The sequence below is a fragment of the Halomonas sp. BN3-1 genome, from assembly GCF_003056325.1.
Taxonomy (GTDB): Bacteria; Pseudomonadota; Gammaproteobacteria; order Pseudomonadales; family Halomonadaceae; genus Halomonas; species Halomonas litopenaei.
The window spans coordinates 169,355-225,970 of sequence record NZ_PYVV01000008.1; the positions used below are offsets into that span (position 1 = coordinate 169,355).

The 56,616-nt window shown below is 63.4% G+C and carries 52 protein-coding genes (2 of these 52 only partly in view); 23 read left to right on the forward strand and 29 right to left on the reverse strand.

Features of this window, described 5'->3' with window-relative positions:
- The 3 genes in view from gpM to C9F12_RS12740 are tightly spaced (at most 15 nt apart) and all read right to left on the reverse strand, a layout consistent with a single transcriptional unit that may run on beyond the window.
- Positions 1–56, reverse strand: partial view of a phage terminase small subunit gene (gene gpM / locus C9F12_RS12730; RefSeq protein ID WP_108449114.1) — the start only. It extends 655 nt beyond the left edge of the window; the window shows 56 of its 711 coding nt (coding positions 1–56); it begins with the start codon at positions 54–56; the stop codon falls past the left edge of the window.
- 12 nt (positions 57–68) lie between these two features.
- Positions 69–1,085 (reverse strand): phage major capsid protein, P2 family, encoded by a 1,017-nt coding sequence (locus C9F12_RS12735; RefSeq protein ID WP_108449115.1) that lies wholly within the window; start codon positions 1,083–1,085, stop codon positions 69–71.
- A gap of 15 nt (positions 1,086–1,100) precedes the next feature.
- Positions 1,101–1,952: a GPO family capsid scaffolding protein gene (locus C9F12_RS12740; protein WP_240184247.1), complete on the reverse strand. Its 852-nt coding sequence runs from the start codon at positions 1,950–1,952 to the stop codon at positions 1,101–1,103.
- A gap of 126 nt (positions 1,953–2,078) precedes the next feature.
- Between C9F12_RS12740 and C9F12_RS12745 the strand changes: the two genes are divergently transcribed.
- Positions 2,079–3,857 carry a terminase family protein gene (locus C9F12_RS12745; RefSeq protein WP_108449117.1) on the forward strand — a complete coding sequence of 593 codons (1,779 nt, stop codon included), beginning with the start codon at positions 2,079–2,081 and terminating at the stop codon, positions 3,855–3,857.
- Positions 3,854–4,933 (forward strand): phage portal protein, encoded by a 1,080-nt coding sequence (locus C9F12_RS12750; RefSeq protein WP_108449118.1) that lies wholly within the window; start codon positions 3,854–3,856, stop codon positions 4,931–4,933. The genes C9F12_RS12745 and C9F12_RS12750 overlap by 4 nt, the downstream gene beginning before the upstream one ends.
- A gap of 674 nt (positions 4,934–5,607) precedes the next feature.
- Here the strand turns inward: C9F12_RS12750 and C9F12_RS22580 are convergent.
- The 4 genes from C9F12_RS22580 to C9F12_RS12765 all read right to left on the reverse strand — a co-directional run bounded on the left by C9F12_RS22580 (position 5,608) and on the right by C9F12_RS12765 (position 9,860).
- Complete coding sequence (locus C9F12_RS22580; RefSeq protein WP_162816474.1) at positions 5,608–6,090, reverse strand: hypothetical protein; 483 nt, start codon at positions 6,088–6,090, stop codon at positions 5,608–5,610.
- Between the two features lie 1,491 nt (positions 6,091–7,581).
- Positions 7,582–7,857: a type II toxin-antitoxin system HicB family antitoxin gene (locus C9F12_RS12755; RefSeq protein ID WP_108449119.1), complete on the reverse strand. Its 276-nt coding sequence runs from the start codon at positions 7,855–7,857 to the stop codon at positions 7,582–7,584.
- Positions 7,858–8,891: 1,034 nt separating this feature from the next.
- A complete protein-coding gene (locus C9F12_RS12760) occupies positions 8,892–9,212 on the reverse strand; it encodes a PAAR domain-containing protein (RefSeq protein ID WP_108449120.1) in 321 nt (106 codons plus the stop codon).
- A 318-nt stretch (positions 9,213–9,530) separates the two neighbouring features.
- Positions 9,531–9,860, reverse strand: a complete 330-nt coding sequence (locus tag C9F12_RS12765; RefSeq protein WP_108449121.1) for a DUF952 domain-containing protein — start codon at positions 9,858–9,860, stop codon at positions 9,531–9,533.
- Between the two features lie 676 nt (positions 9,861–10,536).
- On the opposite strand from C9F12_RS12765, the gene C9F12_RS12770 reads away from it, so the two are divergent.
- The 4 genes from C9F12_RS12770 (at position 10,537) to C9F12_RS12785 (ending at position 12,131) form a co-directional block, all read left to right on the forward strand.
- Complete coding sequence (locus tag C9F12_RS12770; RefSeq protein WP_108449162.1) at positions 10,537–10,830, forward strand: BrnT family toxin; 294 nt, start codon at positions 10,537–10,539, stop codon at positions 10,828–10,830.
- Positions 10,831–10,864: 34 nt separating this feature from the next.
- The gene (locus C9F12_RS12775) at positions 10,865–11,107 is read left to right on the forward strand and encodes a hypothetical protein (protein ID WP_205254685.1); all 243 of its coding nucleotides are present in this window, start codon (positions 10,865–10,867) and stop codon (positions 11,105–11,107) included.
- 443 nt (positions 11,108–11,550) lie between these two features.
- Positions 11,551–11,823 carry a type II toxin-antitoxin system RelE/ParE family toxin gene (locus C9F12_RS12780; RefSeq protein ID WP_108449123.1) on the forward strand — a complete coding sequence of 91 codons (273 nt, stop codon included), beginning with the start codon at positions 11,551–11,553 and terminating at the stop codon, positions 11,821–11,823.
- A gap of 26 nt (positions 11,824–11,849) precedes the next feature.
- Positions 11,850–12,131 (forward strand): addiction module antidote protein, encoded by a 282-nt coding sequence (locus tag C9F12_RS12785; protein ID WP_045991840.1) that lies wholly within the window; start codon positions 11,850–11,852, stop codon positions 12,129–12,131.
- Between the two features lie 260 nt (positions 12,132–12,391).
- Here C9F12_RS12785 and ampC read toward each other — a convergent pair whose 3' ends face one another.
- The 3 genes from ampC to C9F12_RS12800 all read right to left on the reverse strand — a co-directional run bounded on the left by ampC (position 12,392) and on the right by C9F12_RS12800 (position 15,840).
- A complete protein-coding gene (gene ampC / locus C9F12_RS12790) occupies positions 12,392–13,597 on the reverse strand; it encodes a class C beta-lactamase (protein WP_108449124.1) in 1,206 nt (401 codons plus the stop codon).
- Positions 13,598–13,854: 257 nt separating this feature from the next.
- Positions 13,855–14,553, reverse strand: a complete 699-nt coding sequence (locus tag C9F12_RS12795) for a glutathione binding-like protein (protein ID WP_108449125.1) — start codon at positions 14,551–14,553, stop codon at positions 13,855–13,857.
- A gap of 372 nt (positions 14,554–14,925) precedes the next feature.
- Positions 14,926–15,840, reverse strand: a complete 915-nt coding sequence (locus tag C9F12_RS12800; protein ID WP_108133286.1) for a LysR family transcriptional regulator — start codon at positions 15,838–15,840, stop codon at positions 14,926–14,928.
- A gap of 178 nt (positions 15,841–16,018) precedes the next feature.
- On the opposite strand from C9F12_RS12800, the gene C9F12_RS12805 reads away from it, so the two are divergent.
- The 4 genes from C9F12_RS12805 (at position 16,019) to C9F12_RS12820 (ending at position 23,517) form a co-directional block, all read left to right on the forward strand.
- Positions 16,019–17,527, forward strand: coding sequence for a CoA-acylating methylmalonate-semialdehyde dehydrogenase (locus tag C9F12_RS12805; protein ID WP_108133287.1), 1,509 nt, complete (start codon positions 16,019–16,021; stop codon positions 17,525–17,527).
- A gap of 23 nt (positions 17,528–17,550) precedes the next feature.
- Positions 17,551–19,221: a GMC family oxidoreductase N-terminal domain-containing protein gene (locus tag C9F12_RS12810; protein WP_108449126.1), complete on the forward strand. Its 1,671-nt coding sequence runs from the start codon at positions 17,551–17,553 to the stop codon at positions 19,219–19,221.
- 54 nt (positions 19,222–19,275) lie between these two features.
- Positions 19,276–20,838, forward strand: coding sequence for a BCCT family transporter (locus tag C9F12_RS12815; RefSeq protein ID WP_108449127.1), 1,563 nt, complete (start codon positions 19,276–19,278; stop codon positions 20,836–20,838).
- Between the two features lie 168 nt (positions 20,839–21,006).
- Positions 21,007–23,517, forward strand: a complete 2,511-nt coding sequence (locus C9F12_RS12820) for a CoA transferase (RefSeq protein ID WP_108449128.1) — start codon at positions 21,007–21,009, stop codon at positions 23,515–23,517.
- Between the two features lie 155 nt (positions 23,518–23,672).
- On the opposite strand, the gene uxuA is transcribed toward C9F12_RS12820, so the two are convergent.
- From uxuA to C9F12_RS12850, 6 genes are all read right to left on the reverse strand, one after another.
- Complete coding sequence (gene uxuA / locus C9F12_RS12825) at positions 23,673–24,848, reverse strand: mannonate dehydratase (protein ID WP_108449129.1); 1,176 nt, start codon at positions 24,846–24,848, stop codon at positions 23,673–23,675.
- A gap of 25 nt (positions 24,849–24,873) precedes the next feature.
- Complete coding sequence (locus C9F12_RS12830; protein WP_108449130.1) at positions 24,874–26,331, reverse strand: mannitol dehydrogenase family protein; 1,458 nt, start codon at positions 26,329–26,331, stop codon at positions 24,874–24,876.
- Between the two features lie 100 nt (positions 26,332–26,431).
- Positions 26,432–27,721, reverse strand: a complete 1,290-nt coding sequence (locus tag C9F12_RS12835; protein WP_108449131.1) for a TRAP transporter large permease — start codon at positions 27,719–27,721, stop codon at positions 26,432–26,434.
- On the reverse strand, positions 27,718–28,209 hold the full coding sequence (locus C9F12_RS12840; RefSeq protein ID WP_108449132.1) for a TRAP transporter small permease: 492 nt from the start codon (positions 28,207–28,209) through the stop codon (positions 27,718–27,720). Before C9F12_RS12840 ends, C9F12_RS12835 begins: the two co-directional genes overlap by 4 nt.
- Positions 28,210–28,273: 64 nt before the next feature.
- Entirely contained in the window at positions 28,274–29,242 is a 969-nt protein-coding gene (locus tag C9F12_RS12845; RefSeq protein ID WP_108449133.1) for a C4-dicarboxylate TRAP transporter substrate-binding protein, read from the reverse strand.
- A gap of 144 nt (positions 29,243–29,386) precedes the next feature.
- The gene (locus tag C9F12_RS12850; protein ID WP_045991829.1) at positions 29,387–30,100 is read right to left on the reverse strand and encodes a GntR family transcriptional regulator; all 714 of its coding nucleotides are present in this window, start codon (positions 30,098–30,100) and stop codon (positions 29,387–29,389) included.
- Between the two features lie 254 nt (positions 30,101–30,354).
- On the opposite strand from C9F12_RS12850, the gene C9F12_RS12855 reads away from it, so the two are divergent.
- A complete protein-coding gene (locus C9F12_RS12855; protein ID WP_108449134.1) occupies positions 30,355–31,629 on the forward strand; it encodes an AGE family epimerase/isomerase in 1,275 nt (424 codons plus the stop codon).
- 190 nt (positions 31,630–31,819) lie between these two features.
- Here the strand turns inward: C9F12_RS12855 and C9F12_RS12860 are convergent, their stop codons facing one another.
- From C9F12_RS12860 to C9F12_RS12875, 4 genes are all read right to left on the reverse strand, one after another.
- Positions 31,820–33,409 carry a hypothetical protein gene (locus C9F12_RS12860; RefSeq protein ID WP_108449135.1) on the reverse strand — a complete coding sequence of 530 codons (1,590 nt, stop codon included), beginning with the start codon at positions 33,407–33,409 and terminating at the stop codon, positions 31,820–31,822.
- A 324-nt stretch (positions 33,410–33,733) separates the two neighbouring features.
- Positions 33,734–34,315, reverse strand: a complete 582-nt coding sequence (locus C9F12_RS12865; protein ID WP_045991826.1) for a manganese efflux pump MntP family protein — start codon at positions 34,313–34,315, stop codon at positions 33,734–33,736.
- A 377-nt stretch (positions 34,316–34,692) separates the two neighbouring features.
- Positions 34,693–34,917, reverse strand: coding sequence for a hypothetical protein (locus tag C9F12_RS12870; protein WP_157033011.1), 225 nt, complete (start codon positions 34,915–34,917; stop codon positions 34,693–34,695).
- 207 nt (positions 34,918–35,124) lie between these two features.
- On the reverse strand, positions 35,125–36,006 hold the full coding sequence (locus tag C9F12_RS12875; RefSeq protein WP_045991825.1) for a LysR substrate-binding domain-containing protein: 882 nt from the start codon (positions 36,004–36,006) through the stop codon (positions 35,125–35,127).
- A 105-nt stretch (positions 36,007–36,111) separates the two neighbouring features.
- Here C9F12_RS12875 and C9F12_RS12880 point away from each other — a divergent pair, with 105 nt between their 5' ends.
- From C9F12_RS12880 to C9F12_RS12890, 3 genes are all read left to right on the forward strand, one after another.
- Positions 36,112–36,990: a hypothetical protein gene (locus C9F12_RS12880; protein ID WP_108449137.1), complete on the forward strand. Its 879-nt coding sequence runs from the start codon at positions 36,112–36,114 to the stop codon at positions 36,988–36,990.
- An 86-nt stretch (positions 36,991–37,076) separates the two neighbouring features.
- Positions 37,077–38,360, forward strand: coding sequence for a Xaa-Pro peptidase family protein (locus C9F12_RS12885; RefSeq protein ID WP_045991823.1), 1,284 nt, complete (start codon positions 37,077–37,079; stop codon positions 38,358–38,360).
- A gap of 92 nt (positions 38,361–38,452) precedes the next feature.
- Positions 38,453–39,943: a CoA-acylating methylmalonate-semialdehyde dehydrogenase gene (locus tag C9F12_RS12890; RefSeq protein WP_108449138.1), complete on the forward strand. Its 1,491-nt coding sequence runs from the start codon at positions 38,453–38,455 to the stop codon at positions 39,941–39,943.
- A 138-nt stretch (positions 39,944–40,081) separates the two neighbouring features.
- Here the strand turns inward: C9F12_RS12890 and C9F12_RS12895 are convergent, their stop codons facing one another.
- Positions 40,082–41,152, reverse strand: coding sequence for a DUF2235 domain-containing protein (locus C9F12_RS12895; RefSeq protein ID WP_108449139.1), 1,071 nt, complete (start codon positions 41,150–41,152; stop codon positions 40,082–40,084).
- A 202-nt stretch (positions 41,153–41,354) separates the two neighbouring features.
- On the reverse strand, positions 41,355–42,584 hold the full coding sequence (locus C9F12_RS12900) for an amino acid deaminase (protein ID WP_108449140.1): 1,230 nt from the start codon (positions 42,582–42,584) through the stop codon (positions 41,355–41,357).
- A gap of 213 nt (positions 42,585–42,797) precedes the next feature.
- On the opposite strand from C9F12_RS12900, the gene C9F12_RS12905 reads away from it, so the two are divergent.
- The 4 genes from C9F12_RS12905 to C9F12_RS12920 all read left to right on the forward strand — a co-directional run bounded on the left by C9F12_RS12905 (position 42,798) and on the right by C9F12_RS12920 (position 47,214).
- Positions 42,798–43,661 carry a MurR/RpiR family transcriptional regulator gene (locus C9F12_RS12905; RefSeq protein ID WP_108449141.1) on the forward strand — a complete coding sequence of 288 codons (864 nt, stop codon included), beginning with the start codon at positions 42,798–42,800 and terminating at the stop codon, positions 43,659–43,661.
- 1 nt (position 43,662) lies between these two features.
- On the forward strand, positions 43,663–45,123 hold the full coding sequence (locus C9F12_RS12910; protein WP_108449163.1) for a D-aminoacylase: 1,461 nt from the start codon (positions 43,663–43,665) through the stop codon (positions 45,121–45,123).
- 39 nt (positions 45,124–45,162) lie between these two features.
- Positions 45,163–45,555 (forward strand): RidA family protein, encoded by a 393-nt coding sequence (locus tag C9F12_RS12915; protein ID WP_045995074.1) that lies wholly within the window; start codon positions 45,163–45,165, stop codon positions 45,553–45,555.
- A gap of 168 nt (positions 45,556–45,723) precedes the next feature.
- Positions 45,724–47,214, forward strand: coding sequence for a sodium:solute symporter family protein (locus C9F12_RS12920; protein WP_108449142.1), 1,491 nt, complete (start codon positions 45,724–45,726; stop codon positions 47,212–47,214).
- A gap of 96 nt (positions 47,215–47,310) precedes the next feature.
- On the opposite strand, the gene C9F12_RS12925 is transcribed toward C9F12_RS12920, so the two are convergent.
- Positions 47,311–47,916 (reverse strand): cytochrome b/b6 domain-containing protein, encoded by a 606-nt coding sequence (locus C9F12_RS12925; RefSeq protein ID WP_108449143.1) that lies wholly within the window; start codon positions 47,914–47,916, stop codon positions 47,311–47,313.
- A 125-nt stretch (positions 47,917–48,041) separates the two neighbouring features.
- Here C9F12_RS12925 and C9F12_RS12930 point away from each other — a divergent pair, with 125 nt between their 5' ends.
- Entirely contained in the window at positions 48,042–48,431 is a 390-nt protein-coding gene (locus C9F12_RS12930) for an MAPEG family protein (protein WP_108449144.1), read from the forward strand.
- 76 nt (positions 48,432–48,507) lie between these two features.
- Here C9F12_RS12930 and C9F12_RS12935 read toward each other — a convergent pair whose 3' ends face one another.
- On the reverse strand, positions 48,508–49,092 hold the full coding sequence (locus C9F12_RS12935; protein ID WP_108449145.1) for an NAD(P)H-dependent oxidoreductase: 585 nt from the start codon (positions 49,090–49,092) through the stop codon (positions 48,508–48,510).
- Between the two features lie 147 nt (positions 49,093–49,239).
- On the opposite strand from C9F12_RS12935, the gene C9F12_RS12940 reads away from it, so the two are divergent.
- Positions 49,240–49,578, forward strand: a complete 339-nt coding sequence (locus C9F12_RS12940) for a hypothetical protein (protein WP_108449146.1) — start codon at positions 49,240–49,242, stop codon at positions 49,576–49,578.
- 27 nt (positions 49,579–49,605) lie between these two features.
- On the opposite strand, the gene C9F12_RS12945 is transcribed toward C9F12_RS12940, so the two are convergent.
- The 3 genes from C9F12_RS12945 to C9F12_RS12955 form a co-directional block, all read right to left on the reverse strand.
- The gene (locus tag C9F12_RS12945) at positions 49,606–50,544 is read right to left on the reverse strand and encodes a pirin family protein (protein ID WP_108449164.1); all 939 of its coding nucleotides are present in this window, start codon (positions 50,542–50,544) and stop codon (positions 49,606–49,608) included.
- A 101-nt stretch (positions 50,545–50,645) separates the two neighbouring features.
- On the reverse strand, positions 50,646–51,269 hold the full coding sequence (gene ycaC / locus C9F12_RS12950; RefSeq protein WP_108133309.1) for an isochorismate family cysteine hydrolase YcaC: 624 nt from the start codon (positions 51,267–51,269) through the stop codon (positions 50,646–50,648).
- A gap of 146 nt (positions 51,270–51,415) precedes the next feature.
- Positions 51,416–52,285 carry a pirin family protein gene (locus C9F12_RS12955; protein WP_108449147.1) on the reverse strand — a complete coding sequence of 290 codons (870 nt, stop codon included), beginning with the start codon at positions 52,283–52,285 and terminating at the stop codon, positions 51,416–51,418.
- Positions 52,286–52,437: 152 nt separating this feature from the next.
- Here C9F12_RS12955 and C9F12_RS12960 point away from each other — a divergent pair, with 152 nt between their 5' ends.
- Entirely contained in the window at positions 52,438–53,355 is a 918-nt protein-coding gene (locus tag C9F12_RS12960; RefSeq protein WP_108449148.1) for a LysR substrate-binding domain-containing protein, read from the forward strand.
- A 143-nt stretch (positions 53,356–53,498) separates the two neighbouring features.
- Here the strand turns inward: C9F12_RS12960 and C9F12_RS12965 are convergent, their stop codons facing one another.
- Positions 53,499–55,007 carry a sodium:alanine symporter family protein gene (locus tag C9F12_RS12965; RefSeq protein WP_108449149.1) on the reverse strand — a complete coding sequence of 503 codons (1,509 nt, stop codon included), beginning with the start codon at positions 55,005–55,007 and terminating at the stop codon, positions 53,499–53,501.
- A 216-nt stretch (positions 55,008–55,223) separates the two neighbouring features.
- Positions 55,224–55,592 (reverse strand): ribbon-helix-helix domain-containing protein, encoded by a 369-nt coding sequence (locus C9F12_RS12970; RefSeq protein ID WP_108449150.1) that lies wholly within the window; start codon positions 55,590–55,592, stop codon positions 55,224–55,226.
- Between the two features lie 213 nt (positions 55,593–55,805).
- Between C9F12_RS12970 and C9F12_RS12975 the strand changes: the two genes are divergently transcribed.
- A complete protein-coding gene (locus tag C9F12_RS12975; protein ID WP_045995064.1) occupies positions 55,806–56,372 on the forward strand; it encodes a tat (twin-arginine translocation) pathway signal sequence in 567 nt (188 codons plus the stop codon).
- Positions 56,373–56,503: 131 nt separating this feature from the next.
- Positions 56,504–56,616 carry the beginning of a GMC family oxidoreductase gene (locus C9F12_RS12980; protein WP_108133313.1) on the forward strand. The gene runs 1,471 nt beyond the window's last position, so only the first 113 of its 1,584 coding nucleotides appear in the window; it begins with the start codon at positions 56,504–56,506; the stop codon falls past the right edge of the window.

Consider the following 56,616-nt stretch of genomic DNA (forward strand, 5'->3'; position numbering starts at 1 on the left):
TCCGCCGCGAGTGCGGCGGAGACCCGTTGGTAGTGGCGGCGGGCGGGGCTGGTCATCGTGACTCCTTATCAGGCGCTGAAGTCGCCCAGCTCGATGTTCTCGATCAGGCAGCCGGCGCCGAAGTCCTCCACCACGTAGGCGTCGTTGGAGCTCTCGTAGTTCTCGATGCGGTTGCGCTTGGGGTTCTCGCTGACGTAGCGGCGGCGGGCGCCGTTCTGCCAATAGATCGAGAGGTTATCCAGGGTGGTGACCAGGATGGCGTTGTCGGGAAAGAACGGCACCTGGAGGCCCTGCTGTCCGCCGATACGCTTCTGGCTGATGATCACGTCCATGGCCTGCTGTTCGGTGGGTGGCTGGGTCTGGTTGATCAGCGGGAAGTACTTGTCGGCCATCAGCTTGCGCCCGACGATCGCGACCAGGTCGGTGGCGTTGCGGAACCAAGGATCGATCAGCTCGTTGACCGCGTCGTAGACGACAGCATCGAGGTTCTCGTAGTCGCCACTCTTACCTACCTTGAGGGTCCCGGCAGTAGCGCCCTCTTTGAGTACCTGGGCCGGGGCCTGGGTACGGTAGTGCTGGAGCCAGCCGATGTTGACGTCCTGCAGCATCGGGTTGGTGGCGGCGTTGGTCTGAGCGGCGGCGGAGGTGCCATTGAAGCCGATCATGATCCGGTCCAGCGCCTGCTGGCGGACGATGGCGTCGCGCACCAGCTCCTGGAAGTTCGGGAACTTGGCCCAGGCGTCGAGCTTGCCGTAGCCGAGGTGGGTGTCGAACTCGGTAAGGCGGCACTCGTAGCCTTGGGAATCCAGCGTCGAGAGGTCGCGGGTCTCGCGATCCTTCTGGCTGACATCGGTGCGTGCGGCGATCGGGCCGGAGACGCCGAGGGCGAGTTTCTCCCCCTTCAATTCGTCGACGCCGATCATGTTGATGCGGCCCAGGAAGTCACTGGACTCCTGGATACGCTTCTCCAGGCGCTGTTGGACGCTGGGGTCGACGGCGAACTTCTGACTGGCCGCTTGTACGCCATTGAGTTTCGCCACCTGGGCGGTGAAACGGTTGAAAAGGTTGCGGGTATCGTTGCGCATGAGCGGGTCGGTTCCTTAGCAGTCGGTGACGATGCCGCCGTCGTTGCCGGTGGCGCGTGAACGGTGGTGTTGCGGTGAGGGGGCGTTGTCGAGCTGGGTGTAGAGCTCGTCGAAGCGACGTTTGAGGTCGTCGTGGGCGGTCTTCAGCTCGTTGAAGGCGTCGGTGGAAGGACGTGCTTCAAGCTCGGATTCCAGCGCCTCATGACGCTTCACGAACAGCTCGAAGGTCTGCTCCAGGTCCTTGCTGAAGGCGTCGAACCCGGCCTGTGTTCTGGCGGTGCTCTTGGCGTCGTGCTTCTTGAACAGCGCGGTGATGCGCTCGGTCAGGCTGGGGCCTTTGTCGGGCTCCGGCAGCGCGTCGGAGAAGTCCAGCTCGACCTCCACGGCGGCGGTGAACAGGTTTTCGGGACGTTGCTTGCGCGCCGCCAACGGGGAGGCGCTGCCCTGTTTGGCGCTGAACTGCAGCATCTCGGTACCGAGGCTAGCGGGGCTGTCGGTAACGGCCAGGCCGACGAAATAGGCTTCACCACTGCCGGCGAAGTCGGGGTCGACCTCGATGCTGGTGTAGACCTTCTGTCGTTCGCCGTTGATCTGCTTGAGCTTGTCGGTAGGGTCGATATCCGCGAACAGGCCCAGCTTGCCGTCCTCGACCTCTTCGGCCTTCAGGGCCTTGATGTCGCCCAGGGCGGGGAAGGGGCCGTCATGGAACATGCCGCGCATGTGTTCCATCCACACACGGGCACCGTACTTCTTGGGGTCGTAATTGCCGGCCATCTGCGTGATCCAGTCACGCGAGATGATCCGGCCGTCGGTGGTGGCGCCTTCGGTGGCGACGCGGAAGAAGGGCATGGGGTGTCCTCGGTTCATGGGCTCTCGATGCTGCCGTCAGGTTCCGCCCCGTCCCCAATAGCCTCAACCATTTGCCGTTGTGACCAGGCGCTGTCACAACGCTGGCCAGGTAACGCTGAGCGATGGCGCGGGTAGGCTGGCGGCATGACTCCCACGACCGATATCAACGACGACGGCGGCCGCCTGAGCGCCCGGCACCTCTACTGGACGGGGTGGCGCATTGCGCGCATCGCCGAGTTTCTCGACCTGCCTCGGGCCACCATCGATAGCTGGAAAAAGCGCGACGCCTGGGACGACGCCACACCGACGCAACGGATCGAGGGCGCGCTTGAGGCACGCATGATCCAGTTGATCTGGAAGGACCAGAAAGAGGGCAAGGACTTCAAGGAGCTGGACTTGCTGGGCAGGCAGGTCGAGCGGCTGGCCCGGGTGCACAAGTACCAGGGCAGCGGCAAGGAGAGCGATCTCAATCCCAACATCGAACGGCGCAACGCCGGGCCGAAGCGCAAGCCCAAGACCAACGATGTCGGTGACGAGGGCGTAATCCAGATCGTCGAGGCCTTCGAGGCCTCGCTATTCGATTACCAGCGCACCTGGTACCGGGCCGGCCAGCATGAGCGGATCCGCAACCTGCTCAAGAGCCGCCAGATCGGCGCGACCTGGTATTTCGCCCGGGAGGCCATCGCCGATGCCCTGGAGACCGGCAAGAACAAGATCTTCATGTCGGCGAGCAAGGCCCAGGCCCACATCTTCAAGCACTACATCGTGCAGTTCGTGAAGGAAGTCTCAGGCGTTGAGCTCAAGGGCGACCCGATCATCCTCGCCAATGGTGCCGAGCTGCACTTCCTGGGCACCAACGCCAAGACGGCCCAGGGCTACCACGGCGACACCTACCTGGATGAGTACTTCTGGATCCATGGCTTCGAGACCTTCCGCAAGGTGACCAGCGGGATGGCGATGCACAAGAAGTGGCGCCAGACCTACTTCTCGACGCCCTCAAGCGTGGCCCATGAGGCCTACCCGTTCTGGACAGGCGAGCGCTTCAACAAGCGGCGCAAGAAGGCCGACCGGGTGAAGATCGATACTGGCCACGCGGCGCTCAAGGACGGCGCCCGCGGGCCGGATGGCCAGTGGCGCCAGATCGTCACGATCGAGGACGCCATCGCCGGCGGCTGTGACCTTTTCGACATCGACCAGCTGCGCCTCGAGTACAGCGATGATGAGTTCGCCAACCTGCTGATGTGCGAGTTCGTCGACGATACCCAGTCGGCCTTCCCGCTGGCGATGATTCAACGCTGCATGGTCGATAGCTGGGACGTCTGGCAGGACATCAAGCCATTTGCGCCACGTCCCTACGGCGAGCATCCGGTGTGGATCGGCTATGACCCCGCCGGCGATGGTGAGGAGGGCGATGGCGCGGGGTTGGTAGTGGTAGCGCCGCCACGCTCGATGAACGGCAAGCACCGGATCCTCGAGAAGCACCGCATCAAGGGCAGTGACTACGAGGCCCAGGCCGAATTCATCCGCGGCGTGACTCGCCGCTACAACGTGACCTTCATCGGCATCGACACCTCGGGACTTGGCGAGGCCGTCGCCCAGCTGGTGGCCAAGTTCTTCCCCACGGTCACCCGCTACCGCTACACCCCCGAGATCAAGGCGCGCCTGGTCATGCAGGCCCAGCAGATCATCAACAAGGGACGGCTCGAATTCGACGCCGGCTCGATGGATCTCGTTCAGTCCTTTATGGCGATTCGGCGTGGACTCACCGCGTCGGGGCGTCAGATCACCTACAGCGCAGGGCGCAACAACCTGACCGGCCATGCCGACCTGGCCTGGGCGACCATGCACGCCCTGCACAACGAACCCCTGGACGGGCCGGCGGAGCACGGCACCGGACGATCAATGATGGAGCTGTTTGGATGAGCGAGCCGCTTGCAGAGAAACCCCGGGTGCGTGTGCCGGCCTACCGCGCCTACGACGGTGGCGACAAGGCCACTACGCCGGCGAAGGCCGAGGCCTTCAGCTTCGGTGAACCGGTACCGGTGACCGATGGCTATGACTTCTTCTACTCCGGGTGCTGGATGCTCGGCAGCGAGTGGTACGAGCCTCCGGTGGACTTCCCGGCGCTGGCCCAGACCTATCGCGCCACCGCCCATCACGGTAGTGCCATCCAGGTGAAGCGCAACATTCTGGTGCGTTCCTTCGTGCCACACCCGTTGCTGAGCCGGCAGGCCTTCAGCGCGCTGGCCACCGACTATCTGGTGTTTGGCAACTGCTACCTCGAGCAGGTCCGCGGGCGCCTCGGCAAGCTGCTGCAGCTGCGCCCGGCCCGGGCCAAGTACGTTCGACGTGGGGCCGATCTCGACCGCTACTTCTGGGTGCCCAACTGGGCTGATCGCAGCGAGTTCGCCCCGGGCAGCCTGATCCACATCCTGGAGCCGGATATTAATCAGGAGGTCTACGGGGTACCGGACTACCTGGGAGCCCTACAGTCGATCTACCTCAACGAGAACGCCACCTTGTTTCGGCGCAAGTACTACCTCAACGGCAGCCATGCCGGCTTCATCATGTACGTCTCGGACGCGGCCCAGAACCAGAACGATATCGACGATATGCGCAGCGCCCTGAAAGAGAGCAAGGGCGTGGGCAACTTCCGCAACCTGTTCCTCTACAGCCCCAACGGCAAGAAAGACGGTATCCAGATCATCCCGATCTCGGAGGTAGCCGCTAAGGACGAGTTCGCCTCGATCAAGAACATCACCCGTGATGACCAGCTCGCCGGCCACCGAATCCCGCCGCAGCTGATGGGCATCATCCCCAACAACACCGGTGGCTTCGGCGACATCGAGAAGGCGGCTCGCGTCTTCGTCGCCAACGAGCTCGAGCCGCTGCAAGCCACCCTCAGCGAGATCAACGACTACCTGGGCGAGGAGGTCGTCAAGTTTCGGCCCTACTCATTGGACGAGGGAGAGGCTGCAGGGCTTGATCCAGCCCGCTGACAGCTTTTTTAAGCAGCTACCTAGCCGCCCGGACGGGCGGCTATTGAGATGGTTTACATCTACCTTGTGCAAAGTCAGGTCTACTTTCTGAGGTCCTTCCTCATGATATAAATTACAGGTTTTAGCAAAAAGTAAATGCTAAAAATGGATATGGATAATATTGCCAAAGGTTCAATGAAGGGGAAGAAAGTAACTCCGTAATATTCATAGTTATTTCTAAATATTAGGATCGGGTTTTTAGGGCTCATGCAGTTTTCTAGTTTCGTGCACCCGTCCCAAAAGTATCTTGTTAGATGGATTATAGTGATCCCCGGGAAGATAAAAAAAAGAAAAAAGAATAAGTACTGATGGCTTTTTGATATGGAGTGTGAGAAATCAAGGTTGGAGTTGAAGGCGGAAGGGAGAGATTCCGCTATGGAATATGGTGGTATGGAACTTCTAATATAAAATATTGTGATTTTTTGAAGGGAATATATTAGCGGTAGAGTTATTACTATTACAAGCAAGGCAGTGGCGTGCGGGCTAAAATCTTTGAAATCGAATCCCGGCAAAGAAAGCTTCCAGCTTTGGACCCTAGAGTAGCCGTTGAAAGATAGGTAGAGAAGGAAAAGACCTGTCGTTGTCCACCACTTGTTTACTGTTTCTCTCATTCCGTGGTTCATTAGAAGATTTTCTCAGCTACAGTTAGGTATGCTCTCAGGGAGGTTTTTCGTTAGAGAGATATTTAGCAGATTTGCCACCTTGGTAAGAAAGTCACCCATTGAATTGCTGAGGTTTATTTGGTGGTTTCTTAGAGAACAGTCATTATGAAGTTCAGCCGTTACTGTTCCGCTGCTTGAACTGTCGTAAATTACTGCGCTAAAGTTCATTAGATCATTTCTTATCCTGTTGACGTGTCTGTTTCTGAAGCCTAGTTCCACTGTTATTATTGCTGGGGATCCTAATTCTAAGTTTGCGCTTTTACACCACACCTCTCCCTCGTTTCCTTGGCATATGGTGTCTTTAACAAATACTGAAGAATCTTTGCAAGCTCTTGTTAGAGTTGTCCTTGACATCTCAGGGGTGTTGCAAATTATATTGGTTAAGTCAATTGCAAATACACTTGAAAATGGTGTAAAAACAATTGAAAGAGCAAGTGCTGACAAGATTTTTTTCATGGGTTTCTCTCGTTTTATATTTTTCAGTATAATTATTAATCAAGGTTGTTTTTTATCATGCAATCGTTATTTGTATTTTGTTGAGGAGCAGTTCTGGTTGTCTGCTTTTTCGTTCATGGCAATAAGATGCGAAAAGTAAGGCTTAGTAGTTTCATAGAATGTTAAATGATCTCAGTTTCTTCCCTATCACACGCTGCTGTGACTGAAGAGCTTAGTTATCAACACTGGTACAATCTGTGGCATTTAGCAAGCAATAGAACCTTCGTCGCCAATGCGCTTGAGCCGCTGCAGGCCATCCTCCGCTAAATTAGCGATTACATAAACAGAAAGTCATCAAGTTCCTCCTCTGCTTATTGCATGCCGGCACCGCTTGCGTCATACACTGGCAGCATTGGCATGCCGCTACATCGCTGCCCGATCAGGCAGTTTTTTTATCTAGGTTCCAGCACCAGGATCCGGAACCGGAGGTTTCCTCCCAGCACTGATCGACTCCTCCGGCGCGCCGTCGACACCCCGCCCCGCCTGCGCGCTAAACCTTTCGATTTTTGGGCACCCTTGCACTCTCGCTGAGGGCGCCTGCGCTCTGGGCGCCATGGCGCTGGGGAAGGGGCTGTCTTTCATGCGGAATCATGCGAACTCAACGAGCGCCAGAGGAGCGTGGTGGCGGAGGTCACCACCCATGGTGGCTGCTGAGAATGTGGGGGGGACTCGGAAAAAGGTAACATCGGTGACAGGACCAGAGGATAGACCCTATGCATCTGTTTTTATTAAAAAATTCTGTAACCTTAAAAAGGTCGCAAAAGGTAACGCAAAAGGTAACGCCCGGCTAACCATCTGATTTTCTTGGACTCTTGAAAACAAGAAAAATACCTTTCCAAAAGGTAACGCATCACCTTTTCATCACCTTTTTGTTACCTTTTGGACAGTCGTTTTAATCCTTTTGAAATCAGTCGGATAGGCGTGTTTTTCGCAAGGCGTTACCTTTGTTACCTTTTTCCGAGCCCCCACGGATTCTGAGGCGGGGCCGCCTCTGACGCGTACGCACGTGTTCGTCATACCCATGCTCGCGCCTGTCTCACTGACAAGCGCAACGCCTGCGGCAGGATCCGTGCCACTTTTTCTTGCTGGTACATTTTTGGTACACGACGCCGGGAAAGCCCGTGGTTGTGGGCTTTATCCCCGATCCATCATCGGCGCCACGGAAAAGCGGCGGGCCTGGGCCAGGGGATCTCGGTCAGTCATCGGCATCAAGAGGTCGGGCAGGAGAGGGCGCGTAGTGTACCAGCCCCAAGGGGGCGTTTTCATCGTTGGTGCTGAGACATTGGAAGTGAGCGTTTACGAGCGGTCCTGCCCTACTATCGCAAGTTGGGCATCGTCTTCATGAAGGAGCCGAGCCCTTGAAGTGATCAACGAGGCCCACGGCGAGTGGGTGAGCCTCGATCTGGGGCGCAGTGCTTTGACGCCGTGAATCACCCCACGCAGCGCTCGAGTTCATGTGCCCAGATAGGGAGTCATGTCGATCTCGACTGCGGCCCACACCCAGCCAGCATAGTCGGGATCCGCCAGGTGCTGCTCAATAGCGCTGGCTGAAGGGATGGGATCTCCATAGTCGGCCAGGCTCTCGAGATGTCCTTCAATGGCTTCGCGCGCATTGGCGATCGCCTCATCAAAGGTGTCACCGGCCGAGAAGCAGCCTGGCAGGTCGGGCACTGCCACACCATAGGCATGCTGGTCGTCACCTACCTCGATGGCAATGGGATAGTGCATGTCGTGTCTCCTGTGGTGAGCCGGTGTGTCCGGCCTTGCTTCTTCGGATCGAGCAATACGACCGCATGGTCGAGCCAGCTTGGACAGCGAAAGGGCAGGTCGTCATCAGCGTCAACGACGTACCCAAGATGCGCGAGGTGTTCCAGGGGCTAGACCTGTAGACGACGCAGCTGAGGTACACGGTGGTTCAGAAGACCACGGGCCCGAAAGGGGAATTGGTTATCGTAAATTCGTGACCAAAAGCTGGCAGGCTACCACCCAGTGATAGCTTGTCACCTATGGGACATTATTTTCTAAAGAATTATGTTTAAGCCGGCGCTAGCGCCTCGTTATTGATTTAAACCATCGAATCATGCCTGCCAGGAAACGCAAAGCAAACGCAGGGAGTGATAGTGCGAAAAAAGTCACGAAAAACCAGCCGAAAAACACTGAGGCGATAGATCCAAGTTGATACTCGCATTGTGTTGTTCCGGATAGATAACTACAGAATTCTCCTTGTGGATTATGATCAATGGCGACATATACCATAAGTGCAGAAATCGATAGAGAAATGGTGATTGATACGGTTAGATATACAAGTTCGAGATATCTTTTTTTCACTTCCATTCCGAAGTTGGTGGTGATAGATAAGTTTTTGGTTGTTCGGTTTTGCGATATCTCAAAGACTTATAATGTGTATTATTGGTGTTGATTTCGTCAAGAGGTTCGTTTTGGCGATTGGGTAGAATTCTTTTTATCCTTTGGAAATAAGTCGAGATATAAAAGTGTATGTGGTTAAAAGAATTGCCAAAGGTGCCGACAAAACTGCCCATGTGACGACTAGCCAGCTAAAGAAAAGTAATGCTATAGGCCCATAGCGATAATCGCACTCAGGATAAGTGGTATATATACAGTATTCTTCATATGAATTGTGCTGTATGGCTGCGTATACCGAAAACATCGCCATAATAACGCTTACCGCTAAAGATATATATATGTATGTTTTTTCGATTAATTTTTTATTCATTTTTGGGGTTTTCTATAATTTTAAATAATTAATTCTCTCGGTTCTTGTGCCGTAGTTTTTCACCTGTTTCGATCCGATAAAACAGTATATGCTTGCAATTTCCTGTATGTTTGGCTCGATTATTCTGTCTTGTATTCTGCAGATGAGAAGCGCTGCCATTCACCGAGAATGTGGGATGGCCCTCGACGATGGGGCATACCCCGTGTCCCTTTTGAGGGCAAGCTACCATATCACCTACCACCGCTACAGGAATGCCATCGACAAGGTAGTTTGCTTGCCCTGTCACCACTTTCCCGCCATGTGATGAGCTATCTCCTACACGAATGACTCCATCCCCTGGACCAAACATCGTCTCTTTCCTTGTTTACCAATGTCGCTCTTTTGTCCTATGCAAAGTGAGTAGATCAGCCAGTCATTGGTGTGGCAATGAGCCTATGTGCTGTCTTGGCACTAAAAGCCTCTCTTGTGGTGTGTCGAAAGAGCGCAGTGACACCTGGCGCGCCGTCTACACCCCGGCCCGCCTGCGCGTTAAACCTGTCGATTTTTGGGCAGCCTTGCACTCCCGCCGAGGGCGCCTGCGCTCTGGGTTCCCTCGCGTTGGGCAACAGGCTAGCTTTCATGCGGAATCATGCGATTCTCACCATCTTCAGGGAAGTGAAGGGCGCTTCTAGTTGTTGAGCTTTGTTGGATCGATGCGCTTGACTGATTTGACGCTTTCGATCGGTATCCCTGCTATGCGAGCCAGGGGCCTATGCCAAGGTTCGTGTGGCAGCGGGATGCGCCATTCGATGAGTTCGGCAAACGATGATGTATCGATCTCAAGTAGCACAGGGTTCTCGGCGGATGTGAAGTAACGGTTGGCTGTGTAGTCAACCGCTTCCGGCAGGTTGAGATGTACGCCGTCTTCTTTGTGGTCGTTGCCGCAGCGGGGCACTATCCCGCTTTCTTGGGCGGTTTCCCAGGTCGCGAGAGTCAGTACGCGATAAAGGGTCTGCAATGTTTGTTCCTCCTTGGCCTGCGACCAACATAGCCAAAGATCGTGTCGAGAGGCTAGCCGTGCCTCCTGCGGAGCATCCAAGTGGCTGCTGAGAATTTGTTGCGGATTCTGAGGCGGGGCCGCCTCTGACGCTTACGCACGCGTTCGTCATACCCATTCTCGCGCTTGTCTCACCGACAATCGCAATGCCTGCGGCAGGATCCGTGCCACTGTTTCTTGCTGGTGCATTTTTGGTGCGCGATGCCGGGAAAGCCCGTGATTGTGGGCTTTATCTCCGACCGATCGTCGGCGCCACGGAAAAGCGGCGGGCCTGGGCCAGGGGATCTCGGTCAGTCATCGGCATCAATAGGTCGGGCAGGAGAGGGCGCGTAGTGGACCAGCCCCAAGGGGGCGTTTTCATTGTTGGTGTGGTGACGGAGGGGGGGGGTACGAACGGTTGCCTCTGGTACTGCCTTCTAGGCAAGACTTTTGCAGATAGAGGAGTCGTGCCCACGCCCTGCTGTTGGAGTGGGTATTGTGGAATCGACGATGGGTACCAGGCGGAGCTGTGTGGTGCCAGCTAGACCGTTGGTGGGGACGCTGTCTCGAGCCTCTGTGTACTGATGGAGTTCAGCAAGGGGGTACGATTTGTCCTTTCGCAGGAATGTAAATACAATGTATGTACATAGGGTTCGATATGGATATCCAGTACCTGCATCGTGGCACGACGTTTTGCTGGAACCTGTCCAAGGCGATCAGCAATTGGCACAAGCACGGTGTCAATTTCGAGGCCGCGGTTGCTGTATTCGATGATCCGCTGCTAGTAGTGCAGGACGCCTCACGCAATGGACAACCTCGTGAGGCCGTCATTGGCTTCGATACCCACACTCGATTGTTGTTCGTGGTGTATGTCGAGATTCGCGATGATGGCTTGCGCATCATCTCGGCGCGACGGGCCACCAGGCGAGAGGAGGCGATTTATGCTCAATGAGACCTTGAAAAGGCGATTGGCGAAGGACCGTCCCATGACGACAGTGACGCTGCGGGTGCCGGTTGATGTGGTGGAGTCGCTGAAGGCGATAGCGCCACTGAAGGGGTTTCAAGGCTACCAGACGCTGCTGAAAGCCTACGTCAGCGAGGGACTGCGTCGCGATGAGGCTCGCTATCTCGATGATGGTGTGCGGCGTTTGGTGGAGGCGTTGAAGGCTCGCGGTGTGGCTCCGGAACTTATCGAGCGTGCGGTGGCTGATGCCTATGAGGAGAATTGAGTCGAGCACATCCGACTGTGCGCGTTTCGATAAGGGGGCTCAATAGCCTCCTGCAAGGAAAGGCGATATGTCAGGGGAAGGTCAGCGGGGCCGCCTCTAATGCGCACGTATGCGTTCGTCACATCCATGCTCGCGCCCGTCTCACCGACAAGCGCAACTTCAGCGGTAGGATCCGTGCCACTGTTTCTTGCTGGTGCATTTTTGGTGCGCGATGCCGGGAAAGCTCGTGATTGTGGGCTTTATCTCCGACCGATCGTCGGCGCCACGGAAAAGCGGAGGGCCTGGGCCAGGGGATCTCGGTCAGTCATCGGCATCAAGAGGTCGGGCAGGAGAGGGCGCGTAGTGTACCAGCCCCAAGGGGGCGTTTAGGTCATTGGGATAAGGCCGTGGTACGCCGAGCAAAAATCTTGTCAAGGTGTTAACTATGGTTAACACTTGATGGTATGAATATGATCCGCGAGACGCAGTCCTATGCTGCCTGGTTCGCCAAGCTGCGAGATCCCAGGGCCAAGGCCAGGATACTGGCTCGGCTACGGCGCGTTGAACTGGGTAACGTCGGTGACTGTGAGGCTGTCGGTGAGGGAGTCTCGGAACTGAGGATCCATTACGGGCCTGGTTACCGAGTGTATTTCGTCCAGAAGGGGCACGAACTGATCATTTTGCTGGCAGGCGGCGACAAGTCCAGCCAGGCCAGAGATATTGAACTCGCCAAGTGATTGGCGAGGGAGTTGACGGAGGCACCATGAGCACACTTCAGAAATGGGATGTCGTTGACCATCTGCAGACGGAAGAAGACATGGCCTTGTATCTTGAGGCCTGCCTTGAAGAAGGTGATCCCGCTCTCGTCGTGGCGGCGCTTGGCGATATCGCTCGAGCGCGAGGCATGACGCAACTGGCGCGCGATACCGGCCTGACCCGCGAAGGGCTTTACAAGGCGCTTTCGGCCGATGGGAACCCAAGTTTTGCGACAGTCATGAAGGTCATGAATGCCCTTGGCTTCACGCTGCGAGCCGACGCTCCCTGACGCTTTCTGCGATTCAGACAAGCTATCGTCTTTTCCAAGCGCTTCCCCCCGGTGCTTGTGCTGCGGCTTTCAGGGCCTGAGGGCTGGAGAATTCAGCGCCCAGGCCGTCTGGTTTCATTGGTTGGCTCGGTTAGTGCCTACCACCGGTCGTAGACGCTTCTCTGCCCCATGTATTGCCTTTGCACAGCCCCGTGCTTCGCCCTTGCTTCGCTCCTTGTTTCATTGCTCCGGGCGGCACCGGGTTCAAGCACTTTTCGTTCTTACTGCTCCAGCGCCTCCAGTATCCGCCAGGCGGCTTCGACGCGCTCGCCGTTGGGGTAGCGCTTGTTGGCGAGGATGACGATGCCCAGTTCATGCGCCGGCATAAAGGCGGCGTAGGCGCCGAAGCCGCCGGTGGAGCCGGTCTTGTGGTACCAGCGCTGGGGCTGTGGCTCGCCTGACGGCTCGAGCATGGTGACAGGCTGGGGCTCCAGCGCCATCTCTGCGGTGGTGCCGTTTTGCAGCGTATCGAGGGTCGTCGGCAGGGCGTAGCTTTCCCAGGCGAGTCCCTGCTGCATCTCGCCGACGGTGGCGTAGCCCTGGTGGGTGGCCAGCAGGGCTTGTGCCATGCGCTGGTCGTCCTGGCTGCCTTGATAGGCGTCGATATTGGCCTGAACGAAGCGTGCCAGGTCCCGTGCCGTGGTCTTGATACCGTAGGCCTGGGTGTCCAGCGGGCCCGGGTTGACGCGCACAGGCTGGTCATCACCGTTGTAGCCCTGGGCGTAGTGGCGGGCCTGGTCGTCGGGCACCGTAAGCCAGGTGGCATCGAGGCCAAGTGTGGGCAGCACGCTGTCCTGCATCAGCTCAGCGAAGCTTGCGCCTTCGCTCTGGGCCGCGAGCAGGCCGAACAGGCCGATGCTGGGGTTCGAGTACAGGCGTTTGGTGCCGGCGGCAAAGTCCGGCTGCCAGTTCACGAAGTAGTCGTGGAGGGTGGCGTCGTCGACGCCCGCGGGAAACTGCAGCGGGAAGCCGCCGGCGGTGTAGGTGGCAAGCTCTACCATGCTGACCTCGCCTACCGGACGACCCTCGAAGTCGGGCTCGATGCTGGCCGCGCTGTCGCTCAGGGAGAAGGCTCCGCCTTGTTGTACCCAGGCGCCCAGCGCCGCGGTGAAGGTCTTGCTGACCGAGCCGATTTCGAACAGGGTGTCGTCGTTCACTGCGGCGCCGGTCGAGGTCTCCCGGCTGGCGACGCCGTAGTGGCTCAGGCAGATGTTGCCGTGGTCGATCAGTGCCACCGACACGCCCGGGATGCCGTGGTGATCCATCAGTGCCTCGATCTGCTGGTCCATGGTCGGGCTTTCGCAGGATCGGCTACTCTGCTGCTCGACGGTACTCCGGTCGGCGTCTTTTGGCGCGGAGGCCGCCTGGGCGGAGGTGGTCCCCACGGCGAAGACGAGGGGCAGAAGATGAACGGGGCGAACGGGCATGAGCGGTGGTTCCGTCGTGTGGGGGTGTTGCCCTGGGCCTTGGGGCCACGGGGCAGGCGGACAGGCACAGGACGGCGCGCCTTGAGGCTCGCCGAGTCTGCTGTGCCGGCACAATCATCGCCTGAACCCGGCGGCGAGTCACCCGTGGGCTGAGGTTCGATCGTGCGGCTCTCACCTCCTTTCGTCTCGCTCTACCTCTACCGGTCGCCACATTCACCGATCGCCACCTTCACCCTGGTAGCGCCTGCTATATCGCCTCAGGCCAGGACCTTGAGGCCTCGTTGCACGGCGGGACGCTCGAGAAACGCCTGGAGGGTGCGGTCGACGTGGGGGAAGTTGGCAAACTCGACCAGATCCCCGGCGTCGTAGCGGTAGACCAGGTTGCGTACCCAGGGAAGGATGGCGATATCCACCACCGAGTAGTCCTCGCCCATGATCCACTCGCGCTGTTCCAGGCGCTTGTCCAGCACCCCAAGCAGGCGTTTGGCCTCGTCCACGTAGCGCTGAAGAGGGCGCTTGTCCTCGAGTTCCTTGCCGGCGAAGAAGTGGAAGTAGCCGATCTGGCCAAACATCGGGCCCACGCCGCCGACCTGGAACATCAGCCATTGCAGGGCCTGGTAGTAGGCCTGGGGCGTCTGGGGCACCAGCTGGCCGGTCTTGTCGGCCAGGTACAGCAGAATCGTGCCTGATTCGAACAGTCCGATCGGCTGGCCTTCAGGGCCGTCGGGGTCGAGGATCGCGGGAATCTTGTTGTTGGGGCTGAGCGAGAGAAACTCGGGAGAGTGCTGGTCCCTGGTATCGAAGTTGACCCGGTGCGCTTCGTAGTCCAGCCCGACTTCCTCCAGCATGATCGAGACCTTGACCCCGTTGGGGGTCGGCAGCGAGTAGAGCTGCAGGCGCTCGGGGTGTGTCGCCGGCCACTTGGCAGTGATGGGGAAGCGGGAAAGGTCGGTCATGGGGACATTCCTTGTGGTGAAGAACGAAGGGAGCGTGACGCTGACATCTGGTGGCTGGAAGTACGAACTGACGGTGCGAGCAAGGAGCGATCGAGACAGGCGTCGCCCTTGACCTGAACCGGGGAAAGCCGTCAGCCAACGTCTGGAGGGTAGCACCCGACGACGGATTCGAGCGTCGCCAGGCGCAGAAAGGCGCAGCTCTGGTGCATTTGGCGCTGCTGCCAAAGCGGGGTCGGGCGCGTATCGGCGGGTTCGGGCGCCTATTGTCGGGTAGCAGGTGCGAGCGCCTATCAGCGGGGTCTACCCCGGGCTGACTCAGGCCCTGGGTCTTGTACGAAAAGCCACCGAGCGCAGGCACTTTTCCTACAAGCCTCACCCAGGCCGGTTGGGCCAGACGCTCTCCAGGGTGGCAAGCGCGGCCTGCAGCGGCGGCTCGCGGGTGCGTTCCTTCTTCCATACAAAGCACAGGGCGCAGTCCAGCGTCACCCCCTCGACGATGGTCAGGCCGCTGCGCTGGCGCTCGGTCAAGGCCAGCGAGTCCCGGGCCAGGCTCAACCCCACCCCGGCGCGTACCAGGTCGAGCATGCAGGCCTCCTGGTCGACCTGGGCGACCCGCCGAGGCGTCTCGCCGCTGTCCTGCATGGCGCGCTTGAGCAGTCGATGGTGGACCGAGTCGGGCGGCGTGACGATCCAGGGCAGGGTGGCCAGCGTCGACCAGCGGGTGTCCTCGACCCGCGATTCCCAGCCGGAGGGCGCCACCACGTAGTAGCGAAAGTGGGTCAGCTCGACAAACGCAAGTTCGCCGGTGCCATCGGCGTGGGTGCTGCCTGTTCCGGGGGGCGCCAGATAAAAACCTGCATCCAGCTCGCCGCGCTCCACTCGCGACAGGGCGTAGCCGCTCATGCCGTGGTGCAGCTCGGTCTCGAGTTCGGGGGCGCGCTCGACCAGCACCTTGAGAAAGCTGCCCAGACGGATGAACTCGGGGTCGATGATGGTGCCGATTCTCAACAGCCCACGCACCGTCGAGTGCAGTGAGCGGGCCATCTGATCGAACACCCGGGCGCTCTCCAGGGCCTTCTCAGCGGTGGGCAGCAGTGCCTGACCGTGGGCCGTCAGCTCCAGTCCCTGGGGGCGGCGGTGGAACAGCGTCAGTCCCAGCGTCGCCTGCAGCTGCTTCAACTTTAGGCTAACCGCCGGCTGGGTGAGATGCAGCGCCTCGGCGGCGCGGGAGACGCTGCCGAGGTGTGCCACCGTGACGAATGCTCGCAGCGTGGGGTAGTCCTGCATGGCGCCTTCCTTCAACAGAGTATGTTATTTGAGAAGCTTATATCTGGGTTTCAAATAACTCAATTGCTCAGGTCGCCGCCAGAGTTAGGCTGTACAGCGACAAGACGAGCAGGCTGGGCACCTTTCCTCATACGGCCACGCTCGAATGACTTTAACAACACTTATAAAGGAGCACCCCATGACCTCGACGATTCCTCACTTCATCGGCGGCCAGATCGACGAAAGCGCCTCCCTGGGTCATCAGGACGTCTATAACCCGGCGACCGGCCAGGTCAGTGGCCGCGTGGCGCTGGCCTCTGCCAGCGAGATCGACAAGGCGGTAGAGGTGGCTAAGGCGGCTTTCCCGAGCTGGGCCGACACCCCGCCTATCCGCCGCGCCCGGGTGATGTTCCGCTTTCTCGAATTGCTCAACGCCAACAAGGACGCCCTGGCCGAGGCGATCACCCGTGAGCACGGCAAGGTCTTCACCGACGCCCAGGGTGAGGTGGCACGGGGTATTGATATCGTCGAGTTCGCCTGCGGTATCCCGCAGCTGCTCAAGGGCGACTTCACCGACCAGGTCAGCACCGGCATCGACAACTGGACGTTGCGCCAGCCGCTTGGCGTGGTCGCCGGCATCACCCCGTTCAACTTCCCGGCCATGGTGCCGATGTGGATGTTCCCGGTCGCCATCGCCGCCGGCAACAGCTTCATCCTCAAGCCCAGCCCCACCGACCCCAGCGCCTCGCTGATGATGGCGGACCTGCTCAAGCAGGCCGGGCTGCCCGACGGCGTGTTCAACGTGGTCCAGGGTGGCAAGGAAACGGTGGACGCGCTGATCGACCATCCCGACGTCAAGGCGCTGTCCTTCGTCGGCTCCACCCCCATCGCCAACCTGATCTACCAGCGTGGTGCGGCGCTGGGCAAGCGTGTGCAGGCCCTCGGCGGCGCCAAGAATCACATGGTGGTGATGCCCGATGCCGACCTCGACAAGGCGGTGGACGCGCTGATCGGTGCCGCCTACGGCTCCGCCGGCGAGCGCTGCATGGCCATCAGTGTGGCGGTGCTGGTCGGCGACGTGGCCGATGACGTGGTGGCACGCGTCGCCGAGCGCGCCCGTGGTCTCAAGGTCAAGGACGGCATGCAGCTGGACGCCGAGATGGGGCCGATCGTCACCGCCCAGGCCCATCAGCGTATTACCGGCTACATCGACAAGGGCGTCGAGGAGGGTGCCGAGCTGGTGGTCGACGGTCGTGGCTTTGACAGCAGCAATACCGGCGAAGGCTGCAGCGAGGGCTTCTGGATGGGGGGCACCCTGTTCGATCACGTCACCCCGGAGATGACGATCTACCGCGAGGAGATCTTCGGTCCGGTGCTGGCCTGCGTGCGCGTGCCGGACGTGGCTACCGCCATCGAGCTGATCAACGACCACGAGTTCGGCAACGGTGTCAGCTGCTTCACCGAGAGCGGCAAGGTCGCCCGCGAGTTCGGCCGTCGCATCCAGGTGGGCATGGTCGGCATCAACGTGCCGATTCCGGTGCCCATGGCGTGGCATGGCTTCGGTGGCTGGAAGCGCTCGCTGTTCGGCGATATGCACGCCTACGGCGAAGAGGGCGTGCGCTTCTACACCAAGCAGAAGTCGATCATGCAGCGCTGGTCCGACTCCATCGAGGCGGGGGCGGAGTTCGTGATGCCGACCGCCAAATAACGTCCTGAATCGAGGGACCTGCGATGACAACCGCACAACAATACGACAGCGAGTTTGACTATATCGTGGTTGGAGCAGGCACCGCCGGGTGCCTGCTGGCCAATCGCCTGAGCGCCGACCCCAACAACCGGGTGTTGCTGATCGAAGCCGGTGGTCGTGACAACTACCACTGGATCCACGTGCCGGTGGGCTACCTGTACTGCATCGACAACCCACGCACCGACTGGCGCTTTCGCACCGATCCGGACGCAGGCCTCAACGGGCGCTCGCTGCTCTACCCGCGCGGCAAGACCCTCGGTGGCTGCTCCAGCATCAACGGCATGATCTACATGCGCGGCCAGGCCCGGGACTACAACCACTGGGCCGAGGTCACCGGTGACGACCAATGGCGCTGGGAGCACTGCCTGCCGGCCTTTATCCAGCACGAGGATCACTATCGTCTGGACGAGGGCGGCGACGCCGACGCCGCCCACCGGGACTTTCACGGTCACGGCGGCGAGTGGCGCATCGAGAAGCAGCGGCTTAAGTGGGAGGTGCTGGACGACTTCGCCGAGGCGGCGGTCCAGGCGGGTATCCCTCGGACCAAGGACTTCAACCGTGGCAGCAACGAGGGTGTCGACTACTTCGAGGTCAACCAGCGCTCCGGCTGGCGCTGGAACACCGCCAAGGCGTTCCTGCGTCCGGCGCTCAAGCGGCCGAACCTGACGCTGTGGCACTCCACCCAGGTCAACCGGCTGATCGTCGCGGGCGGCGAGCCCGACGGCGAGAAGCGCTGTGAAGGCGTCGAGGTCAAGCGCGAGGGCACCACCCAGCTGGCCAGGGCGTGCCGTGAGGTGGTGCTGTCCGCCGGCGCCATCGGCTCACCCCAGATCCTGCAGCTCTCCGGTATCGGGCCTGGTGAGCTGCTCAAGCAGCACGGCATCGACGTCGTCCACGAACTGCCGGGGGTCGGCGAGAACCTGCAGGACCATCTGCAGATACGCTCGGTGTACAAGGTCAAGGGCGCCAAGACCCTCAACACCATGGCCAGCACCCTGTGGGGCAAGGCCGGCATCGGGATGGAGTACCTGCTCAAGCGCACCGGCCCGATGAGCATGGCGCCGTCTCAGCTCGGTATCTTCACCCGCAGCAGCGACGAGCACGAGCACCCCAACATCCAGTACCACGTCCAGCCCCTGAGTCTGGAGGCCTTCGGCCAGCCGCTGCATCCCTATCCGGCGGTCACCGCCAGCGTCTGCAACCTGAATCCGACCAGCCGCGGCAGCGTCAGGATTCAGAGCGCCGATCCGGCCCAGGCGCCGTCCATCGCCCCCAACTACCTGAGCACCGACGAGGACCGGCGGGTGGCGGCGGACTCGCTGCGCGTTACCCGCAGGATCGCCGAGCAGAAGGCGTTCGCCAGGTACGAACCGGAAGAGGTCAAGCCCGGCGTCCAGTACCAGACCGATGAAGAGCTGTGGCGGCTGGCCGGTGACATCGGCACCACCATCTTCCACCCGGTCGGAACCACCCGGATGGGGCAGCCCGACGATCCCATGGCGGTGGTCGACTCACGCCTGCGGGTGAGGGGCATCCAGGGCCTGCGGGTGGCGGACGCCGGCATCATGCCGACCATCACCAGCGGCAATACCAACTCGCCGACCTTGATGATCGCCGAGCGAGCGGCGGGCTGGATGCTCGAGGCCGCCGGCTGACGCCGGCGTCCTGCGCAGCAAGCGTCACAACAACAAACGATAAAGGTATCCCTGATGAACGCGCCAGAGTCCCATCCCGATCGGCTCGACCTGCGGGTCTTCGTACCCGCCGTGCTGGTCATCGCAGGCCTGATCCTGCCCATCATCGTGTTCCCGGAGTCGGGGGCCGCACTGGTCAATGCGGCCTTTGCCTTCGCCACCGGGCGATTCGGCTGGCTGTATCTGCTCGCCGGCATCGCCGTGGTGGTCTTTCTGGTGGGCCTGGCCATCAGCCGCTACGGCAACGTGCGGCTCGGCGGCCCCGATGACAAGCCGGAGTTTTCCTACTTCAGCTGGGTGGCGATGATCTTTGCCGGTGGCATCGGCATCGCCATCGTCAACTGGGCCTGGGTCGAACCCATCTACTACTTCACAGGCCCTCCGTTCGGCGTCGAACCAAGCTCACAGGAAGCGGCCGAGTGGGCCTTGACCTACGGCCAGTTCCACTGGGGCTTCACGCCCTGGGCCTTCTATTGCCTGCCGGCCATCCCGATCGCCTACTCCATGTTCGTCCACAACCGCCCGGGCGTCAGGCTGTCCGTGGCCGCCCGCGGGGTGCTGGGGCGTCATGCCGACGGCTGGTGGGGCGCGCTTCTCGATGCGGTGGTGGTGTTCGGCATCGTCGGAGGCGTCGGTACCTCGCTGGGGCTGGCGGTGCCGCTGGTATCGCAGCTGCTGAGCGGTCTGCTCGGGGTGTCACCGTCGTTCATGCTGGATATCGCGGTGCTGCTGATCTGGACCGCCATCTTCTCCGCCAGTGTGTGGTTCGGCCTGGCCAAGGGCATCAAGATCCTGTCGGACATCAACGTGCTGCTGGCGGGTGTACTGCTGGTCTTCACCCTGGTGGTGGGCGACACCCTGTTCATGGTGGAGGGCTGGGTCAACAGCCTCGGCAAGATGGTCTCCAACTTCGTGCCCATGAGCATGTGGACCGACCCGGTGGGGGACTCCAGCTTCTGGCGCGACTGGACGGTGTTCTACTGGGCCTGGTGGATAGCCTACGCCCCGATGATGGGCCTGTTCGTCGCCCGCATCTCGCGTGGTCGCACCATCCGTGAGCTGATCATCGCCGAAATGGTGTTCGGTTCCCTGGGCTGCTGGGTGTTCTTCGCGGTGTGGGGCGGCTATGCGCTGGACCTGCAGATCTCCGGCACCCTGGACGTGGCGGCCATTCTTTCGGCCGAAGGCATCCCCGCCGCCGTTGAGGCGATCCTCGGCACCCTGCCGATGTCCGGCGTGATCACCACCCTGTTCGTGCTGCTGTGCTTCATCTTCCTGGCGACGACCCTCGACAGCTCCGCCTACGTGCTGGCGTCGGTGACCTCGCGCAAGTTGTCCGGCTATCAGGAACCGCAGCGCAAGATCCGCCTGATCTGGGCATTTTTGATCGCCGGCGTCGGGGTAGCGCTGATCCAGCTTGGCGGGCTCAAGCCGGTGCAGACCTCCACCATCGTGGTGGCGCTGCCGATGATTCCCGTGCTGGCGATCCTGGCATGGTCACTGGTGCGCTGGCTGCGCCAGGACTTCGCCAAGAAGGTCCTTGAACCCCACCTGGTCATCGAAGACGACAAACACTGACGTCACCGAGGAGGCTTCGGCCTCCTCACGTTGCCGAGCTGTCTGCGCCAGGACTTCGCCAAGAAGGTCCTTGAACCCCACCTGGTCATCGAAGACGGCAAACACTGACGTCACCGAGGAGGCTTCGGCCTCCTCCCGTTGCCACCCTTGCTTTACAGGAAGACCCCGATGTCACCGAATCCTCATTCCCAACTGCCGCTCAAGGACGTCAAGGTCATCGACTTCGGTCAGTACATGGCCGGCCCTGCGGTGGCGATGATCCTCGCCGACCTGGGCGCCACGGTCATTCACGTCGACCCGCCCACGGGGCCCATGTGGGAGTCACCGGCCAACGCCACCTTGCAGCGCAACAAGCTGATCGTGACGATCGACCTCAAGACCGACGAGGGCCTCGAACAGGCGCTGGCGCTGATCGAGGAGGCCGATATCGTGATCGAAAGCTTCCGGCCCGGCGTCATGCAGCGCCTGGGCATCGACTTCAGCGCGCTGCGCGAAGAGCGTCCGGAACTGATCACCCTGTCGATGCCGGGCTTTGCCTCCAACGACGAGCTGCGCCGTGACTGGCGGGCCTTCGAGAGCGTCATCGCCGCCCACTCGGGGGTGTTTACCGACATGGGGCTCAACCGGGTGCTGATGGGCATCAATCCGTCCTTCTCGCCGCTGCCGCTGGGCTCGGCCTACGGCACCATGCTGGCGGCCACTGCCGTCACCCTGGCGCTGCAGGCGCGTGAGCGCACCGGCCTCGGCGACGAGATCGAAGTGCCCATCGCCTGCGCCCTGATGGAAGGCCTCTGCTACAACTCGATCAAGATCGAGGGCTTGCCGGAACGCTACAAGACCCAGCGCGAAAAGGAGATCGAGCGTCGCCGCATCGAAGGCGCGCCGATGAACCTGGACTACGACGAACTGCAGGAGCTGCTCGATCCCTTCTATCGCAGCTACAAGTGCAAGGACGGGCGCATGTTCTACGTGGTCTGCCCGAGTCACAAGGAGCACGCCAAGCGTTGCCTCAAGGTGCTCGGTCTGTACGACGAGCTGGTGGAGGAAGGGCTGGTGGAAGAGCCCGACACCTATGCGCCCACCAGCCAGTGGCAGAGTGACGTGTCGCTTGGCGTCTACCCGCTGCCCAAGCGTTGGGCGGATCATATCGCCGCGCGCATGAAGGAGGTTTTCCTGACCCGCACCTCCAAGGAGTGGGAGAAGATCTTCGGCCGTGGCAAGTTTCCCGGCGCGCCGCAGCGCTGGCTGCAGGAGTGGATCCACGACGACCACGCCGAGACCGCCGGGCTGATGATCGAAGTGGACGATCCCGAATTCGGCCTGATGACCCAGCCCGGCCCGATGGTCTGGCTGCACGACAGCGGCCACGAGATGCTCACCCCGACGCCGCGCCGCTGGGTGTCGTTCGACCAGGCGCTGGCGGTGCTGCATCGCATCGAGACCAAGCTGCCCCGGGTTCGTGCGCGCAACGCCAAGGACGGTTGGCTCGAAGGCGTCAAGGTGCTGGACCTGTGCAACGTCATCGCCGGTCCCCACTCGGTGGCCTTTTTGGCACGCTTCGGCGCCGACATCATCAAGGTGGACCCCGCCAAGCCGTTCTACGACTGCTGGAACACGGTCATCTTCGGCTTGTCGCATATGCGCTCCAAGCGCTCCCTGTTGACCGATATCCAGGTGCCACGGGGGCGTGAAATCCTCGACGAGCTGATCCGCCAGAGCGACGTGGTGGTGTGGAATGCCACCGACAGGCAGGTGGAGCGGATGGGGCTGACCGAGGCGGAAATGCAGCGCATCAATCCCGAGGCGATCTTCTGCCAGCTCGACTGCTTCAGCGGGGTGAAGCCGGGCCCTCGCACCAACTACCTGGGCTACGACGACCTGGTGCAGGCCACCACCGGCATCATGCTGCGCTTCGGGGGCAGCATGGACACGCCAGAAGAGCACGCCCACGTCGGCACCATCGATGTGATGTGCGGCTTCGGTGCCTCTCTTGGTGTCGCCACCGCCCTGTACCAGAAGCTGCGTACCCGCCGGGTCAGCCGGGTCAAGACCTCGCTGTCGGCGCTCAGCGGCCTGGCCCAGATGCCGTTCTGCTACGACTACGAGCGACGCGGCCTGTTCGACGAGCCCTCGGGCCGTGAACTCAACGGCTACGACGATCTGTCACGCTTCTATTTCACCGCCGACGGGGTGGTGCTGATCAGCGCCTACGAGCGGGACCTGCACAAGTTCGCCCAGGTGCCGGGGATCGAAGGGGTGGTCGATGTTCCGCCGGAGGAGCGGGCGGCCTATCTGGCACCTCGCTTTATCAATGCGGTGGCCACCGACTGGGTGGAACGGCTGCAGAAGGCGGGCATCGCCGCGGCGGTGTGCGAGAACATCGAGGCGTTGCGCTCCTACAACTCGCGGCGCTGGGACAACACCCCGGGCATCGATCGTGGCAGCTACTCCTTCACCGTCTACGACGAGCACCCCAGCGGTCACGTCATCACGCAGCTTGATCCGTACGCCATTCGTCCCAAGCGAGGTCGCATCTATCCGCTGGCGCCGTCGGAGAAGTACGGCAGCTCGAGCCGTCAGGTGCTCGAGGAGCTGGGGCACAGCCCAGAGGAGATCGATCGGTTGATTGCAGAAGGCGTCGTGTCGGAGAGCTGGAGCGAGGAGTATCTGCCGACCTAGGGGTGCTCTGCGCAGGGTTTGGCGCTGAGCCAACCAGGTGGGGAACGTGCCTCCCCGCCTGGTCGTTTTCGTTGTGAAGGGCCACTCCCGCTGCGCTGGGCCACAGCCGCTGCGACGGGCGTCGCCAGCGCAGCGGCTGGTGGAACGCCAGGGCGTCAGGTGAGCTGGCGCACCGCGGTCTCGACGCCACGCAGCTCGGCCAGGCCGCGTAGCCTACCGTACAGCGGATAGCCCGGTGCGGTGGCGCGGTGCTGATCGTCGAGGATGTGGTGGCCGTGGTCGGGGCGCAACGGTAAGCGTCGGCCGCCTTCGCGCTCGCGACGGCGTTCCTCGGCGACCAGCGCGCTGATGACCGCGACCATGTCGACGTCACCGTCCAGGTGCGGCGCCTCGTGGAAGGAGCGAGGGTCGGGGGACTCGCGCCGGGTCGAGCGCAGATGCACGAAGTGGATGCTGGGACCAAAGCGCTGAACCATGGCGACCAGGTCATTGGCGGCGAGCACGCCGTAGGACCCGGTGCACAGCGTCAGGCCATTGGCAGGGCTGTCGACGGCCGCAAGGATCCACTCGGCGTCCGCCGCCGTCGAGACCACCCGGGGCAGGCCGAGCAGCGGCCGGGGCGGGTCATCGGGGTGGATCGCCATCTTGATGCCGAGTTCTTCGGCGACCGGGATGACCGCTTTCAGAAAGTAGCCGAGGTGCTCGCGCAGCCGCTCGGCGTCGATCTCGGCGTATCCGGCCAGTACCTCGCGAAAGCGCTCCAGGGTGTAGTGCTCTTCGGCGCCGGGCAGGCCGGCGATCAGGGTATCGACCAGTGACTGGCGGGCTTCGGCGTCCAGGCTATCGAGGTAGCTCCTGGCTTCGGTCTTCTCGTCGTCGCTGTACTCGTTCTCGGCGCCTGGTCTGGCGAGCAGGTACAGGTCGAAGGCGGCAAAGGCTGTCTGGTCAAAGCGCAGCGCCAGGGCGCCATCCGGCATCGCCCAGCGCAGGTCGGTGCGGGTCCAGTCGAGCACCGGCATGAAGTTGTAGCACACGGTGTCGATGCCGCAGGCCGCCAGGTTGCGCAGGGTGTCGCAGTAGCGGGTGATCAGGGCGTTGCGCTCGGGCAGTCCTTTCTTGATCGCCTCGTGTACCGGCACGCTTTCCACCACCGACCATTCGAGGCCAGCGTCCTCGATCATCTGCTTGCGCTCGGCGATGGCCTGCCGGGACCAGACCTCATCGTTGGGCACCTCGTGCAGCGCGGTGACGATGCCGGTCGCGCCGGTCTGGCGAATCTCCTCGAGTCGGATCGGGTCCTTGGGGCCGAACCAGCGCCAGGTGTGTTGCATGGAAATCTCCTTTTCTCGGGTCCGGCTAGAGGGTGCTCAGTGACGCCGCAAGCCCGGTATTGATCAGTCGGCGGTAGCCATCGGTGACAGCATCGGCAAACCCCTGCTGTGCCGCCAGGGCCGCAGGGACGATGTCTTGCTGGGCCAGAAAGGCCGCCACCAGCGCTTCAGGGGCTTCGCCGTGACGTTCATGCAGCTCGATGAAGCGCGATGCCAGCGGGTCGCTCACCTCATGTGGCTGGCCGTCGAGCGAGACGCCGGAGGTGTAGCGTATCCAGGCGGCCAGTCCCAGTGCGGTGCAGGGCACCTCGTGGCCGTCCTGCAGCCGCTCGAGGGCGCCGTGAAGCCAGCGCTGTGGCAGTTTCTGGCTGCCGTCCATGGCGATCTGAGCCAGCCGATGGCGCAGACTGTCGTTGGCGAACCTGGCCAGCAACTCGTCGGCGTAGTGTTCGAGGTCGACCCCGTCTGGCATGTGCAGCGTTGTCGCCGCTTCCTTGAGCATGTAACGACGCAGCAGGGCGCGGAACTCGGGGCGGCTGACCGCATCGTAGACCGTCTCGACGCCATCGATGGCGCCCAGGTAGGCCAGCAGTGAGTGGCTGCCGTTGAGCATGCGCAGCTTCATGGTCTCGAAGGGGGCCACCTCGGTGACCATCTCGACCCCTTCGGCTTCCCAGTCGGGCCGGCCCTGGGGGAAGTCATCCTCGATGACCCATTGGGAAAAGGCCTCGCACACCACCGCGTTGGGATCCTCGACACCCAGCTCGCCCAGCCGGGCGAAGTCGGCGTCGGTCATGGCCGGCACGATGCGGTCGACCATGCTGCAGGGAAACGCCACCTGTTCGCTGATCCAGTCGGCCAGGTCGCTGTCGCGCAGGGCGGCGAGCTGCACGACGGCGTTGCGCGTGCGGCGGCCGTTGTCCGGCATATTGTCGCAGGACAGCACGGTGAAGGGGGGCAGGCCGGCGGCGCGACGGCGGGCCAGCGCCTCGACCAGGATACCGGGGGCGGTCTGCGGTGTGTTCGGTGAGGCAATGTCGGCCTTGATCATCGCATCGTCGACAAGCAGATCGCCGCTGGTCGGGCTGAGAAAGTAGCCCTTCTCGGTCACCGTCAGGGTCACGATGCGCACGTTGGAAGACGCCAGTCGTGCCAGCAGTGCTTCCAGGTCGCGGCCCTGCTGGCCTTCGCTGTCGCGGCCGGTGAACAGCGTCTGCTGAATCACGCCGATCTCTCTGAGTGTGACGTTGTCGCTATCGGTGAACTCGGCCACATGGTAGCGATGGCCGGCCGCACGCAGCCCATCGACCAGGCCGACGCTGGAGCGCAGGTTGGCGCTGCACAGCCCCCAAGCGGTGTCACCGCTGCGCTCGAGATAGCGCGCCAGATAGACCGCCTGGTGGGCACGGTGGAAGGCACCGAGTCCCAGGTGGACGATACCGATGTCGCAGGCGATGTTCGGCGCTTCGACGAAGTGGGTCATCTTGTTCTCTACCTCAGTCCCGGAGGAAAGCCCGCAGGCTCGGTCGGTTGTGTGGTGCGGGTGTCTGGCAGGTCCGCTTCACTAAATGCTGGTGCATCCGCTATCCCATCAGATGGTCGGGCAGAAACAGCACGATCTGCGGGAAGAAGATGATGGCCAGCACCACGGCGAACACGGCAAGGGCAAAGGGCAGCATTTCCCGGGTGTAGGAAATGAAGGAGCAGCGCAGAATGCCGCACACGGTGTACATCGACACCCCGACGGGTGGCGTCATGCCGCCGAAGGTCACCAGCGTCATCATCAACAGACCGAAGTGTACCGGGTCGATGCCGGCGGCCTTGATCACCGGCACCAGGATGGGGGCCAGCAGCATGACCACCACCGTCGCCTCCAGCAGCATGCCCAGCACGATCAGCAACAGCGACAGCACCAGCAGCAGGGTAGTGGGGCTTTCGAACACCCCGAGGGTGACCTCGGTGATGGTCTGCGGTACCCGTTCGAAGGACACCACGTAGCTGATGGCGCCGGAGAACATGATGATCAGCATGATCATGCCGACGTCGCGAACACCGGCACGGAAGGCGTCGATGATGGATGACAGCGTCAGCTCTCGGTGAATAAAACAGCCCACCACGATGGCGTAGACGATGGCGAAGGCGCCCGCCTCAGACGGGGTGAACAGGCCGTAGCGGATGCCCACCAGCAGCCATACCGGGAACAGCAGCGCCCAGATGCTGCTCCTGGTCGCCTGCCAGACTTCGCCCAGCGACGGCGCCTTCTCGAGTTCGGGCACGTAGCCGCGTCGGTGCGACATCACGCTGGTGGCGATCATCAGCGCCACCAGCAGCAGGATGCCCGGTACCACGCCAGCGATAAACAGCCGGCCGATCGACACCTCACCGAGGAAGCCGTAGATGATCAGGCCGATACTCGGTGGAATGGTGGCGGTGATCAGCCCGCCGATGGACAGCAGGGCGGCGGTGAAGCCCGGCGAATAGCCCCGCGCGATCAGGTTGCCGCCCAGTACCCGGGACTGCATCGCCGCATCGGCCACCGCCGAGCCGGAAATGCCCCCCATCATAGCGCTCAGGGCCAGGCTCGACTGGGCCAGGCCGCCGGTCATCCAGCCGGTCAGCAGGGTGGCTAGACGCAGTAAGCGTGGGGTGATGCCGCTGGCGTTCATCAGGTGCCCGATCAGGATGAACAGCGGCACCGCCAGCAGCGGAAAGGACTGACTGGCCGAGACGATCCGTTGTACCGCCGTGCTGGTCGGCAGGAAGGTCTCGGGCAACAGGAAATAGGTAAAACCGGCCATGCCGATGGCGAAGGCGACCGGCATGCCGATGGCCATCAATACCAGGCCGAGAATCAGGATGGCGAGTGTCGTCACAGAAGCTGCTCCTGCTGGTCGCTGTCGGGCTCCAGCGCCTGAACAATGCCCACCGAGGCAAGCCGCCTGACCAGCGAGACGATCATCATGACGGCACCCACGGGCAGTGCCAGCGTCACGTAGCCGTAGCTGATCCCGGCAAAGCCCAGGGGACGCTGCCAGTTGGAGAACGCCAGCGAGAAACCATAGCGTGCCAGGCAAGCCAGAAAGACGATCATCAGTCCCACCGTCACCAGGTTCGCCAGCCACTGGCCTGATCGGGGCAGCCGGGTCAGCAGGGCATCGACCCGAATCTGGCCTCCTTTCTTCAGGGTGATATCTGCGCCGAACATGCAGGCCCAGATAAAGAACAGCTGGGCCAGTTCGGCGCCGCCAAGCATGGGGTTGCCCATGGCCCGGGTGGTGGCGCTGAACAGGATGCTGGCCGCGGTGAGAAACAGCAGCGCGACGGCCAGCCACTCCTCGAAAGTGTCATAGTGCTTCCACATGGGTCCTCCCCAGCCGCTGCCGGCGTCGGCAGCGGTGGACGCTTGGATCAGGTCTTGAGGGGGGTTATTCGCCGGCGCTGAGCACAGGCTCGAGCTGCTCGCGCAGTTCGGTCCAGCCCATGTCGTCGTAGACCGCCTGCATCTGGCTGCTGAACAGTTCGGTGTCGACCTCGGCGAACTCGACGCCGGCCTCTTCCATCTCCTTGCGCACATCGGCCTGGGCGTCGACCGTCATTTGGGTGGCTTCGTCACCGGCCTTCTTGAGCTCTTCGTCGAGCATGGAGCGCAGCTCGTCGGGAAGCTCCTGGTACCAGCGCTCGGAAACCAGCAGGCCCGTCATCAGGTGGATGTGATTGGTCAGGGTGACGTTGCTGGTCACTTCCTGCAGCCGCAGGCCGTGGGCGCCGGTCAACTGCGCCTCGGCGCCGTCGATGGTGCCGAGCTGGATGGCCGAGTAGATTTCCGACCAGGGCAGCGGTACCGGGGTCGCGCCCATGCCTTCGATGGTCTTGATCCAGCCCGGGGAGTTGATGGTGCGGATGCGCACACCGTCGAGGTCCTCGGGACCTTCGATCGGCTTCTGGGTGAACATCTGGCGGGTGCCCTGGAACCAGTTGTAGTTCATCAGGCGCATGCCGGTGTTTTCCGCCAGCAGCTCGACCCACTCGTGGTAGGGCTCGGAAGAGGTGATGCGGTCGTAGTCCTCGTGGCTCTCGACCAGGTAGGGCGCGGCCAGAATCCCGAGCTCAGGCTGAAACTCGGACAGGCGGCCAGCGTCCGTCAGTACCGCGATGTTGGCGCCGTTACGGATCTGCTCGATCATGTCGTTGTCGGCGCCGAGCTGGCTGCTGGAGAAGATGTTCAGGGTGACTTCGCCGTCGCTTCTTTCCTCGATTCGTTCGGCGGCGTTTTCCATTGCCTTGACCATGGGGTCCTGGCTGCTCTGGGCGGTGGACAGGTTCAGTTCGTAGGCCGCAAGCGCCTGGGTGCTGCTGAGGACAGCGGCGGCGAGAATGACAGACTTCTTGAACATGGGGCGTCTCCTTATCACTTGTTGTTGTCGCTTCAGTTGTTGTCGTTGCTGTTGTAGTTGCTTCCGGGGGAGTGACCCGGCAGGCCGCAGGGCAGTGGCCGGCTGGCCCTTGCCCATGAGAGACGTCTGCCGGGTAGATAACGATCAGCCGTTGGTGTCCTCGAAGATCGACGAAAAGCGCTGCACCATCTGGGGCAGGGAGATCAGGATCTCGCTTTGATGCACCAGCATGGCCTGGCGGGCCTTGTCTTCGTCTCTCTGTTCGATGGCATCGACAATGTCGGCGTGCTGCTGGACCAGCTTTTCGAAGGGCGTGGTGTCAGGCACGCTGAGGTAGCGCACCCGGTCGAGCTGTGCCTTGACCTCTTCGATGACGCGCCAGGCGGTCTCGTGTCCGGCGCCAAGGGCGAGCACGCGGTGGAAGTCCTCGTCGAGGATGAAGAACTGGTCATACTGGCCGCTGCTGGCGCAGCGAATCTGGCGTTCGATCAGATCCCGCAGCTCGTAGATCACCTTGTCGGCGAGCCCTTGCCTAGCGGCGGAGGCGCTGACGGCGGTTTCGACCGCCTCCCTGACGAAGCGCGCTTCGCGCACCGACTTCTGCGAGATGCCCACGACATAGGTGCCGCGTTGTGGTCGAACGTCGACCAGACCTGCCTCGGACAGGCGGATAAAGGCTTCGCGTACCGGCTGTCGGCTGACCGAGAAGGCGTCGGAAATCTCCTTCTCGGACAGTGCCTGGCCAGGGGCGAACTGCATCCGGATGATGGCGAGTCTAAGCACGCGGTAGAGCCGCTGACGCACCGATCCACCGGCGGCATCCTGTTCCCAGAGTTCAGCGATTGCGGGGGTCAGCATGGGGGCACCTACCTGTTGTTGAGCGTTTCAGTCTTTCCAGCTTTTCGACTTTTCAGCTTTCCGGCTTCTGAGCCTTGAGGCCTTGAGGCCGTTGAAGCCTTGAGCCGTCAAGGCGTCAGGCCTTTGAGCTTTGGTCTGATATGACTTGTATGGTAGTCATACTAGGATAGCGAGAGCGCGCTGTCAGGCCTGGACGTATAGCACTTTGGTCTCATCTCGACTCGCCGCCTTTATTCGTCACCCCGGAGGACGCCATGTCACATCCCACCTACATCGCTGCACCGGACGACTGTCTATTGCGCAAGGACGAACACCGACGCTGGCTCGCCAAGACCGGGATGCGCCTGCTCGAGTTCGGCGCCGCCGCCGAGCACCCCCAGGGGGGCTACGGCTGGCTCGATATCGAGGGCAAGCTGGACGCCGCGAGGCCGGTAACGACCCTGCAGACCGCGCGACTCACCCATGTGTTCTCGCTCGCCCACCGCCTCGGCGTGCCCTTCGCCCGCGCCAAGGTCGAACACGGCATCGCCGGGCTTGGGCTGCTCGCCGACGAGCAACACGGAGGCTGGTACCAGGGACAGCAGGAGCCCGGCGCCGCCACCATCAAGCACGCCTATACCCACGCCTTCGTGGCGCTGGCCGCCTCGTCGGCGCATATGGCGCTGGGCAGTCGCGAAACCCGCGAACTGCTGGATCGGGCCATCGACGTCATCGACTGCCACTTCTGGTCGGACGACATGGGGCTGTGCCTGGAAAGCTACCAGCGGGACTGGACGCAGCTCGACGACTATCTCGGTGCCAACAGCAACATGCACTCGGTGGAGGCCTATCTGGCACTGTGCGACGCTACCGGAGAGCTACGTTGGCTCGATCGTGCGGTGGCGATCGCCGAGCGCTTTATCCACACCCACGCCCGCCAGCATGATTACCTGGTCCCCGAGCACTTCGATCGCCGGATGACGGTGCTCTACGACTTTCACAAGGACCTGCCCGCCGATCAGTTCCGGCCCTTCGGCCTGACGCCCGGACATTCGCTGGAATGGTCGCGCCTGCTGCTCAATCTGGAGGCATCGTGCCTGAGGCACGGACGACCAGCGCCGGCCTGGCTGCTGGAGGACGCCGAAGGGCTGTTTGCCGCCGCCGCCAAGCATGGCTGGCAGGCTGACGGGCAGCCGGGCTTCGTCTACACCCTGGACTGGGACAAGCGTCCGGTGATCACCGCCCGTCGCCACTGGGTCACCAGCGAGGCGGTGGGGGCGGCGCATGCGCTGCTGGTGCGCACCGGGCGTCAGCAGTATGCCGACTGGTACGCCACCTGGTGGGCCTACATCGATCGCCACATCATCGATCATGACCGGGGGGGCTGGATTCACGAACTCGACGAGAGCAGCCAGCCCCGCGCGCGCTACTGGCCGGAAGGCAAGCCGGATATCTATCACGCCTTTCAGGCGACCCTGCTGCCCCTCCTGCCGCTGGCGCCGACGCCGGCCAGCGCTCTGGCCCATTCGCCCTGGGGTGGGTTGATATAGGCAGGGTTGATCCAGACAGGGTCGTGCTGGAGAGGGCCTGTCTGAGCAACGTTTCAACAGGCTCTGCTTTAAAGGAAATCGATCGGGTAGCCGGTGCTGCAGCCGCTGCTGTCGCCTGAGATGCCCGGGAGCTTGAAGCGAAGATGGCGCTGCCGTGGCGGCGTGCTCAGGCCACGGAGGCAACGGCATCTCAGGGCATATGGTCAGCGCGGGAGCCGGCGAGGGCGTGGCCGTCGACGGTGGGGTGGCCGGGACTCCGGTCGGTGTCTGTGCCGGCGGTGGGCGAGTCGGCAGGTGTGTCGCCTGCGAGCGGGCCTTCGCGCCCGGGTACCGGCACCACCATCATCCAGTCGAGCCCGGCGGCGATCGGCGCAAGGCGCATGCCGTCGCCCAGTGCGACCACGGCGTCTCCCAGTTCGCTTAACGGGCGACTGGACATCGGCGCCTGGACCACGGCGTCCGCCAGGCGGTTGACGCCGTCCTGCTGGGCGCTGGTGACGGGGTCAAGCGTGCCTCCCAGGCGATCGGCCAGCGTCTCGACGCGGGCATCGGCCTGCGCCAGCCCGTCTGCCAGGGTGTCGGCCAGGGGCAGCAGCCGGTTGCCGGTCCTGTCGAGGCCCTGATCGAAGCGCCCAAGGGTCGTGACACCACTGTCCAGACTGTCCGCCAGCACCAGACCCTGTAAACGCCCGGACAGGTCCTGGCCGGCATCGACCAGCCGTCCGACCTCCTCGAGGGTGGTGCGAGTATCGCCTACCAGCGATGACAGATTGGCCGACATGTCGCCCAGTTGCTGGGCCGGGGCCAGGGCGAGTGTCACCCGGTCGTCGAGCATGTCGCCGGGACGCGTGACCATGACGCCGAACTCACCGGTCAGGCCCACCGCCTCGGTGGCCAGCATCTGACTCAGGCTGCCTCGGCCCAGGTCCGTCGCTGCCGTGAGCGTGCTGCGCTCATCGTTTCCGATACTCTCGACCAGTCCGACGACGGCCTGCTCATCCAGCCGGGGGATGCCGCTGTGGCTGATCCCGCCATGGCGCAGCGCCGTGCGCGCCGCCACCCCTTGCAGGCTGGTCTCATCATGCTGGCCTCCCAGCACCTGACCGGCCAGGGCGACCCACTGGCCGGCACGACTCAGCCCGCTGGCGGAGGCGTCGACCAGGGCGTTGCCGGTGGTGGCGCTGACGTCGGACAGCGCATCGCCTCCGGCGACGATCAGGTCCGCCGCCAGGCTTGGCCACAGCAAGGAGTCGGAGGTGATCAGGATCGGTTCCAGGCCGAGCTGGATGGCGCTAGCCACTCGGGTGGTCAGTGACTGCTCAAGATCGCCCCATGGCTCCTCGAGATCGAGTTCCTGCTGGCCGATGCCCAGCGTGCTGGCCAGGCGACGTCGATAGCGGTCCAGTGACAGCACCCGCTGCAGCCGGTCATCGAAGCGATGCAGCAACGGCAGAGCAGCGACGCTGTCGAGCACACCCTCAACCGCTTCCAGAGATCCCCCCAGCGGTCCCTCAAGGTAGGCCCCGGTGCTTGCCAGGGCGGACTCGGTAGCGCTGGCCCATCCATCGGCACCGACAGCGCGGGCCACGGCGGTTCCCTGAGTCGTGAGCTGGTTGGCGGTCATCCGTCCGATCCCCCCGGCCACCAGCTCGGCGGAACGGGAGGCGCTGGGCAGCGCCGGGCTGGCCGAAAGGTGCTGTCGGTCGCCGGAAATCTGATCACGCTGAACGATCTGTACCGACGACTGGAAGCCGTGACCCGCAAGGGGGGCTGACGTCATCTCGGTGGCTGGTCTGGTGGCTGTTCTGGTGGCGGACGCTGCTGGCGAGAGAGGGGAGTGCTCAGCGCAGCCGGTCAGCAGAACGGCCAGAAAGGTTACCGCTATCCATCGTGGCAATCGAGCCGCCTGTGCGCTGGGCTTGATGATCATGAGGTGTCCTGCCGTCTGATACCGGCAATAGTGCACCAGACTATCGACAAAACGGGCGAGATCGTGGACGAACTTTGCTATAGCAAGCGTGTTGCCGGCATGGATGAGCGCTAGGAGCGAGTCATTGGCAGTTAACCTGCCCGGGATCGCGACAGGGTCGACCGGGCAAGAGGATCAGGCGAGCAGGTGGTGATACAGGGTGGTGGCGCCGATGGCGATCAAGACCAGCCCCCCGAGGATCTCGGCACGCGGCCCCACCGTCTTGCCGAGCCGCCGTCCCAGCAGCATGCCCAGGGTCGCCATCAGGGTGGTGGCGCCACCGATCGCCAGTGCCGTCACCCAGATGTTGGCGTTCATGAACGCCAGACCTACGCCCACCGCCATGGCGTCCAGGCTGGTGGTGATCGCGGTGGCGATGATCAGCCACCAGCGGGTGCGATCGCTGGTCGTGCCGCAATCGCAGCTGGCGCAGTCCTTGGGGGCGGGAGCGAGGCCACTGTGGATCATCTTGCCGCCCAGGGCGAGCAGCAGGAAGAAGATGATCCAGTGATCCCAGTGGGCAATGGTGTCATAGGCGCTGGTGCCGAGTAGCCAGCCGATGATCGGCGTCGTGGCTTCCACCAGACCAAACAGCAGGCCGGTCTGCAGGGCCACCACGAAACGCAGCCGACGCACGCAGGCACCCTTGCTGACCGAGGCCGCAAAGGCATCGGAAGACAGCGAGAAGGCGAGCAGCAGGGTCGAAGTGGGCGTCATGAAGGTGCGAATCCGGCGGTTGCCTGTTGAAAATACGTGATGTCGCTGAAAGAGCCTCGTGCCCAGCGTCACGACCGATATTCTGGGCGTTGGCTATGGACACGATAGCGAATTTGCATGGCGATATTAGCGCACAGGCTGACAGATGCAACTCTTTACCAAGGCTGCAAGTTTAAGCCAAAACAAAGACATATAGCCGTGACTATACCTTGTGGCAGCGGCAAGAAAGCGAGAGGCCAAAGGCGTACTATTGCCCGCTGGTGGGTAGTTCCGAGGCGCGACAAAGCGGCAAGGTCATCGAGCCCCTTTCCCCGATCAACGAGCAAGAAGAGGCATTGGCAGCGGCAAGAATGTTGGTTCTCGGGAAGAGAAGACGGTCAGGATTTCAAGGCGTCTTCCAGCATCTTTACGATGACAAGGCCGGCCTTGGCGGGCAGGTTGTCGCCGGCATAGTGGCGAATGGCTGCGACCTCTTCGCGAAGCTTTAGATGCCGAGCTCTGAGGTGTTCGAGTTCCTGTTCAAGGAGCTCCATTCCATCCATTCCAACCGATGCAAACTGGGAAGCCCGAGGTTCGAGGGAGTCGTCAAATGGCGTGGTCACTGTCATCTCCGGACCAGGAAAAGGGCACCGCCGGGCAGGCGAGACCATCGGAGAATCCTGGTTATTGAAGTGTGGCGTATCTCTCCTTGTGGCGATATAGGGATCAGGGGGTAGTTCGCCTGTAATGACGAGGTAATCAAACCATTAATCCGTCACGATCATGATATTGCGACTCAGGCATTCGACCGACACGCGGTCGAGCCAGGCTCAGGCCTGGTCCTGAAACTCGGGCACGGCGACTGCGTCGTTGTGGGTGACGACCTCCTCGAGCTGTTGGCAGAAGGTGTTGAAGGCGTCGCTCGCATGTCCGGGGCGCCGGTGCATCTCGATTTCCACCTGGCCGAGCGCCGGCAGACCCTGCTCCTCGCCGAGAATCCGACAGCCCGCCGGTACGCTGCGGGGTGTCTTGACGGTGATCGCGAGCCCCGCCTGGACCGGCAGGTTGATGCCGGTGGGGGACTGGCTCGAGTAACGCAGTTCCCAGGCGCGTTCCTGACGCCCCAGGGCGGCGAGGGCGTGGGCGCGAAAGATGCAGCCTTCGGGATTCAGTGCCAGGGGCAGTCGGCTGCCACGGGTAGGATCGGCATCTTCTGCCGCGACCCACACCATGGGTTCCCAGCCGAGCAACTGGCCCGATTGCGTCGGTCCGTGGCGGATCGACAGGACCACGTCGAGCAGGCCCTGCTGGAAGCTGTCCACCAGGTCGGCACTGATGCCACAGATGACCTCGATGCGGGTATGCGGATAGGCCTCGGCGAACCGGGGCAGCAGTTCCGGCAGGTAGGCGCTGGCCTGTTCCTCGGAGGTGCCGATACGAATCTTCTCGCCGTGCTGGCGGTCGCCGAGTGCCGCCCTGGCCTCGTCCTCCAGCGTCAGCATGTGTCGCGCATAGGGCAGCAGCCGTTCACCGTCGGACGTCAGCAGCACGCTGCGGCTGGTGCGCTCGAACAGCGACTTGTGCATCTGGTCCTCCAGTCGCTTGATCTGCAGGCTGACGGCGGACTGGGTCCGGTGCAGCACGCGGCCGGCGGCGCTGAAGCCCTGGCACTCGGCCACGGTGACGAAGGCGCGGAGCAGGTCGGTATCCATAATCGATGAGCCTTTGAAATAAGTGATATCTCAACCATTCATTTCTATTATGAAGAGGCGCTCTCTATCCTGTCCAACATCACTTGAGACAGGCAGGAGTTCCTCATGCAGGCCACCGATGCGCCCACCACTTCCTCGCTGGACGGTCTGATCGACCTTGAGCACTACCCGATTCATGACCTGGACGGCGAGTCCGGACGGGCGCTGATCCAGCGCTGTCACGAACAGCTGGCCGACGATGGCTGTGTGGTACTCAAGAACTTTGTCCCCGAGGAGGCGTTGGCGCGGCTGGAGCGCGAGACCGAGCGGCTGTCGCCCGAGGCGCACTACAACCAGACCGAGACCAACCCCTACAACAATGCCGGCGATCCCGAGCGCCCGGCCAGCCATCCGCTCAATCGCTTCGACGATCGCACCAACGGCTTTGTCGCCGGCGATCGCATCGGCGAAGACACCATCATTCGCCAGGTCTACCAGCACCCGGACTTCCAGCGCTTTATCGCCACTGTCGTGGGCATGGAAGAGATTCATCAGTACGCCGACCCGCTGGCGGACCTGGTGGTCAACGTGCTGAGAGAGGGCTGCCAGCATCCCTGGCACTACGACACCAACGAGTTCATCGTCACCATGATGACCCGCCAGTCCCACGGCGGTGGCCGTTTCGAGTATGCCCCGGGCATCCGTAGCCCCGAGGGTGAGAACTTCGACGAGGTCGAGCAGGTGCTGGACGGCGACCGTTCGCGGCTCAAGGCGCTGGACCTTCAACCGGGTGACCTGCAGGTGTTTTTCGGCCGCTATTCGCTGCACCGGGTGACGCCGGTGGAAGGCCACAAGGAGCGTCACACCGTGATCTTCGCCTACGCCAAGGAACCCGGCTTCATCGGTCGCCCCGAGCGTGCCCAGCGCATCTTCGGGCGCATGGCGCCGATTCACGAGACCCTGTTGAAGGAAGGCATGAATCGCAGCGATTCGCTGGCCGACTGAGCCCACGCCGATGACATCGAAGCCGAGCACGTAGAGGCTCGGCCTGTGCCCCTTGCGACCCCGCCATATTCGAACAGGACCCTGACATGAGCATCGTCGATTTCGACAACCTGACCGACAACGAGCCGGACCATATTCCGGTCGTGCCCTCTGCGCCGATGGCCAACGGCGACAGCATCCCCACCGCCTTCGATCCCAGGCAGCTGCGCGCCGGGCGCCTGGCGCGGCTGCGCGCGACGATGGCGGAGCAAGGCTACGCCGCCATGGTGCTGTTCGACCCCAACAACCAGCGCTATGCCACCGGTTCGCGCAACATGTTCGGCTACTTCCTGCGCAACTCGACCCGCTACATCTATGTGCCCTTGGAAGGGCCGGTGATCCTGTTCGAGTACCCGGGCAGCGCCCACGTCTCTACCTGGCTCGAGACCATCGATGAATCGCGCACCTCCAAGGTGGTGTGGTCCGCCGTCAACCAGCGCGACAACCTCTCTTCGGACCCCTTCGGTGTGGAGATCGCCGAACTGATCGAAGAGCACGGACGCGGCAACCGCAAGATCGGGCTGGATCGCTGTGCGCTCAACCTGGCGCGCTCACTCGAGGCCCAGGGCCTCGAGGTCTTCGACTGCATGCAGGACACGCTGCACTGCCGGCGCATCAAGACCCCCGAGGAGATCGCCTGTCTGGCCCAGTCCATGGCCGGCAGCGAGGCTGCGGTGGCCGAGGTCGAGGCGGCGATCAAGCCGGGCATCACCGAGAACGAGCTGTTCGCGATCATGTACGGCAACGTCATCCGCCAGGGCGGAGAGTTCATCGAGACCCGTCTGCTGTCGTCCGGCCCGCGCACCAACCCCTGGTTCAATGAGGCCAGTGACCGGGTCATTCGTCCGGGCGAGCTGGTGGCGCTGGACACCGATACCATCGGTTGTCACGGCTACTATTCGGACTTCTCGCGGACCTTCCACGTCGGCCCGAATCGCCCAAGCGCCTACCAGAAGGAGCTGTATCGCATGGCCTACGACCAGGTGCACCACAACATGGGCATCTTGAAGCCGGGCATGAGCTATCGCGAGATCGCCGAGCAGGCCTGGAAGATCCCCGAGCGCTTCCTCGACCGTCGCTATCCCTCCATCATCCACGGCGTCGGCATGCACGGTGAAACCCCGCTGGTCGCCCACCATATGGACTTCGATCGCTTCTCCAAGGATGGCGTTCTCGAACCCGGCATGGTGGTGTCCGTGGAGAGCTACATCGGCGAGGTGGGTGCCGCCGACGGGGTCAAGCTGGAAGAAGAAGTGCTGATCACCGACAGCGGTGTGGAAAAGCTGTCCCGCTATCCCTTCGACGAGGCGCTGCTCGACCGCCAGTTCTGAGGCGTCACGCTGCCCTGTCATTGTGCGCTGGGCCCATGTGAGATGGCCGCCCGGCGCTGACGCCTTTTCAGCAAGTCATATCGAGAGTTTTGATGAAAGACGTGAATCATTGGATCGGCGGTGAGTCACAGCCGTCGCAGCGCCACCTGGATGTCATCAACCCGGCCACCGCCGAGCCGGTCGGTCGTGTCGCCCTGGGGGACGCTGCTACCGTCGAGCGTGCCATCGAGGCGGCCCGCCGTGCCCAGCCGGCCTGGCGCGACACGCCGCCGGCCAAGCGCGCCCAGGTGATGTACCGCTTCAAGGCGCTGCTCGAGCGTGACGCCGACGAGATCTGCGCACTGGTCAGCGAAGAGCACGGCAAGGTGCTTGAAGATGCCATGGGCGAACTCAAGCGCGGTATCGAGAACGTCGAGTACGCCTGCGGTGTGCCGGAGCTGCTCAAGGGGGAGTACTCCCACAACGCCGGGCCGGCCATCGACACCTGGTCCAATCATCAGCCGCTGGGCATCGTGGCCGGGATCACGCCGTTCAACTTCCCGGCCATGGTGCCGCTGTGGATGTATCCGATGGCGCTGGCCTGCGGCAACGCCTTTATTCTCAAGCCCTCCGAGCAGGTGCCGTCGGCGGCGCTCAAGATGGCCGAGCTGCTCACCGAAGCCGGTCTACCCGACGGCCTGTTCAGCGTGGTCCACGGCGACCGTGAGGTGGTCGAGGCGCTGATCGATGCGCCGGATGTGAAGGCGGTGTCCTTCGTCGGATCGACCCCGGTGGCCAAGGCGATCTACCAGCGTGGCGCCGAGAACGGCAAGCGCGTGCAGGCGCTCGGTGGCGCCAAGAACCACGCCGTGGTACTGCCCGATGCCGATCTGGACAACGCCGCCAGCACCCTGATCGGGGCCGCCTACGGCAGCGCCGGTGAGCGCTGCATGGCGATCAGCGTGGCGGTGTGTGTCGGCGATGACACCGCCGATGCCCTGGTCGAACGGCTTTCGCAGGAGGCCCGGGAACTCAAGATCGGTGCCGGCACCGAGCGCGGCCTGGATATGGGCGCGCTGGTCAACGCCGGGCACCGTGACAAGGTGGCGGGCTATCTCCAGCAGGGCGTCGACGCCGGGGCCGAGCTGGTGGTGGATGGGCGCGAGCATCCGCTGGTCGCGTCGTCACCGGGCTACTTCCTCGGTGCGAGCCTGCTCGACCGGGTCACGCCCGAGATGAGCGTCTATCGCGACGAGATCTTCGGGCCGGTGCTGTGCGTCGTGCGTGTCGCCAGCTTCGATGAGGCCATTGCGCTGATCAACGCCCACCAGTACGGCAACGGCACCTGCGTGTTCACCCGGGATGGCGAGACCGCGCGTCGCTTCGCCGACGCCATCGAGGTCGGCATGGTCGGCATCAACGTACCGCTGCCTGTACCGGTGGCCTTCCACAGCTTCGGCGGCTGGAAGGAGTCGCTGTTCGGCGATCTGCATGCCTATGGCCCCGACGCCGTGCGCTTCTACACCCGGCGCAAGGCCATCTCCCAGCGCTGGCCGAGGAGCCAGGACAGGGAAAGCGCGCAGTTCAACTTCCCCTCGAACTAGCGCGCTCTCGAGGCCAGACTCGTCCTGCAAGCGCAGCGCCGGCCTCGGACCCCCGACGAGGGAGAGCGCCTCAGGCCACCGACAACGCCCACTCCTTGCGAGTGGGCGTTGTCGTATCCGTGGCAGGCGCTCGCGCCCTCACTTGGGGGCTGTCGGTGTCGAGGTGGATGGCGGCGTCGCCGCAAGACGCGGGTGGATAGGGTTGGCGGGGCGATAGCCGGGCAGGGCAAGACGACGGGTGGCGACGCTTGGGTGCAGCGTCTCGTTGCCGAAGGAGGCAAAGCCGATGCGCCGCAGATAGCGCCGGGGCGAGATCAGTCGATAGAGGCGCGAAAGAAACCTCTGGTAGGAGTCGACGATGTCGTCCTCGCGCGGTGGTGAACCAAGCAAGGGGCGGCTGTCAGGCAGCAGCGGCAGCCCCTGTTCGCAGGCGCGGCCCATCATCCAGTCCAGGCTGACGTCCGACAGCACGCGGTCCCGGTAGCCTCCGCCGACGTTGGAGTGGGCGCCGGGAAACCATACCTGTTCGAGAGTGGAAGTGGTGGTCTGCGGCGACCACAGGGTGGGGGCGAAGGCCTTGCGATGCTCGTCGATCGCCAGCGCCTGGTAGGCGTGGCGCACCAGCGGGCTCAGGCGGGTGTCATGGAACTCGAATCGGCGGCGGTTGAAGGCGGCAAAGCTCCTGAGTGGAATCCCCAGGCTGCCCACGGTGTCCCACACACCGATCATGTGGATCTCCGGCACCCAGGCGTAGCGCGAGGCGAAGCGTCGAGCCTCGGCCGATTGCGGGCCACGTCTTCGATCGCGGTAAAGCGCGTAGGCGCGTCCCGCCAACTGCCGGTGTTCGGGGTGCAGCAGACCGCTGGTGTGAAGCATCCCGCTCAGGCTGCGCGCGGTGTAGGCGCCTCGGCTGAAGCCGAACAGAAACAGCCGGTCGTCCGGGCGCAACAGTTCGACCAGCTCGACGTACGCCTCGACCAGAATTTCCGATAGCCCGAGTCCGGTGGCGCCTGCCACCAGGCGGTCGTACCAGTGCAGGTCACTGCCGACGCCATGGTAGTAGCGCTTGACGGTGCCGCCCTCGGCCATGGGATTGTCGGCCACCGCCTGGTAGAGCCGGCTGACGTTGGTGTTGGTGTCACCGTCTTCCAGGTCCATGTCCGGCACCTGCCAGGTGCCATCGAAGAACAGCGCGACATTCTTGGCCATCGGCTTCCCTTGCTGTCAGCCCTCTTGATCCGAGCGATGCCCGGTGGTCGCTGTCAGTGTATGTCGGGGGCGTGGCCAGAAAATTGAGCGCAGAGGCGAAGGGCGTCGATCGGTCGTGCCGTCAGCGCTGCGGCAAAGATTGCAGGAGCGGGGCTGGTGGATGGTTTCCGCCCGCTCCTTGGTCGTTCGCTTGTCAGAGTGTCTAGAAGCGCGTCGCCCAGGTATCGACGACCCTGAGCGCGTCATCGACCAGATGGAGCTGGCGCCACTTGTCGAAGGTCATGCAGGGGTGCGAAGCGCCGAAGGCCAGGACGTCACCGATGCGCACGTCGCGGGCGCTGTCCGGTAGCTGGATAAAGGTGTGCTGATCCATCTGCTTGACGACTTGCCAGCCTTCCACCGACAGCTGCTCGCTGGCCTGTCCGCCTTCGCGATAGCGCCTGAGCACCTCGGGCGCCAGGTCGAAGCCGATATCGCGCTTGCCCAGTGCCACGATGGCCAGCCCCGGCTCGGGCAGCGACTGCACCTGTGCGAACACCTCCAGCGCCGGCTCAAGCCCCTGGTGCAGGTCCTGGCGCCGGGACAGCACGCCGGCCTGGGCCTCGCGGTAGATGCCGTGGTCGTGGACCACGTAGCAGCCCGGGCGCAGCACCGGGGTGAAGCGGCCTTCGAGTCCACCGTCGCGGAATTCTTCTGCGATCAGGTCGTACCAGGCTGAACCCGAGGCTGTGACGATGGGCTTGTCGCGCTCGACCAGGCCTTCGGCGGCCAGTCGCTTGACGCCGTCGACCAGGCGCTGGGCGTAGCGACGGATACCGGCCACCGGATCGTCGCCATGGACCACGCCCTCATACCCCTCCAGACCTGCCAGGGCTATGCCGGGCAGGGTAGCCGCCCGGCGCGCCAGCGCCATTACCTCGTCATCATCGCGAAGTCCGCACCTTCCCCCTTCGACGCCTACCTCGATCAGGATATTCAGGGAGATGCCGGCCGCCCCGAAAAAGGCGCCTAATTGGTCCAGGTTCTCGGCGCTGTCGACGGTGACATAGAGCTCGGCGCCGGCACGGATCAGGCCGGCGGCGATGGCCATGTTGGCCTGACCGACCATCTGGTTGGCCACCAGTAGTCGCTGGGCGCCCTCGGCGAAGGCGGCGCGGCACTGGGGCAGGGTGGCCAGGGTGATGCCCCAGGCGCCGGCCTCTAGCTGCCGCCGGAACAGCGCCGGGGTCATGGTGGTCTTGCCGTGGGGCGCAAGCTCGGCGCCGTGGCGGCGGGCGAAGTCCTGCATCCATGCCAGATTGTGGGCGAGCGGCGCCTGGTGGATCACCGCTGCCGGCAGGCTGACGTCGGCCAGCAGCCGGTCGCCGGTTTCCAGGGTGCCCTTGTGGCAACCCTTGGCATCGAAGGAAGAGGAAGAGGGGGAGTGGGCCATGGAAGTTCTCCTGAAGGCGGAACGCGGCTCATGTTACGCCGCACCAGACGATTGGCAATGTTCGAAGATTGATCTGACTACGACCATTGTCGGAAATTTTCAAAAAACGGTGGATGGTTGTTAGAAACTAACATAGCGTAAGGATACCGCAGATGACGAGGGCCCTGGACAGGCTTCGTGATCTGGCAACGTCGCAACGGAGGGAGGCAAGCCGTGAGTCAACAGATCGATATCCTGTCGCGCATCACCGCGGTGGTTCGCTCCCTGAGCGAGTCGGAGCGCAAGGTGGCGGAGCTGATCTTCGACGACATCGACTTCGTGGCAGAGGCCAGCATCAGCGAGATCGCCCGGCGATCAGGCGTCAGTGACGCCACCGTGACCCGCTTCGCCCGCTCGGTGGACTGCGACAACGTGCGTGACCTCAAGCTGCGCCTGACCCGTGCCCTGGCCGCCGGTCGTCGCTTTATCGAGGACGCCGATCCCGCCCGGGGATCGAGCATCGTCTACGACGTTGCCGCCCAGACCCTGGCGCTCAACCGCGAGTTGCTGTTAGAAGCCGATATCGAAGGCGCGGTGGAGCGACTCGACAATGCCCGCCAGATCCTGACCTTCGGCAGTGGCGGCGGCTCCAGCGTGATGTGCCAGGAGCTGCAGTTTCGCCTGATGCGCCTGGGCTATGCGGTCAGCGCCTATCCTCACGGTCTGCTGCCGAGGATGGTGGCCGCCACCCTGGAGCCCGAGGACGTAGTGGTGGTGCTGTCGGTGTCCGGTTACACCCCGGAGATGGTCGAGTCGGCCCAGATCGCCAGTCAGTACGGGGCCCAGGTGATCGCCATCACCGCCGTGGGGTCTCCGCTTGCCGCCGCCGCCAACGTGGTGCTGCCCATCGCCGCCCGGGAGACCGATTTCATTCTTCACCCTTCGGCGTCGCGCTATGCGTTGATGGCCGCCATCGACGTGCTGGCGCTGGAGCTGGCCATGCGTCATCGCGACCAGGCCCGCACCAAGCTCAGGCGTTTGAAGATTGCACTTGATGACCATCGCGGCGGTGACAATCGCCAGCCGCTGGGAGACTGACATGCACCATGACCTCTTGATTCGTCGCGCCACGCTGCTGGATGGCACCGGCGCAGATCCTCGTATCGCGGATGTCGCGATCAAGGGGGATCGTATCGTGGCGGTGGGGGATCTCGCCGGGCACGAGGCCAGCGAGGTGGTGCAGGCCGAGGGGCTGGTGCTGACCCCGGGATTCATCGACGTTCACACCCACGACGACACCAATGTGGTGCGCACCCCCGAGATGCTGCCGAAGCTGAGCCAGGGGGTGACCACGGTGGTGGTCGGCAACTGCGGCATCAGCGCCTCGCCGGTCACGCTGCGCGGCAGCGAGGTGCCCGATCCGATGAACCTGCTGGGCGACGCCGAGGATTTCGCCTACCCCAGCTTCTCCGCCTACGCCGATGCCGTGGCGACGGCCTGCCCGGCGGTCAATGTGGCGGCACTGGTGGGGCATACCAGCCTGCGCTCACTGGTGATGGATGACTTCGAGCGCCCGGCCCGCGACGACGAGATCGCCGCCATGCGCCTTGCTCTGGAACAGGCGCTGGCCGAAGGGGCCATCGGCATGAGCACCGGGCTTGCCTATCGCAACGCCCGTCAGGCGCCAAGTGCCGAGGTCGGTGCCCTGGTGCGCGCGGTCAGCGAGGCGGGCGGCATCTACACCACCCACCTGCGTGACGAGTTCGCCGGACAGGCCGAGGCGATGGACGAGGCCTTTGCCACCGCCGCCGAGGCCCGTGCACCGCTGGTGATCTCGCACCTGAAGTGCGCCGGTGCCGGTAACTGGGGCCAGGCGCCGCGGGCCCTGGCGCAGTTGACCGACGCCGCCAGCCGCCAGCGTGTTCACTGCGACTGCTACCCCTATACCGCCGGTTCCTCGACCCTGGATCTGGGGCAGGTCACCGACGAGATCGACATCACCATCACCTGGTCGAAGCCGCATCCGGAGCAGGCACGTCGGCCGCTGGCCGACATCGCCGCCGACTGGGGGCTGTCGCTGATGGACGCGGCCAGGCGCCTGCAACCCGCCGGCGCGGTCTATCACAACATGAGCGAGGACGACATGCGCCAGGTGCTGGCGCACCCCTTGACCATGGTCGGCTCCGACGGCCTACCCAATGACCCGCATCCGCACCCGCGCCTGTGGGGCGCCTTTCCCCGCGTGCTGGCACATTACAGCCGCGACCTGGCAGTGATGCCGCCGGCCGAGGCGGTACGCAAGATGACCGGTCTTTCCGCCGCCACCTTTGGCCTGGAAGACCGCGGTGTGATTCGTCCAGGCGCCTTCGCCGATCTGGTCCTTCTGGATCTCGAGCGCCTGGAAGATAGCGCCACCTATGACCAGCCGAAGACGCCCGCCAGCGGCATCCTCCGGGTGCTGGTCAACGGCACGACGGCCTACGCCAACGGTCAGGCGTCGGGCCAACGATCCGGGCGCATGTTGCGCCGAAGCGTGCGCCTCGCGGCCACGCCACTCTAGCCACGTTTATTGCATCAGCCTTTTTCAGGAGACATTGACATGACGATCAAGCGTTATGGCGCCGAAGGCGGCGTCGGTACCGGCGGTCAGAAACTTCCCTTCTCCCGCGCGGTGGAAGCCGGCGGCTGGCTGAAGGTGTCCGGTCAGACCCCGATGACCGATGGAGAAGTGGTGGAAGGTGGCATCGTCGAGCAGAGCCGACTGGCCTTCGAGAATGCCCTGACCATCGCCCGCGAGGCGGGCTACGACATCGAGGACGTGGTCCACGTCACCGCCGTGCTGACCGACTCGCGCTACTTCCAGTCGTTCAACAAGGTGTTCGCCGAGTACTTCAAGGATCACCCGCCGGCGCGCATCTGCAGCGTTCAGGATCTGGTGGTGGACTGCAAGGTCGAGGTGGACCTGACCTGCTACCGCGCCGACCGCGCTTAAACCAGGGATATTGCGTCGAGCGGCAACTCGACCGGGGCAGGGATGCCCGCATCGTAGCGACAGGAAGGCGCCGGATCCCGGCAAGGACCCGACGCCAGGCACAGCAAACGTTCACGTTCACTGTCTCGATCGCGGCAACGACCGAGACGACAAGTATAAGAGGTCTGTATGAACAGTCATCTTTTCCTTGCTACCTTTTGCGTCTACATCGTCCTGATGATCGGCTTCGGCTGGTGGATGTCGCGGAACGATCGCGGCACCGGCGATGACTTCCTCCTTGGCGGGCGCAGCGTACCGATATTCCTGACCATCGGTACCACCGTGGCCACCATGGTGGGAACAGGTTCCAGCATGGGGGCGGTGGGCTTCGGCTACGCCAACGGCTGGGGCGGCGCACTCTATGGTCTGGGTGGTTCGATCGGGGTGCTGCTGCTGGCGCTGTGTTTCGCCGGTGTGCGCCGCTACCGCTTCATGACCATGAGCGAAGAGTTGTCGTTCTACGTCGGGGCCAACCGCCTGGTGCGCAATGTCGTGGCATTGTTCATCTACGTCGCCTGCATCGGCTGGCTCGGCGCCCATATCCTCGGTGGCGGCCTGTATCTGGCGTGGATGGCGGATATCCCCGCCTGGCAGGCCAAGATGGTGGTGGCCCTGGGCTTCGGTGTCTACTGCGTCATCGGCGGCTACATGGCGGTGGTCTGGACCGACACCGTGCAGGCCATCGTGCTGTTTGTCGGCTTCTTTTTGATGGCGGCGGTGGCCGTGGTCGAGGTGGGCGGCTTCTCCGAGATGACCGCCTCCATGGACGCCGCGGCGACCAGCTTCCTGGCCATCGACAAGGTCGGCCTGGTGCCCGCCCTGTCGCTGATCACGGTGATCGCCGTCGGCGTGCTGGCGACCCCGTCCTTCCGCCAGCGCATCTACTCCGGCGCCTCGGTGGGCTCGGTACGCCGCTCCTTCCTGGTGACCGGCTGCCTTTACATGCTGTTCTCCATCGTGCCGGCGATCATCGGCATGGCGACCTACGCCCTCAACCCCAACCTGGAAAACAGCAACTTCGCCTTCCCGTATCTGGCTACTGAGGTGCTGCCGCTGTGGCTGGGCCTGCTGCTGCTGGTGGCCGGTCTGTCGGCGACCATGTCCAGCGCCAGCAGTGACGCCATCGCCGGTGTCACCACCCTGATCCGCGATCTCTACGTGCTGGTCAAGGGCCGCGCGCCTTCGGCCAATAGCGTGGTCATGCTGTCGCGGGTCGGCCTGGTCGGCACCATCAGCCTGGCGCTTGCCTTCGCCCTGACCTCCGACAACGTGATCGCCTACATCACCAAGATGGTGGCGACCGTGCTGGCGGGCATGTTCGTGTGCGGCGTGCTGGGCCGCTTCTGGCCGCGCTACAACTGGCAGGGCGCGATTGCCTCGCTGGTGGTGGCGTCCGCCACCTCGCTGACGGTCATCTCGGTGGAGAGCTGGAGTGAGTACTGGGGCAACCCGAGCATCCCGGCGGTGGGCCTGGCCATGGCCGCCGGTATTGTGGTCAGTCTGTTTACCCCGGCTTCCGAGCTCAGCGAAGACCAGGCACTCGAGCTGATCACCGAAGAGCGCGAGCGCATGGAGGCGGTGCCGGACGTGCCGCTGCGCAAGGGGCCCGCCAAGGCCTGAAGACCGCTCTCCAGGCCGAAGCACAAAAGCCCGCGCAGGTGACTGCGCGGGCTTCTTCGCATGTCTGCCGCGGTGGCGAGGAGCATGGGGCGCCGCTCAACGGCGCAGTGACCATATTCGGCCAAGAGCGCCGTCCTTCAACACAAGATGGTGAAACAGGGCCGCCGCGATGTGGCCACCAAGCAAAAAGGGCAGCAGCAGATCGGCGCCCCAGTCCCGATGGAAGCGGCCAAACGGCTCCATCAGGGTGATCAGCGGTACTTCGAACAAGGCTGCGAGCGACGCCGCCAATGGCAGGCGCTGAAACGCGGGCAGTGTCCACTGGCCCAGCACCCTGAGGTCGAAGCCGGTACCGATATACGCCGCCACGGGCAGCGCCAGGAGCACGGCGAGCAGGCCACGGTGGGCGAGGCGAGTCACTCGTGGCAGACCCAGGGGTGGCGGCTGCGGCAGCCACAGGTGGGCCGCCAGCAGCCCGAGCGACAGCGCCACACTCAAAAGCCCCAGGTTGACGTGGACCACCAGCAGGTACCAGTTGGCCGACTCGAGCTGGGTGGTCGCCCACTTGCGCCCGTAGGCAGTGAGGTAGAGAAGACCGATGGTCAACGCCAGCGAGGCGTGCAGGGCGCGGCTGGTCACGGCATGACGGGCAGGGTGGACATCGGGGGCGTGGGTGACGTCGTGGGCTCGGCTCGCTGGCATGAAGGAAACCTCGGGGATGCGGTATTGCCCGGTGTCAGGCAACTACCGCCATGCTGACGCCTGGCCCTTCGCCTGTCAGCCATTCCCTGTGCCATGCTGGGGGCAATTCGCCCTCGGAGCCTTCCATGTCGATCTTTCTCGTCACCCTCTTTGTTGCCTCCCTGCTGCCGATCCTGCTGGCCTGGATCGGCGCCGCCTGGCGTGTGCGCCAGTTCGGCCACCTGGACAATCGCCACCCACGTGCCCAGCAGGCGCGTCTTGAAGGCGTCGGTGCACGGCTGCAGGCGGCCCAGTCCAACGCCTGGGAGGCGCTGATCGTCTACGCCACCACCGCGGTGGTGGCTATCGGCACCGGGGTGGAGCTTGAAAGCCTCGACGTGCCGGCGCTGGTCTTTCTCACCTCACGCCTGCTCCACCCGCTGGCCTACGCCCTGAACTGGCAGTGGACCCGCTCCCTCGTCTTCGCCATCGGCATGCTGGCGTGTCTGACGATCATGATCGGGGCGCTGTGGTAGCCGCCCCGATGCGGGACTGGTGGCGGGCGGTTGTCAGCCGGCGTTCAGCCCTTTGACCGTCAGGGGCCGACGGCCGTCATTGTGACGACCGCGCCAGGGTAGTGACCAGGCGCTGACAGATGTTGTCCAGCGCCTTGGCCTTGCCTTCGTCGGCCAGGCTGCCGTCTTCATGGAAGGCGCTGCCGGCGCCGCCCACGGCAAGCTGGTCAGGCAGTACCGTGACGCCGATATTGCTCAAGAGCTGACGCAGCAGCGGCAGGGCGCGAAGCCCGCCCAGCCCGCCGGGTGAGGCGCCGACGATGGCCGCCACCTTGTGCTGGTAGGGCTCGAGGGCGCCCAGGTCGCCGTCGGGGCGCGAGACCCAGTCGATGGTGTTCTTCAGAAGCGGTGTGATGAAGCCGTTGTACTCAGGGGAGGCGATGGCGAGACCTTGATGCTCCATGAACATCCGCTTGAGGCGGCTGGCGTGCTCGGGAAGACCCTCGGCGGCCTCCAGGTCACCGTCGTAGATCGGCATGGGAAAGTCACGCAGGTCGACGAAGGTGGCCTGTCCGCCAAGGGCGTCGATGCGTTGTGCCATCAGTCTGGCCAGACGCTTGTTGAAGGAATCTTCCCGGGCGCTGCCGGCAAAGACCAGGATACGGGGGCGGGTATCGCTCATGGGGTTCTCCTGCGGTGTGAACGGAAGCGCAAAAGGGCAAGGCATGGACCAATAGCCAATGGAGCACGCTCTGTCAGCCATTGCCAGCGCCGATCTTGTGCATTCATCCTGCAACATATTGGATCAAGATGGCAGAAGGAGGACGATGTGAAGTACCCCACAACGCCGGATGGGCGCTACTTTGTTGCCCGCAATCGCCTCTGGCGCTGCACCGATCCCGGCCTGGACGAGGACACCCGCAAGCGCCACGTCAAGGCGCTGATGGCGGCCCGACGCGCGGTCAAGGAGGCCAGCAAGGTCGACGATGACGACGCGCTCAAGGCCGCACGCCGTCAGGTCCAGGCGGCCAAGGAGGCGCTGGGCGAGCGTGGTCCGGTGTGGTGGTCCGACGGCGCCGAGGATGAGTCCGGACGCGCACCCCACAACAGCTCTTACGCCGACTGGTGGGCCAGCCTGAACGCGCAGGAGGACAAGGCGCCTGGATGAATGCCTTGCGTGTCAGCGAGGCGGCCTTCAGGAAGACCAGGGCAGCGGTGGCGCCTCCAGGCGTGCTCCCTGCCACTGGGGGATGTCACCAAAGCGCTCGCTGGCGGCTTCCCAGTCGTGCTGGGCCTGGATGATCGCTTCCCGCGAATGGCCAACGAAGTTCCACCAGATCAGGATCTCGTCTTGCACTGGCTCGCCGCCGATCAACAGGATCCGGCTGCCCGCCGACAGCGACATCTCGAGGCTGTCTCGTCCACGCCCCAGATACCCCAGCTCGTCCACCGTGAAGGCCTCGTCATCCAGCTCAAGGCCGCCTTCCAGCACCAGCACGCCGTATTCGAAGTCGGGACGCAGGGGCACCGCCAGCTTCGTGGTGTCACTGGCCTGAACGTCGAGTCCCACCAGCGGCGAAAAGCTCAGGGTGGGGGCGTGATGGCCTTCGGCTTCACCGATCAGCAGGGTGAAGTCGGCGCCGTCGCGGCGCCAGCGCGGCAGCTCGGCGTAGTGATCAAAGCGTGGCGCGGTGTCGGCCTTGTCCTGGGGCAGGGCGATCCATAGCTGGGCGGCGTGCAGGCTGTCGGTTTCCGCCAGGCTCTCTTCGGTATGGCTGATGCCGTGGCCGGCGGTCATCAGGTTGACCTCACCCGGGCGAATCACCTGGTCGCTGCCCAGGCTATCCCGGTGGTGGACCTCGCCGGAGAGCATCCAGGTAAAGGTCTGCAGGCTGGTGTGGGGATGGGGGCCGACCCGCATGGCCTGGCCCTCGCGCAGGATGCTGGGGCCGGCGTGGTCGAGAAAGCACCAGGCGCCGATCAGGCGGCGCTCGCGGGTGGGCAGTACGCGGTGGATCGGCAGGCCGCCGACGTCGGCCTCCCGGGAACCGATGCGCTGGATACAACGGCGTCCATCGACCACCGGGCAGTCCAAAGAAGATGATGGGCGATGGGGCGTTTCGTGCAGGCTCATGGTGGCCTCCTGGGCGGTCATGGCTAGACCTGGTTTGGCTGTACCTGGCTGGGATCGACAGAAAGGGCAAGACCTGGGCGCGGTACGCCCAGGCCTGAAGCTCACCCTTGGGTCTGTTGGGAATAGCTCTGCATCAGGTTGGCGTAGGCCGGCAGGTGGGACGCCAGCAGGCCGCCGAAGCCTTCGATGTCGTTGCGCCAGTCGCGGTGCAGCTCGCAGCCCACCCCGAACCAGGTCATCAACTGGGCGCCGGCCTGGCTCATGCGATCCCAGGCGGCCTCGCGGGTCACCGGGTTGAAGGTGCCGGAGGCGTCGGTGACGACGAAGACGTCGTAGCCGGCCTCGATGGCCGACAGCGCGGGGAAGGCCACGCACACCTCGGTGACCACCCCGGCGATCAGTAGCTGCTTGCGCCCGGTCTTCTCGATGGCGGCGACGAACTCCTCGTTGTCCCAGGCGTTGATCTGGCCGGGGCGGGCGATGTAGGGCGCGGTGGGGAACATCTCCTTGAGTTCGGGGACCATGGGACCGTTGGGTCCGTCCTCGAAGCTGGTGGTCAGGATGGTCGGCAGCTCGAAGAACCTGGCGATATCGGCCAGGGCCAACACGTTGTTCTTGAAGGCGTCGGCGTCGAAGTCTCGTGCTACCGACAAGAGGCCGGCCTGGTGGTCGACCAGCAGCACGGTGACGTCATTCTTGTCGAGACGAACATAGGGGCGAGTCATGGCGATTTCCTGGAGTCAGGGGAAGCCTTCCCTGGAAGAGGTCTCCGGCATCCAGCCTGGAGGTACAGCCCCCGGCGGCGGCTGCCGTCGGGGTGTTTCGCAAGGCGTCGCAGGGCGATAGGAGCAGGTGCCTGGGCGCCGTGGGCTCAGGTATCGAGGCGGCCAAACCGGCCACGTCGAAAGGCGTCGATGGAGGCGTAGATCTCGGCCTCGCTGTTCATCACGAAGGGGCCATGACCCACCACCGGCTCGTCGATCGGTTCACCGGTCAGCACCAGCAGCCGGGCGGCGGTGTTGGCGGCCAGGGCCAGCGTCTCGCCATCGCGGGACAGCTCTACCACGCTGCCACCGCGCACGACCTCCTGATCCTGTACCAGCAGGGTGCCGTCGAGCACTACCAGAAGGCTAGTGTGCCCGTTGGGTAGCGACAAGGTCGTTTCAGCGTCCTCGTTCAATGCCAGTTCCCAGGCGTTGATCGGGGTAAAGGTCCGCGCCGGGCCTCGTGCCTCCAGGTACTCGCCCGCCACCACCCTGAGCTGGCCCGCCTCGCCCGGCAGTGTCACCACCGGGATCTCGTCACGGGTCAGGTTCTGGTAGGTCGCCGGGGTCGTCTTGTGGCGCGCCGGCAGATTGACCCATAGCTGGACCATCTCCAGGTCGCCGCCCTGGCGAGTGAAGTCCTCGGAGTGAAATTCCTCGTGGAGGATGCCGTCGCCGGCGGTCATCCACTGAACGTCGCCCGGCCCGATGGTGCCGCCGCCGCCGGAGGAATCGCGGTGGCTGACCTCGCCACGATGCACGAAGGTCACCGTCTCGAAGCCCCGATGGGGGTGCACGCCAACGCCACGCTTTTGCTCGCTGGGCGCGAAGTGGTGAGGCCCGGCGTGGTCCAGCAGCAGAAAGGGGCTGATGCGCTCGGCGCCAAGGCGGTCGTAGCTGAACAGCGAGCGCACCGGGAAGCCGTCGCCCACCCAGTGACCGCGAGGGGCAGCGTGTACGGCGTTGATGGTCTTCATGGGACACCTCCTGTCATGGAAGGATCGCTGGCGATCCGCAATGGTGACAGCATAGAATCGAGACGATGGAGGCGGTAGTAGGCAAAATTCGGACGCATCGTTGCATATGTGGAACGATGGTGCGCTCAATCACCCTCGACAGGACCCGAGCCGTGCAGGATCTCAATGACTTCTTCTATTTCGTCAAGGTGGTGGACCACGGCGGTTTTGCTCCGGCGGGCCGCGCCCTGGGGCTGCCCAAGTCACGGCTCAGCCGACGTATCGCGGCGCTGGAGGCACGCCTCGATACCCGCCTGATTCAGCGTTCCACCCGTCAGTTTGTGGTCACGGAACTGGGCCAGGCCTTCTATCAGCACTGCCAGGCCATGCTGTGGCAGGCCGAGGCGGCGGTGGAGGTGGTCGAGCGCCACCAGGCCGAACCGCGCGGGCGCATTCGCCTGAGCTGTCCGCCGAGCCTTCTCGCCACCTTGTTCACGCCGCTGTTTTCCGAGTTCCTGCGTCGCTGCCCCCGCATCGACCTGGACGTGGTGGCGACCAGTCGCCGCGTCGACGTGGTGCGAGAAGGCTTCGACCTGGCGATCCGGGTACGCTATCCGCCGCTGGAAGACAGCGAACTGGTGATGCGCAGGCTATCGCGCAGCCCCCAGCGGCTGCTGGCATCACCGGATCTTGTGGCGCGCCTGGGGATGCCGGAAGCGCCGCAAGCCTTGAGCGATTGGCCCAGTCTCGACTTCGAGGAACCGGACCGGCGCCATCGCTGGCGCCTGGACGGTCCCGGCGGCGAGGAGCGAATCATCGAGCATCGGCCTCGGCTGGTGACCGACGACGTGGGGCTCTTGCACCGGGCGGGGCTCGATGGCCAGGGGGTGGCACGCTTGCCGTTGGTGGCCGCGGGCGCCGATCTGTGCGCCGGGCGTCTGGTGGACGTGTTGCCGGGCTGGGAGCCTCGGGCCGGACTGATCCACGCGGTCTACCCCAGCCGCCGCGGACAGTTACCGTCGGTACGGGCACTGCTCGACTTTCTCGACGGTGCCCTGGACGAGGACGACGCGCCGCTGCCCAGGGCGTAGGGACGATCGGGGCGCAACGGTGCCTGGCCTGACGAGACGGCCCGTGTCCGGCCGTCGGAAACGACAACGCCACGGCATGGGCCGTGGCGTTGTTGGTGCCGGGGCTCAAGCGGCCCCTGCGGTCTTGCTGGTCCAGCGCCTGATCAGGCGTCCTTTCCGCTGCCCTTGGGCGCTTCAGAGGATGAGGCCTGCGAGGCCTTGTTGCTCAAGCTCGGCCAGGCGCTTGGGTCCACCTTGCCCTTGAGCTTGGGGAACTCGTCCGGGTTGAAGGTCGGCTCCTGGCCGGCCTTGAGCTGACGCTCGTAGTCGCGGAACAGGGCGAAGGCCAGCGGCGAGAGCAGCAGGATGGCGGTCAGGTTGATCAGTGCCATCATGCCCATGGACAGGTCGGCGAAGTTCCAGATGGTGCCGAGCTGGGCGATCGAGCCGATCATGATCATCGCCAGCACCGCCAGGCGATAGATGAACACCGCGCCCGCAGAGCGACGCGAGCCCGCCAGGTACTCGATGTTGGATTCACCGTAGGAGTAGTTGGCGATCAGCGAGGTGAAGGCGAACAGCAGGATGGCGATGGCCACGAACATGCCGCCCCAGTCACCCACGTGCTCGGACAGCGCGACCTGGGTCAGCTGGATGCCGTTGGGCGCGTCACCGCTCTGCAGCGCCGGCTCCGACAGGATGATCACCGCGGCGGTGGCGGTACAGATCACCAGGGTGTCGAAGAACACGCCGAGCATCTGGATAAAGCCCTGGGCCGCCGGATGGTTCGGTCGGGTGCTGGCGGTGGCGGCCACGTTCGGGGCGGAACCCATGCCGGCCTCGTTGGAGAACAGGCCGCGCTTGATGCCCTGCATCATGGCCTGGGCCACGGCGTAGCCCACTGCACCGCCGGCGGCTTCTTCGAGGCCAAAGGCACTGTTGAAGATCAACGCGATGGCGCTCGGCAGCTCATCGATATTCAGCGCCACCACCACCAGAGCGAGGATCAGGTAGAGCAGTGCCATCAGCGGCACGATCAGCTCCGCCACCTTGGCGATGGAGCGCAGGCCGCCGAAGATGATCGGGGTAACCCCCACCAGCAGGGCGATGCCGACGATCCAGGTCGGGATGTTGAATGCCTGCTCCATGGCCTGGGCGATGGAGTTGGCCTGGACGCTGTTGAAGGCGAGACCGAAGGCGATGATCAAACAGATCGAGAAGGCGACCGCCATCCAGCGCTGACCGAGCCCGCGCTCGATGTAGCGGGCCGGGCCGCCGCGGAAGGTCTTGTCGCCGTGGTCGACCTTGTAGGCCTGGGCCAGGGTGGACTCGACGAAGCTGGTGGCCATGCCGACCAGCGCGGTCATCCACATCCAGAAGATGGCGCCGGGGCCGCCCAGATAGATGGCCACGGCGACACCCGCCAGATTGCCGGTACCCACACGGGCCGCCAGGCTGGTGGACAGGGCCTGGAAGGAGGAAATGCCCTCGCCGCCATCACGGGATCCCTTGAGCAGGGCGAACATATGGCCGAAGAAGCGGAACTGGATGCCGCGGGTCATGACGGTGAAGTAGAGACCGGCGCCGATCAACAGGTAAACGAGCAGTTTACCCCAGATCAGGCCGTTGCCGACGGAGACGGCATCGTTGAACCAGGTGGCGATGGAATCCATGTCAAATTGTCCATTGGGTAGGAATGCGGAGGCCATTCTTCACGAATTGCCGCGTATGACAAGGAGCGTAGAGAAAAGATTGAGATAAGGCGTAGTTTTCGAGAAAAAAGATATAGACTTTAGTCGCATCAAGAAAGGTGCTGTTCTCAATGGCGCCTCAGGCCAGACATGTGAGGCCGAACGAGGTGTCGGTGAGCCCCTTTACCCGGCGCCGTTTCAGTTTATGCCCAGCGATGCCCGAGACAGGCGTTCGACAGCGGGTTGGGCGGCATTCTGTTGGGCGACATTCTGTTGGGCAGCACTCCCCTGGACGACATTACCCTGAATGGCATTCTGCTGGTGGACAGCGCAGGCCACCCGCAACAGCGATGCCAGATTGGGCACCTCACCACGGATCTCGATCACCTCCTGATGCAGCTCGCTGATGAACTGAACCGTGGTCAGATTCTGGCCGGCGGCGATCTCGTTGAGGATATCCCAGAACTCGTTTTCCAGTCTGACGCTGGTCACCGAGCCCTGCAGGCGGATGGAACGGGTGGTGCACTCGTACTTGGCAGGGTCGGTGGAGGCGTACATATGGCACATGGCGTGGTCCTCTCGCTGGCGTCCGGTCGTTATCGATGATGCCGTCTTCTGACCCTGCCTGGCTCTTGCGTCAAGGAGCATTAGACCATGGTCGACGTAGTACCCCAGTGTTACCCGCCGTAGGCGGAGGCGACATAGGCTTTGGAGAGACGCAGTGTCGCATGTGGCGCTTGTCGAATCTGAATTCTACGGCCTGGGGCAAGGAGTCCTGCTATGAAGGGTAGCGCTTTTTCTCGTCGTGTCTTTCTCAAGGCCAGCGGTGGTGTGCTGATGGGCACACTGGCGATGGCCTCCGGTCCCATCGCCCTGCTGGCGCCCAGTCGTAGCTGGGCCATGTCCCTTGAAACCCTGACCAGTCGCCAGGGCCAGGTGCTGCTGGCGATGACGCGTCACATCTTCCCTCACCCAGACCTTGAAGACGCGGTCTACGCCCTCGTGGTCAAGAGTCTGGACACCAAGGCCGCCGATCCCCAGGTCGCGGCCCTGGTAGCCGAAGGTATCGATGTGCTCGACCGTGAGGCGGGTGGTGATTGGCTATCGCTGTCGCCGAGCGAGCGTTTCGCCTTGCTGGAAGCGCGGGCCGGCTCGCCATTCTTCGAACTGGTGCGCGGCGACGCCGTCGTCTCGCTCTATGACAACGATCTGGCCTACGCCCACTTCGGCTACGAGGGTGAGGCGGGCAATCCCGGCTACCTGACCAAGGGCTTCAATGACCTGGACTGGCTGCCGGATCCGCCCCGGCCCGAGGGCGGCTACCTGCCCCATGAAGTACCGGGCTGACGCTGTCGCGGCGGGTGAGGCGAGCGTCGGTGACCGCTGGCGACAGCCACGGACAACAACAGCCAGCTACAGACAACAACAGACAACAACAGACAACAACTAACAATACGGACCGATGAGGAGACGTCGTCATGGCCATGACCGACAGTCAGAAGACCTTTGCGCTGGACGATGACAGTGTGGTGGTAGTGATCGGCTCGGGGGCCGGTGGAGGCACCCTGGCGAACGAACTGGCCCAGCAGGG

Bases quoted from the DNA above. Each gene is read 5' to 3' on its own strand.
- C9F12_RS12735 (WP_108449115.1), bottom strand. From the start codon at position 1,085: ATGCGCAACGATACCCGCAACCTTTTCAACCGTTTCACCGCCCAGGTG.
- C9F12_RS12740 (WP_240184247.1), bottom strand. From the start codon at position 1,952: ATGAACCGAGGACACCCCATGCCCTTCTTCCGCGTCGCCACCGAAGGC.
- C9F12_RS12745 (WP_108449117.1), top strand. From the start codon at position 2,079: ATGACTCCCACGACCGATATCAACGACGACGGCGGCCGCCTGAGCGCC.
- C9F12_RS12750 (WP_108449118.1), top strand. From the start codon at position 3,854: ATGAGCGAGCCGCTTGCAGAGAAACCCCGGGTGCGTGTGCCGGCCTAC.
- C9F12_RS22580 (WP_162816474.1), bottom strand. From the start codon at position 6,090: ATGAAAAAAATCTTGTCAGCACTTGCTCTTTCAATTGTTTTTACACCA.
- C9F12_RS12755 (WP_108449119.1), bottom strand. From the start codon at position 7,857: ATGCACTATCCCATTGCCATCGAGGTAGGTGACGACCAGCATGCCTAT.
- C9F12_RS12760 (WP_108449120.1), bottom strand. From the start codon at position 9,212: ATGTTTGGTCCAGGGGATGGAGTCATTCGTGTAGGAGATAGCTCATCA.
- C9F12_RS12770 (WP_108449162.1), top strand. From the start codon at position 10,537: ATGGATATCCAGTACCTGCATCGTGGCACGACGTTTTGCTGGAACCTG.
- C9F12_RS12775 (WP_205254685.1), top strand. From the start codon at position 10,865: ATGACGACAGTGACGCTGCGGGTGCCGGTTGATGTGGTGGAGTCGCTG.
- C9F12_RS12780 (WP_108449123.1), top strand. From the start codon at position 11,551: ATGAATATGATCCGCGAGACGCAGTCCTATGCTGCCTGGTTCGCCAAG.
- C9F12_RS12785 (WP_045991840.1), top strand. From the start codon at position 11,850: ATGAGCACACTTCAGAAATGGGATGTCGTTGACCATCTGCAGACGGAA.
- ampC (WP_108449124.1), bottom strand. From the start codon at position 13,597: ATGCCCGTTCGCCCCGTTCATCTTCTGCCCCTCGTCTTCGCCGTGGGG.
- C9F12_RS12795 (WP_108449125.1), bottom strand. From the start codon at position 14,553: ATGACCGACCTTTCCCGCTTCCCCATCACTGCCAAGTGGCCGGCGACA.
- C9F12_RS12800 (WP_108133286.1), bottom strand. From the start codon at position 15,840: ATGCAGGACTACCCCACGCTGCGAGCATTCGTCACGGTGGCACACCTC.
- C9F12_RS12805 (WP_108133287.1), top strand. From the start codon at position 16,019: ATGACCTCGACGATTCCTCACTTCATCGGCGGCCAGATCGACGAAAGC.
- C9F12_RS12810 (WP_108449126.1), top strand. From the start codon at position 17,551: ATGACAACCGCACAACAATACGACAGCGAGTTTGACTATATCGTGGTT.
- C9F12_RS12815 (WP_108449127.1), top strand. From the start codon at position 19,276: ATGAACGCGCCAGAGTCCCATCCCGATCGGCTCGACCTGCGGGTCTTC.
- C9F12_RS12820 (WP_108449128.1), top strand. From the start codon at position 21,007: ATGTCACCGAATCCTCATTCCCAACTGCCGCTCAAGGACGTCAAGGTC.
- uxuA (WP_108449129.1), bottom strand. From the start codon at position 24,848: ATGCAACACACCTGGCGCTGGTTCGGCCCCAAGGACCCGATCCGACTC.
- C9F12_RS12830 (WP_108449130.1), bottom strand. From the start codon at position 26,331: ATGACCCACTTCGTCGAAGCGCCGAACATCGCCTGCGACATCGGTATC.
- C9F12_RS12840 (WP_108449132.1), bottom strand. From the start codon at position 28,209: ATGTGGAAGCACTATGACACTTTCGAGGAGTGGCTGGCCGTCGCGCTG.
- C9F12_RS12845 (WP_108449133.1), bottom strand. From the start codon at position 29,242: ATGTTCAAGAAGTCTGTCATTCTCGCCGCCGCTGTCCTCAGCAGCACC.
- C9F12_RS12850 (WP_045991829.1), bottom strand. From the start codon at position 30,100: ATGCTGACCCCCGCAATCGCTGAACTCTGGGAACAGGATGCCGCCGGT.
- C9F12_RS12855 (WP_108449134.1), top strand. From the start codon at position 30,355: ATGTCACATCCCACCTACATCGCTGCACCGGACGACTGTCTATTGCGC.
- C9F12_RS12860 (WP_108449135.1), bottom strand. From the start codon at position 33,409: ATGACGTCAGCCCCCCTTGCGGGTCACGGCTTCCAGTCGTCGGTACAG.
- C9F12_RS12865 (WP_045991826.1), bottom strand. From the start codon at position 34,315: ATGACGCCCACTTCGACCCTGCTGCTCGCCTTCTCGCTGTCTTCCGAT.
- C9F12_RS12875 (WP_045991825.1), bottom strand. From the start codon at position 36,006: ATGGATACCGACCTGCTCCGCGCCTTCGTCACCGTGGCCGAGTGCCAG.
- C9F12_RS12880 (WP_108449137.1), top strand. From the start codon at position 36,112: ATGCAGGCCACCGATGCGCCCACCACTTCCTCGCTGGACGGTCTGATC.
- C9F12_RS12885 (WP_045991823.1), top strand. From the start codon at position 37,077: ATGAGCATCGTCGATTTCGACAACCTGACCGACAACGAGCCGGACCAT.
- C9F12_RS12890 (WP_108449138.1), top strand. From the start codon at position 38,453: ATGAAAGACGTGAATCATTGGATCGGCGGTGAGTCACAGCCGTCGCAG.
- C9F12_RS12895 (WP_108449139.1), bottom strand. From the start codon at position 41,152: ATGGCCAAGAATGTCGCGCTGTTCTTCGATGGCACCTGGCAGGTGCCG.
- C9F12_RS12900 (WP_108449140.1), bottom strand. From the start codon at position 42,584: ATGGCCCACTCCCCCTCTTCCTCTTCCTTCGATGCCAAGGGTTGCCAC.
- C9F12_RS12910 (WP_108449163.1), top strand. From the start codon at position 43,663: ATGCACCATGACCTCTTGATTCGTCGCGCCACGCTGCTGGATGGCACC.
- C9F12_RS12915 (WP_045995074.1), top strand. From the start codon at position 45,163: ATGACGATCAAGCGTTATGGCGCCGAAGGCGGCGTCGGTACCGGCGGT.
- C9F12_RS12920 (WP_108449142.1), top strand. From the start codon at position 45,724: ATGAACAGTCATCTTTTCCTTGCTACCTTTTGCGTCTACATCGTCCTG.
- C9F12_RS12925 (WP_108449143.1), bottom strand. From the start codon at position 47,916: ATGCCAGCGAGCCGAGCCCACGACGTCACCCACGCCCCCGATGTCCAC.
- C9F12_RS12930 (WP_108449144.1), top strand. From the start codon at position 48,042: ATGTCGATCTTTCTCGTCACCCTCTTTGTTGCCTCCCTGCTGCCGATC.
- C9F12_RS12935 (WP_108449145.1), bottom strand. From the start codon at position 49,092: ATGAGCGATACCCGCCCCCGTATCCTGGTCTTTGCCGGCAGCGCCCGG.
- C9F12_RS12945 (WP_108449164.1), bottom strand. From the start codon at position 50,544: ATGAGCCTGCACGAAACGCCCCATCGCCCATCATCTTCTTTGGACTGC.
- ycaC (WP_108133309.1), bottom strand. From the start codon at position 51,269: ATGACTCGCCCCTATGTTCGTCTCGACAAGAATGACGTCACCGTGCTG.
- C9F12_RS12955 (WP_108449147.1), bottom strand. From the start codon at position 52,285: ATGAAGACCATCAACGCCGTACACGCTGCCCCTCGCGGTCACTGGGTG.
- C9F12_RS12965 (WP_108449149.1), bottom strand. From the start codon at position 55,007: ATGGATTCCATCGCCACCTGGTTCAACGATGCCGTCTCCGTCGGCAAC.
- C9F12_RS12970 (WP_108449150.1), bottom strand. From the start codon at position 55,592: ATGTGCCATATGTACGCCTCCACCGACCCTGCCAAGTACGAGTGCACC.
- C9F12_RS12975 (WP_045995064.1), top strand. From the start codon at position 55,806: ATGAAGGGTAGCGCTTTTTCTCGTCGTGTCTTTCTCAAGGCCAGCGGT.